At 26.5% G+C, this 43,635-nt stretch carries 43 protein-coding genes and 1 pseudogene (1 of these 44 only partly in view); 29 read left to right on the forward strand and 15 right to left on the reverse strand.

Translation table 11 applies throughout. From position 1 onward, the window contains the following. The 6 genes from U880_RS0109240 to U880_RS0109265 form a co-directional block, all read left to right on the forward strand. On the forward strand, nt 1-640 hold the 3' portion of the coding sequence (locus U880_RS0109240; protein ID WP_024655740.1) for a peptidylprolyl isomerase. The gene continues 872 nt to the left of window position 1, outside the view; the window shows 640 of its 1,512 coding nt (coding positions 873-1,512); the start codon falls outside the window, past its left edge; its stop codon occupies nt 638-640. A gap of 62 nt (nt 641-702) precedes the next feature. Then, the gene (locus U880_RS0109245; RefSeq protein ID WP_024655741.1) at nt 703-2,163 is read left to right on the forward strand and encodes a pallilysin-related adhesin; all 1,461 of its coding nucleotides are present in this window, start codon (nt 703-705) and stop codon (nt 2,161-2,163) included. A 7-nt stretch (nt 2,164-2,170) separates the two neighbouring features. Then, on the forward strand, nt 2,171-2,923 hold the full coding sequence (locus U880_RS0109250) for a lysophospholipid acyltransferase family protein (protein ID WP_024655742.1): 753 nt from the start codon (nt 2,171-2,173) through the stop codon (nt 2,921-2,923). 11 nt (nt 2,924-2,934) lie between these two features. Then, entirely contained in the window at nt 2,935-4,731 is a 1,797-nt protein-coding gene (locus tag U880_RS0109255) for a DNA topoisomerase IV subunit B (protein WP_024655743.1), read from the forward strand. Next, the gene (locus U880_RS0109260) at nt 4,731-6,614 is read left to right on the forward strand and encodes a DNA topoisomerase IV subunit A (protein ID WP_024655744.1); all 1,884 of its coding nucleotides are present in this window, start codon (nt 4,731-4,733) and stop codon (nt 6,612-6,614) included. Before U880_RS0109255 ends, U880_RS0109260 begins: the two co-directional genes overlap by 1 nt. Before the next feature lie 83 nt (nt 6,615-6,697). Next, the gene (locus U880_RS0109265; protein WP_024655745.1) at nt 6,698-7,237 is read left to right on the forward strand and encodes a P13 family porin; all 540 of its coding nucleotides are present in this window, start codon (nt 6,698-6,700) and stop codon (nt 7,235-7,237) included. Between the two features lie 158 nt (nt 7,238-7,395). Here U880_RS0109265 and smpB read toward each other — a convergent pair whose 3' ends face one another. Both smpB and U880_RS0109275 read right to left on the reverse strand, forming a co-directional pair. After that, entirely contained in the window at nt 7,396-7,845 is a 450-nt protein-coding gene (smpB, locus tag U880_RS0109270) for an SsrA-binding protein SmpB (protein ID WP_407637754.1), read from the reverse strand. Between the two features lie 2 nt (nt 7,846-7,847). Further along, nucleotides 7,848-9,320, reverse strand: coding sequence for an SUMF1/EgtB/PvdO family nonheme iron enzyme (locus U880_RS0109275; protein ID WP_024655747.1), 1,473 nt, complete (start codon nt 9,318-9,320; stop codon nt 7,848-7,850). Between the two features lie 202 nt (nt 9,321-9,522). On the opposite strand from U880_RS0109275, the gene lepB (U880_RS0109280) reads away from it, so the two are divergent. Genes lepB (U880_RS0109280) through U880_RS0109290 form a run of 3 tightly spaced genes read left to right on the forward strand, consistent with a single transcriptional unit; the run spans nt 9,523 to nt 11,559 of the window. Next, nucleotides 9,523-10,503 (forward strand): signal peptidase I, encoded by a 981-nt coding sequence (lepB, locus tag U880_RS0109280; protein ID WP_024655748.1) that lies wholly within the window; start codon nt 9,523-9,525, stop codon nt 10,501-10,503. Continuing rightward, nucleotides 10,503-11,138 carry a signal peptidase I gene (lepB, locus tag U880_RS0109285; protein WP_024655749.1) on the forward strand — a complete coding sequence of 212 codons (636 nt, stop codon included), beginning with the start codon at nt 10,503-10,505 and terminating at the stop codon, nt 11,136-11,138. The genes lepB (U880_RS0109280) and lepB (U880_RS0109285) overlap by 1 nt, the downstream gene beginning before the upstream one ends. Beyond that, entirely contained in the window at nt 11,128-11,559 is a 432-nt protein-coding gene (locus tag U880_RS0109290) for a DUF188 domain-containing protein (protein WP_024655750.1), read from the forward strand. The genes lepB (U880_RS0109285) and U880_RS0109290 overlap by 11 nt, the downstream gene beginning before the upstream one ends. On the opposite strand, the gene bamB is transcribed toward U880_RS0109290, so the two are convergent. Next, nucleotides 11,545-12,576, reverse strand: coding sequence for an outer membrane protein assembly factor BamB (bamB, locus tag U880_RS0109295; RefSeq protein ID WP_024655751.1), 1,032 nt, complete (start codon nt 12,574-12,576; stop codon nt 11,545-11,547). The genes U880_RS0109290 and bamB overlap by 15 nt on opposite strands. A 7-nt stretch (nt 12,577-12,583) precedes the next feature. Further along, a complete protein-coding gene (locus U880_RS0109300; protein WP_024655752.1) occupies nt 12,584-13,219 on the reverse strand; it encodes a BB0027 family outer member beta-barrel protein in 636 nt (211 codons plus the stop codon). Nucleotides 13,220-13,382: 163 nt separating this feature from the next. On the opposite strand from U880_RS0109300, the gene U880_RS0109305 reads away from it, so the two are divergent. The 8 genes from U880_RS0109305 (at nt 13,383) to U880_RS0109340 (ending at nt 21,038) form a co-directional block, all read left to right on the forward strand. Further along, nucleotides 13,383-14,288, forward strand: coding sequence for a bifunctional 5,10-methylenetetrahydrofolate dehydrogenase/5,10-methenyltetrahydrofolate cyclohydrolase (locus tag U880_RS0109305; RefSeq protein WP_024655753.1), 906 nt, complete (start codon nt 13,383-13,385; stop codon nt 14,286-14,288). Next, entirely contained in the window at nt 14,289-15,020 is a 732-nt protein-coding gene (locus tag U880_RS0109310; RefSeq protein ID WP_024655754.1) for a YebC/PmpR family DNA-binding transcriptional regulator, read from the forward strand. Nucleotides 15,021-15,102: 82 nt separating this feature from the next. Next, complete coding sequence (gene ruvA / locus U880_RS0109315; protein WP_024655755.1) at nt 15,103-15,693, forward strand: Holliday junction branch migration protein RuvA; 591 nt, start codon at nt 15,103-15,105, stop codon at nt 15,691-15,693. Between the two features lie 51 nt (nt 15,694-15,744). Beyond that, entirely contained in the window at nt 15,745-16,767 is a 1,023-nt protein-coding gene (ruvB, locus tag U880_RS0109320) for a Holliday junction branch migration DNA helicase RuvB (RefSeq protein WP_024655756.1), read from the forward strand. Between the two features lies 1 nt (nt 16,768). Then, a complete protein-coding gene (queA, locus tag U880_RS0109325) occupies nt 16,769-17,809 on the forward strand; it encodes a tRNA preQ1(34) S-adenosylmethionine ribosyltransferase-isomerase QueA (protein WP_024655757.1) in 1,041 nt (346 codons plus the stop codon). A 69-nt stretch (nt 17,810-17,878) separates the two neighbouring features. Beyond that, nucleotides 17,879-19,543, forward strand: coding sequence for a diphosphate--fructose-6-phosphate 1-phosphotransferase (locus U880_RS0109330; protein ID WP_024655758.1), 1,665 nt, complete (start codon nt 17,879-17,881; stop codon nt 19,541-19,543). Nucleotides 19,544-19,550: 7 nt separating this feature from the next. Continuing rightward, entirely contained in the window at nt 19,551-20,057 is a 507-nt protein-coding gene (locus U880_RS0109335) for a hypothetical protein (protein ID WP_024655759.1), read from the forward strand. Further along, a complete protein-coding gene (locus tag U880_RS0109340) occupies nt 20,058-21,038 on the forward strand; it encodes an RluA family pseudouridine synthase (RefSeq protein WP_024655760.1) in 981 nt (326 codons plus the stop codon). On the opposite strand, the gene U880_RS0109345 is transcribed toward U880_RS0109340, so the two are convergent. Beyond that, nucleotides 21,035-22,000, reverse strand: a complete 966-nt coding sequence (locus tag U880_RS0109345) for a YitT family protein (protein ID WP_024655761.1) — start codon at nt 21,998-22,000, stop codon at nt 21,035-21,037. The two genes, U880_RS0109340 and U880_RS0109345, sit on opposite strands and share 4 nt — an antisense overlap. A 128-nt stretch (nt 22,001-22,128) precedes the next feature. Between U880_RS0109345 and U880_RS0109350 the strand changes: the two genes are divergently transcribed. Both U880_RS0109350 and udk read left to right on the forward strand, forming a co-directional pair. Continuing rightward, on the forward strand, nt 22,129-22,518 hold the full coding sequence (locus U880_RS0109350) for a rhodanese-like domain-containing protein (RefSeq protein WP_024655762.1): 390 nt from the start codon (nt 22,129-22,131) through the stop codon (nt 22,516-22,518). Beyond that, a complete protein-coding gene (gene udk, locus U880_RS0109355) occupies nt 22,511-23,131 on the forward strand; it encodes a uridine kinase (RefSeq protein ID WP_024655763.1) in 621 nt (206 codons plus the stop codon). Before U880_RS0109350 ends, udk begins: the two co-directional genes overlap by 8 nt. Here udk and priA read toward each other — a convergent pair. The 7 genes from priA to cdaA are packed head-to-tail and all read right to left on the reverse strand — an operon-like array spanning nt 23,128 to nt 29,400. After that, the gene (gene priA / locus U880_RS0109360; protein WP_024655764.1) at nt 23,128-25,104 is read right to left on the reverse strand and encodes a replication restart helicase PriA; all 1,977 of its coding nucleotides are present in this window, start codon (nt 25,102-25,104) and stop codon (nt 23,128-23,130) included. The two genes, udk and priA, sit on opposite strands and share 4 nt — an antisense overlap. After that, the gene (locus tag U880_RS0109365) at nt 25,097-25,666 is read right to left on the reverse strand and encodes a uracil-DNA glycosylase family protein (RefSeq protein WP_024655765.1); all 570 of its coding nucleotides are present in this window, start codon (nt 25,664-25,666) and stop codon (nt 25,097-25,099) included. The genes priA and U880_RS0109365 overlap by 8 nt, the downstream gene beginning before the upstream one ends. After that, nucleotides 25,659-26,399, reverse strand: coding sequence for a tRNA pseudouridine(38-40) synthase TruA (gene truA / locus U880_RS0109370; RefSeq protein WP_024655766.1), 741 nt, complete (start codon nt 26,397-26,399; stop codon nt 25,659-25,661). The genes U880_RS0109365 and truA overlap by 8 nt, the downstream gene beginning before the upstream one ends. Continuing rightward, nucleotides 26,400-27,248, reverse strand: a complete 849-nt coding sequence (locus U880_RS0109375; protein ID WP_024655767.1) for a DUF2225 domain-containing protein — start codon at nt 27,246-27,248, stop codon at nt 26,400-26,402. It lies immediately after the preceding gene. Nucleotides 27,249-27,251: 3 nt separating this feature from the next. Next, complete coding sequence (gene acpS, locus U880_RS0109380) at nt 27,252-27,641, reverse strand: holo-ACP synthase (RefSeq protein WP_038359738.1); 390 nt, start codon at nt 27,639-27,641, stop codon at nt 27,252-27,254. After that, nucleotides 27,634-28,626, reverse strand: coding sequence for a YbbR-like domain-containing protein (locus tag U880_RS0109385; RefSeq protein ID WP_024655769.1), 993 nt, complete (start codon nt 28,624-28,626; stop codon nt 27,634-27,636). Before U880_RS0109385 ends, acpS begins: the two co-directional genes overlap by 8 nt. 3 nt (nt 28,627-28,629) lie before the next feature. Further along, on the reverse strand, nt 28,630-29,400 hold the full coding sequence (gene cdaA, locus U880_RS0109390) for a diadenylate cyclase CdaA (RefSeq protein WP_024655770.1): 771 nt from the start codon (nt 29,398-29,400) through the stop codon (nt 28,630-28,632). Nucleotides 29,401-29,525: 125 nt separating this feature from the next. Between cdaA and U880_RS0109395 the strand changes: the two genes are divergently transcribed. The 3 genes from U880_RS0109395 (at nt 29,526) to trpS (ending at nt 32,637) form a co-directional block, all read left to right on the forward strand. Next, entirely contained in the window at nt 29,526-30,383 is an 858-nt protein-coding gene (locus tag U880_RS0109395; protein WP_024655771.1) for an HAD family hydrolase, read from the forward strand. A 113-nt stretch (nt 30,384-30,496) separates the two neighbouring features. Continuing rightward, nucleotides 30,497-31,588 carry an AI-2E family transporter gene (locus tag U880_RS0109400; protein WP_024655772.1) on the forward strand — a complete coding sequence of 364 codons (1,092 nt, stop codon included), beginning with the start codon at nt 30,497-30,499 and terminating at the stop codon, nt 31,586-31,588. Beyond that, a complete protein-coding gene (trpS, locus tag U880_RS0109405; protein ID WP_024655773.1) occupies nt 31,588-32,637 on the forward strand; it encodes a tryptophan--tRNA ligase in 1,050 nt (349 codons plus the stop codon). Before U880_RS0109400 ends, trpS begins: the two co-directional genes overlap by 1 nt. Before the next feature lie 76 nt (nt 32,638-32,713). Here the strand turns inward: trpS and U880_RS0109410 are convergent, their stop codons facing one another. Further along, nucleotides 32,714-34,504 carry a phosphoglucomutase gene (locus tag U880_RS0109410; RefSeq protein ID WP_024655774.1) on the reverse strand — a complete coding sequence of 597 codons (1,791 nt, stop codon included), beginning with the start codon at nt 34,502-34,504 and terminating at the stop codon, nt 32,714-32,716. A gap of 94 nt (nt 34,505-34,598) precedes the next feature. Between U880_RS0109410 and U880_RS0109415 the strand changes: the two genes are divergently transcribed. The 3 genes from U880_RS0109415 to U880_RS11410 all read left to right on the forward strand — a co-directional run bounded on the left by U880_RS0109415 (nt 34,599) and on the right by U880_RS11410 (nt 37,388). Then, nucleotides 34,599-36,053 (forward strand): UTP--glucose-1-phosphate uridylyltransferase, encoded by a 1,455-nt coding sequence (locus tag U880_RS0109415; RefSeq protein WP_024655775.1) that lies wholly within the window; start codon nt 34,599-34,601, stop codon nt 36,051-36,053. Then, on the forward strand, nt 36,046-37,083 hold the full coding sequence (locus tag U880_RS0109420) for a glycoside hydrolase family 3 N-terminal domain-containing protein (protein ID WP_024655776.1): 1,038 nt from the start codon (nt 36,046-36,048) through the stop codon (nt 37,081-37,083). The genes U880_RS0109415 and U880_RS0109420 overlap by 8 nt, the downstream gene beginning before the upstream one ends. Before the next feature lie 125 nt (nt 37,084-37,208). Then, a complete protein-coding gene (locus U880_RS11410) occupies nt 37,209-37,388 on the forward strand; it encodes a hypothetical protein (RefSeq protein ID WP_161626530.1) in 180 nt (59 codons plus the stop codon). Between the two features lie 1,006 nt (nt 37,389-38,394). On the opposite strand, the pseudogene U880_RS11985 reads toward U880_RS11410, so the two are convergent. Next, a pseudogene (locus U880_RS11985) lies at nt 38,395-38,511 on the reverse strand (variable large family protein); the annotation flags it as partial. A gap of 1,490 nt (nt 38,512-40,001) precedes the next feature. On the opposite strand from U880_RS11985, the gene U880_RS11415 reads away from it, so the two are divergent. From U880_RS11415 to U880_RS11420, 3 genes are all read left to right on the forward strand, one after another. After that, nucleotides 40,002-40,217: a Vsp/OspC family lipoprotein gene (locus U880_RS11415; RefSeq protein WP_038359753.1), complete on the forward strand. Its 216-nt coding sequence runs from the start codon at nt 40,002-40,004 to the stop codon at nt 40,215-40,217. A 289-nt stretch (nt 40,218-40,506) separates the two neighbouring features. Next, the gene (locus U880_RS0109455) at nt 40,507-40,848 is read left to right on the forward strand and encodes a hypothetical protein (protein WP_161626531.1); all 342 of its coding nucleotides are present in this window, start codon (nt 40,507-40,509) and stop codon (nt 40,846-40,848) included. A gap of 160 nt (nt 40,849-41,008) precedes the next feature. Then, nucleotides 41,009-41,209, forward strand: coding sequence for a hypothetical protein (locus U880_RS11420; RefSeq protein WP_024655779.1), 201 nt, complete (start codon nt 41,009-41,011; stop codon nt 41,207-41,209). A gap of 944 nt (nt 41,210-42,153) precedes the next feature. On the opposite strand, the gene U880_RS0109465 is transcribed toward U880_RS11420, so the two are convergent. Then, nucleotides 42,154-42,756, reverse strand: coding sequence for a hypothetical protein (locus tag U880_RS0109465; protein WP_152520436.1), 603 nt, complete (start codon nt 42,754-42,756; stop codon nt 42,154-42,156). 567 nt (nt 42,757-43,323) lie between these two features. Here U880_RS0109465 and U880_RS10400 point away from each other — a divergent pair. Continuing rightward, nucleotides 43,324-43,485 carry a hypothetical protein gene (locus tag U880_RS10400; protein ID WP_235048060.1) on the forward strand — a complete coding sequence of 54 codons (162 nt, stop codon included), beginning with the start codon at nt 43,324-43,326 and terminating at the stop codon, nt 43,483-43,485. Nucleotides 43,486-43,635 lie beyond the last annotated feature (150 nt).

Below are 43,635 nucleotides of genomic sequence, written 5' to 3' on the forward strand. Positions count from 1 at the left end.
AAAAGAAGATCTAAATGCAATTTTTTCTTTGAAGATAAATGAATTTACTAATCCTATTAAATCTAAGAGTTCAGGGGAATATAAGATATATAAAGTGTTAAGTGATGTTTATAATTTTGATCAAAATTCAAGTCATGATATTAGTACTGTTAAAAATTATATAGAAACTTATGAGCCCAATGTTATTGAGACTTTTCTTGAAAATAAACTCAATGTTATTTTATCTGAAATTAATTCTGATGTTGGAGAGGAACGATCTTTGCAGAAGTATAATTTGAAAGTTAAAGAAGATGTGGTTAATCTTGCATATAATATGAACATCTATTCTAGTACTTTAAAAGAGCTTTCAATTTTTAGTAATAGTAAAGATTTTTATGACTTAATTTTTGATTTGAAGGAAGGTCAATGGTCTAAACCCTTTTTAGCAGATCATAAAGTTTATTCATTTGCTTTACGTTCGTCTTTTAATGATTCTTATGAGTCTGATACTTTAGTTCAAGAAGATCGTATTATTGATAATTTTTCTCAAGCAAATAGTAAGTTGCTATTAGATAATGTCTTAAATAAAAATAATTTTAAAGAAAATTTTAATGAGGCATTTTTTTCTTTAAAAGATTTTAGTTTAAATGCCGGTAATTAGAGTGTAGTTTAGGCTGTTATATTTTATTGAGTATAAGAGTAGATATGTAAAAATCATGTGATATGTTTTTTAAACAAAATTTTATATTTCTTTTTTTAGTTTTGTTTTCTTGTGTTAAAGGAAATAAGGATTTTATTATTTTTAATAAAGATTTTGATAAGAAGATGAGTATTAGCAAATTAAATTATTCTGATGAAAATGTGAGTGAAGATTCTGGAGAGAATGTGTTTGGCTCTTTAATTGATCTTAAGGGTTATAAAATTTTGTCAGTTCATCAGGAGAATTTAAATTTAGATGTCTATTTTGAGCAAGTGGTTTTGGCTCAAAATTTTGCAGATCTTAAGACGCATTTATTTATTATTGGTTTTGATCCTAAAAGTCATGAAGCAGTTGTTTTGTTTAAGACACAAATAAATATTGATTCCAAAAATTCTTATAATATGTATCTTGAAGATATTACTGGTGATTATGATTTTGATATAGTTGTTCAGGGTTTTTTAGATGAATATGCTGTTTTATATGTTTTTCAAAGGGCAGTTTCTAATGATGTTTCGTCATATAGACCTATATTTTTTGATAAGGTTAATGGAAACATTATTATAAATAAGTATTCTAGATCTTCTGCTTATGATGATAAGAAATCAAGAGAAAGTTATTCAATTTCTTTAGAGAGATATGAAAAGCAGGGTGAGGATATGATAGTAAGTAAGATAGAAAAATATGTATATTCTCAAGTTCAAGGTAAATATTATCCTTTGTCTACTAGTGAAAAGGTTAGACGTGTAGATAATGATGTATATCAAACTTTAAAAAATTTGCCCAAAGATGAAGTTTATAAATTTTTATATGGTGTTTGGTATGATAATGATTCTCATCAACGTTCAGAAAAGTTAGATTCTAAGAATATTTTGCTCTTATCATTTAATAGGCATTTTAATGAAATTAGCATTTTTAAGAATAATTCTCAAGAAATCGCACATATTGAATATATTTCAAGACCTGCCTATAATATTCTTAATATCAGTACTAAATCTGTTTTTTCGGATTTAATAGTATATAATTTTTGGATTAAAATTGTTGATATTGATAATATTGAAATAAAAGTTGATACAGGAACAGATGCTTATGATAAGTATGGGTTCTCAGGTATTTTTAAACGGTTTAATAATTCTGTTTTAGGGAATGATGATCAAAATTTTTTGTTTATTCCAAATGGTAATTATGTTTATAAAGATGTTATTTATGATTTTTCTTATCCTAGTCTTACTTATATTGTTAAAGATAATATTTATTATGGGATTTTTAATGTTTTTAATTTAAATGGTAATTTAGTTCTTGAATATGAAATTAGCATGGATGAGAATAAGATAAGTGAGTCTTTTATTGTTGAGTATAGCGAGAGAATAGTTAATAATCAAAAATTTTCTACGATTGTTCTTCATCCTATTAAAATTTTAAAAGATGAGGTAAGTTTGCTGAAAAGGCAAAAATTAAAACTTGAGAGAATAGAGAAATTAGGATAAAAACTATATGAAAATATTAAGGAGTATTATTACTTATATTAGTTTTTTTTTCTTTGTATTATTTTTTACTGTTTTATTTTTGATATCTTTAATTTTTAAGATATTTGGCTTTGAAAATGCTTTTATAAAGTTTATTTTTGTATTGATTAGATTTGCTATTAAGATTTGTTTATGCTTGTCTGGAATTAAGGTTGTTATTACAAAAGATGATGATTGTTGTTTGAACAAAGGTGGTGGTGTGGTAATTATTGCAAATCATATTGCATCAATGGATCCTATTTTTTTAATTTATGTTTTTGTAAGGCCTTTTGTAATAGTTGCTAAGAGGTCACTTTTAAGTATTCCTTTAGTTAATTTTGTATTACTTTCTATGGGGGCTATTTTTGTCAATAGAAGCAGTATAAGATCTTCTGCTATTACTCAACAAAAGGCGACTAAAATTATTAAAGAGGGTGGAGCTATTGGAATTTTTCCTGAAGGAACCAGAAATAGAGGTGGAAAAACAAAAGATTTTAAAAGAGGTTCTGTTAATTTGGCTTTAAGAACAAATTCTCCAATTGTTCCTGTTACTTTACTTAATACACATAAAGTTTTTATTAAGAATTTAATATTAAATTCGGGATTATCAGTCTATGTGCATATCCATTCTTTAGTAGATGTTTCTAATTTGACAGATTATGAGAAGGAGCAGCTTCATGTTATTGTTAGAGATAAAATAGTTAAAAAATTAGAAAAAATGAAAATTCAATATAATTGTTGATAGGAATTTAAATGAAAATAAATTGTTATGATGAGAGTAAAATTGTTACCTTATCTTCTCTTGAACATATTAGATTACGATCTGGAATGTATATTGGAAGATTAGGAGATGGTTCTAATATTGATGATGGTATTTATATTTTAGTTAAAGAAATCGTTGATAATTCAGTTGATGAATTTATTATGGGTTATGGCAAAGAAATTGTTATAAAAAAAGAGGATAATGTCATTACTGTAAGAGATTATGGCCGTGGAATTCCTCTTGGAAAGGTTGTTGAGAGTGTCTCTGTTATTAATACTGGTGCTAAGTATAATGATGATGTTTTTCAATTTTCTGTAGGGCTTAATGGAGTTGGAACTAAAGCTGTTAATGCTTTAAGCTCAAAATTTTTAATAAGGTCAATACGAGAAGGTAATTTCTTTGAAGCGGTGTTTTCAAAAGGAAATTTAATTAATACTACAGAAGGTAAATCCGATGAACAAAATGGTACTTATATTGAGTTTTTAGCCGATACAGAGATTTTCGGTAAATATAAATATAATGAGGATTTTTTACAAAGAAGATTTTTTCATTATGCTTGTTTAAATAAAGGTTTAAAAATTAATTATAATGATCAAATTTTTCGGTCTGATAATGGACTTCTTGATTTTATAAGAGCCGAGATTAAGTATGAGGATTTACTTTATGATTTTGTTTATTATTCTAGTAAAACTTTAGAGTTTGCATTTTCTCATACAAATAATTATGGTGAGACATATTTTTCATTTGTAAATGGGCAGTATACTAGTGATGGAGGTACACATCAAACAGGTTTTAGAGAAGGTTTTGCAAGAGCCATTAATGATTTTTTAAAAAAAACATATTCATCTACTGATGTTAGAGAAGGACTTGTGGCAACTCTTTCAATTAAAATAAAGGATCCAATATTTGAAAGTCAGACTAAAAATAAGCTTGGTAATATTGAGACTAGAGGTAATATTGCTAAGGAAGTACAAAGGCTAATTTTAGAGATTTTATATAAAGATAAAACACTTGCAAAAACAATAGAGAGTAAAGTTATTGATAATGAACGTCTTAGAAAGGAATTAAGCAGTGTACGTAAAGAGGCAAAAGAGAGAGCAAAAAAAATATCTTTTAAAATTCCTAAGCTTAAAGATTGTAAATTTCATTTTAATGAAAAAAGTGTACATTCTGATTCAACCATGATTTTTTTAACAGAAGGAGATTCTGCAACAGGATCAATGGTGTCTTGTAGAGATGTATATACACAAGCTATATTTTCTCTTCGTGGTAAACCCCAAAATATGTTTGAAAAAAATAGATCCGAAATTTATAAAAATGAAGAGCTTTATAATATGATGGTAGCCCTTGGTATTGAAGAATCAATTGAAAATTTAAGATATAATAAAATAGTAATTGCTACAGATGCAGATTTTGATGGATTTCATATTAGGAATTTGCTTTTAACATTTTTCTTGACTTATTTTGAAGATTTGGTTTTAAATGGGCATATGCATATTTTAGAGACACCACTTTTTAGAGTAAGAAATAAGAGCGCTACTATTTATTGTTATTCTGAGGAAGATAAACAGAAAGCTCTTCTTAAACTTAAAAATCCTGAGGTTACAAGATTTAAAGGACTTGGGGAAATCTCACCAAATGAATTTAAGGGGTTTATTGATGTTGCTAATATTAAACTTACAAAGGTAGATCTTGTCAATATTAAAGAAATAAAAGAGCAATTGGGATTTTATATGGGGCCAAATACTCCTGAGAGACGAAACTTTATTATGGAGAATTTAATTTAATGAACATTAAAACATTACTTAGAGATAATTTTTTACAGTATTCATCTTATGTTATTAAAGATCGTGCAATTGCTAGTGTTATTGATGGATTTAAACCGGTACAAAGACGAATAATACATTCTCTTTTTGAAATGAATGATGGCAATTTTCATAAAGTTGCAAATGTTGTTGGAAATACAATGAAATATCATCCTCATGGAGATACTTCAATTTATGAAGCTCTTGTTAATATGGCAAATAAAGATTTATTTATTGAAAAACAAGGGAATTTTGGTAATCTTTTAACGGGTGACCCTGCTTCTGCATCTCGTTATATTGAATGTCGATTAACTCCTTTAGCGTTTGAAGTGCTCTATAGTAAAGAAATAACAACTTATGAGCCTTCTTATGATGGTCGTAATGCTGAGCCTTTGATTTTTCCTGCTAAAATTCCTGTAATACTTATTCAGGGAAGTGAAGGAATTGCTGTTGGTATGGCTGCTAAAATTCTTCCTCATAACTTTAATGAAATTTTAAGAGCTGTTAAGAGTGAGTTACTTGGTGAAACTTATAAGCTTTATCCTGATTTCCCAACAGGTGGAATAGTTGATGTTAATGAGTATGCTGATGGCAATGGAAAGGTTTTGGTTCGTGCAAAAATTGAACCTACAGATGATAATAAGGCTGTTTTGATAAAAGAATTACCTTTTGGAGAAACTACAGAAAGTTTAATAGCTTCAATTGAGAGGGCTATTCGTAAAAACTATATTAAAGTTTCGAGTATTAATGATTTTACTACAGAAAATGTAGAGATTGAATTGACCCTTCCAAGGGGGGTATATGCCAATGAAATTATTGAAAAACTGTATCATTATACAAATTGCCAAGTTTCTATTTCTGTTAATTTGCTTTTACTGAGTGATAGATATCCTGTTATTTATACTGTTACAGATATTATCAAGTTTCATGCTGAACATTTACAAAAAGTTTTAAAGATGGAGCTTGAACTTGAGAGAAGTAAGATACTTGAAAAAATATTTTCTAAAACCTTAGAGCAAATATTTATTGAACATAAAATTTATAAAATTCTTGAAACTATTTCTAAAGAATCCGATGTTGTTGATATTGTAATGAGTGAAATTGTTAAGTATGGAGATAGGTTTTCTAGAAAAATTGTTTTAGATGATATTGAGAACTTGCTTAAAATTCCTATTAGGAAAATAAGTATGTTTGATATTGATAAGAATAATAAAGATATTCAAATTTTAAGTAAAGAATTAAAAAGTGTTGAGGGTAATATTAAATCAATTAAAAATTATTCAATAAATTTTATTGATAAGCTTCTTTCTAAATATTCAAAAATGTATCATAGAAAGACAGAGATATCTCTTATTGAATCCAAAAATGTTAGAGAAATTGCTACTAAGAATATGAAAATTTATGTAAATTTAAAAGCAGGGTTTGTTGGAAGCAGTCTTATTGATGGTGAATTTATTGGAAATGCTAGTTATTATGATAAGGTATTAATCTTTAAAAAGGATTCTTATATTTTAAAAAATATTGAAGATAAGACTTTTATTGAAAAGAATAATGTTAGTGTTTTAGTTTATGATATAAATAATTCTAAGGAGCAGGTATTTTCTATAATTTATCTTAATAAAGCCGATAATTTTTATTATGTTAAAAGATTTAGGATAGATAAGTTTTTAACTGATAAAGTCTATTATTTTTTAAATAAGGATGATGAATTTATAGATTTTACTTTTGATGCGCAATTTGTGGCGTTTTCTACTAGTAGAGATGTTGTTAAAATGATTGATATTAATAATTTTATGATTAAATCGCGAATTTCTATAGGTAAGAGAATTTCAAATAATATTATTAAAAAAGTTAAATTTAAATAAATTGAAGATGAAATAAATTATTGAACAATTCCTTTAATATGTATATAATGCAAACACTAGGCTGTTTATTTTGGGGGTGTTTTATGAAGAGAGTATTAATTTTAGTTTTACTTTTATTTTGTATTTTTGGAAGTTTTGCTCAAAGTTATGATGAAATGAAGACGGATATTGGGAGTAACAGCATTAATGGGAGCGGTAATTTGGAGAAGTTATTACTTTATGAGAGTTATAAACAAAATGCTTTAATTCCTTTTTTATTGAATTTATTTGTAGGTTTTGGAATAGGTTCTTTAGTTCAAGGTGATATTACAGGAGGATTATTGATTTTAGGGTTTGATGCTTTAAGCTTGGGTTTGTTAGGTTATGGTGTATATTCTACTTTGAATTCTAAGTCAGTTGAAGTCCCAGTAATTGGTTTATCTCTAATGACATTAGGAGGAATCACTATGTTTGTAACACGGATTGTTGAAGTTATACTTCCCTTTACACATGCAGCTAGCTATAATAAAAAACTTAGACAAAATTTAGGCATTGCATTAGGAGGTTTTCATCCTGAAGTTGATTTAAGCTTTGATGAAAATTCTAAAGTTATCTTTGAACTTTCTTTTACTAAGAAATATTAATTGTAAAAATTGATATTAAAGTCATTGAGTAGTTGTAATAATGAGTAATTGTAACTACTCTTTGTTTATATTATGGGTATTGATTTAAGTTATCTTTTAAACTTATTTATGTTGTTGTGTTTTTAATATGACTATTGCGTTTATGATTTGTGTTTTCTTTACTTATACTGTTTGATTTCACGACTTAGATCTTTTTTTATACTTTTTTGTTTTAAAATTTCTCTTTTGTCAAATAGTTTTTTTCCTTTACATATTCCAAGTTCAACTTTTATTAACGAATTTTTAAGATATATCGATATAGGAACTAGTGTGTATCCTTCTTTTTCTTTGAATTTTTTTAATTTTTGTATTTCTTTCTTTGTTATAAGTAATTTTCTACGTCTTGTTTCTTCGTGATTAAAGATATTACCTTCTTTATATTTTGCTACATGTAAATTTTCAAGCCATATTTCGTCTTTTTTTATATTGGCAAAGCTGTCATTGAATGTAAATTTTTTTAATTTAATAGATTTTACTTCAGTTCCTTTTAAAACAATACCACAACTTAGTCTGTCTTCAATAAAGTAATTAAATCTTGCTTTTTTATTGTCAAGCAGTATTGGACTCATATTTATTCCTTTTCAATAACTAATCTAAAGCCAATGTTAGGAGCACACCAATATTTTAAAAAAGAAGCTTGTGTTGAAGGTTGAAGCGTTGAATTATTAGTATAAGTGTAAGTTCTAAGCTCTGTGATTAGTGAATTGAAATTAGAGTTTTCAGAATATATGTCATTTTTGTTTTGGAATAATATAACTTCATTAAAACTTGAGTTTTGCATTAAATTCCAAAATCCAACCTTTTTAGATACTTCATTCATATTTAAATTGTCTATTGATGTTGGTACTTTTCTTTGATATAACTCCCATTCTTGAGATATAGGAAGTCTTGCTTTAAATCCTTTAGGCAGGGTTGAAGAGTACCATTTAGCATATTCCATTGCTGCATAGTAAGATATGTGTGTGATATCTTCATTTGAAGGCATTTGATTAAAAGTTTTAAGATAACTTTCATCTACAAGTTCTTCTTTTATAAGGTTATTTTTATTATTTAATGCCCATTTAGGATTTTTGTCTAAAAAATTTTGATATTCAGCTTTAGTGATATTATTGTTCTGGATTAAAAACTCTTTTAATTTATATGTAGTCTTTAGTATTAAGTCTTGTGACTGTAATTTATAATTTTTGATGCTGTCAATGTTTTGAGATGTTATTTTTTTGAAGTTATTTAGAGATAAATTTATATTTTGATTTTCAAAGTTTAATATTTTATTTTCATTTTTTAATTTTTCTATAAGTGTTTTAAACCATTCTTCGTGAAACACTTGTTTTTGTTGTTCTGGGTCTAAGTTTTCAAAAAACCAAATAATCGCCCTATCTTCTAGATTAAAATTTTGTTTTAAAGATATCCATGTTTCTTTATTGTTATTATCATTTATTGAGTATATGGTTTTGTATGCCAATAGAAAGTCTTTAAATATGATATTAGAATGTATATGTGGCATGGAGGTTTGAAAAAATTTTTTGACATATTCTGAGTTATTTTGTAAATCATTCACAATTAGTGAAAATATTGGGATTAATTTTATGTGCTCATCAGCATTTTTAATTTTTGTCATAACTGAGAGTTCTTGTTGCCTTTTTGCAATGATCTTTTCAGGAGCTATTAGTTTTAAATTAATATTTAACTTATAATTTGTAAAAAATTTATTTTTTATATCAATTTTTTTTTCATAAGTTTCAAATCCAAATCTTTTAATTTTTAAAGTTCCTTTAGTAGAGTTTATGTATTTATTTAGAGGAGTTTTGCCAATATATTTTTCATCTATGTAAACATATGAATTGTTAATATTAGTTTTTATTTTTAAATATACTCCAGGATTATTTAATTTAGTATTTATGATGAAACCAAGTAATAATATTATAGGAAGGATAATCATTGTAAAGAAAACATAAACTTTTGGATTTATTCCTAATATTGGTTTTAGTTTAACTGTTAGTGGTTGTTCTTTAGTAACATTAAGACTATCATTTTCTTTGAGCATACATAGTGATTATAGAAAAGTATTAAAAGAAATTCAATATTGCTATATTTCTTTGCGTATATTAGTTTTGAAGAGATATAGCAATATGATGATTTATATTGAATTTTAGATTTTGTTTTCTTTAATTATTTAAATATAAGGTGTTATTGGATATATTGATAATTTTTGATTTTATGTATAATTTAGGTTTGAGGACAAATTTATGTTTTTAGAAAAATTGGATAATTTTGCTAACTTTTTAGTGAGAATTGTTGAGAGATATCTAACTTATAGGAAACAAAGAAAATATTTTTATAAATTGAAGGCTAGAAAGCGAGGTTTTATGCTTAATTTTTTGCTTGAACTTTTAGGTGCTTCGATTTTTGTTTTAGGAATAAATCAATATTTTTTACAGGCGTATAGAATTCCATCAGGTTCAATGGAAAATACTCTTCAGATTGGAGATTTATTATTTGTGGATAAATTTTCTTATGGTCCTGAACTTTTGCCGGGAGTGTGTAAGATAGGTGGAATAAAGGAACCAAATGAATCAGAAATTGTGATTTTTGAAAATGTAGAATATAAATCAAAAGGGCTTTTTTTTGATATTTTGCATAGATTACTTTATATGCTAACTTTTAGTTTTGTTGATCTTGATAAGGATGAGGATGGAAACCCTAGTGTTAGATTTCTTGTAAAAAGAGCATTATTTGCAGATGGTAAGCTTGTAAGATTTAGGAATGGATTAGTGTTTGTGAAGAGGGAAGGTGAGGAAGAATTTATAGAAGAAGACATTTATAAGTCTTCATTGGGATATAATTTTACTGTTAAGAAAAATGTAGAAGAGGTAGATTATAAGGTTTATGATAATCTTGCTATGTTTATTGCATTAAATCAATTAAATGTTAATTTGGAAAATGTATCTGATTTTTCATTTTTTAATCTTCGAGAAGTTGATAGATTTGAAATTGAAAGACTTGAGTATCGTTATTTAGTAGCTTTTATGCCATATGTTGATTATTACATGGAAAAGGCAATAATGAGAGATTATGGAATATATGTACCTTATGGATATGTGTTACCTGTTGGTGATAATAGAGACAATTCTTACGATGGAAGGTTTTTTGGTGTTATAGATAAAAAGAAAATTCTTGGTAGAGCGTTTTTTATGTATTTTCCTTTTTCTAGAATAGGTTTAATTTAATGCCTGGTTATTTGACTTTTGAACAAAGACTTTTAAGAAAACAAAGAAGAAAAAATTTTGTTAAAATTATCTTGTTATTTTTGTTATCTAATTATTGTTTTACAAAATTTGTTTTACAAATTTTTACTTTTCAAGGTGATGAGATGTTTTCTTTGATAACAAAAAATAATACTTTAGTTTTTGTTTCAAAACATATACGTACTTTTTTTATTCCGTTAACATTAAATGATATTGTTCTTTATGAAGATCCCAATTTAAGATACAATTTTATTTTTAAATTTTTTAGAGATTTATTTTTTTTAAATAATATTTTCAATATAGGTAGTTATAAAATTTCAAAAATAGTTGCTACTCAGGGGGATTTAGTATACGTTAAGGGTTTTGATGTTTTAGTATATAGACAAGTTAATAATTCTTATTATTTGAATGGTAATTTGATGATAGGTTATAGATTAAATGATTTTTTTTGTTTTGATGAAGTGATTAAATGTTATTCTTTAAAGAAAAATGAATTTTTTCTTTTAAATGAAAATTTAAAAATACTAAATGATTCTAGGGTATTTGGGCCTGTGAGACAGGCTGATATTTTATCTTTTTTATTGCTAAAAATAATGGGTTATAAGGTTGTTAAATAAAATTTTTGTTGATGCTGATTCTTGTAATTTGGAAATAATAAAATTTTTGCAAACTTTTGTGTTAAGTAGAAATGTAGAACTTATTTTGGTTGCAAATAGGCAGTTAAAATTAAAGATATTCAAAAATACTTTTGTTAAAGTTGTCAGTGATGTTGATTCTTTTATTTTGAAATTAGTTGATAAAGATAGTATGGTGATTACTAGAGATATATTATTTGTTAAAAGTTTATTAGATTGTAAAATTAAAGTTATGAATGATGAAGGTAAAATTTTCGATAGAAACAATATAAATTATTTGCACTTTAGAGCTAAATTAAATATTAACTTAGATATTAAAATTAGAAAATCTTTTTATAAAGAAACCAATAAAGTTAAATATTCGAACTTTACAATGAATTTTCATCGTTTATTCTTTAATTAACTTTTTATTTTCGATTTTCCATAGTCCTTTTCCTTGTGTTAATATGTAAATTATTTCTTTTGATATAGGTATGATATCATTGAGTCTGGTTTTACTTAATTGAGAGCCATTATAAGAACCTGACAATACAGATTGTGAGGGTGGCTGTAAGATAAAAGTGTCTTTATCTTTAATAAGTTCTACAAATCCATTACTGCTTCCAATAAGTATTATGTCATGGAATTCTCTTGCAAAGTATGCAATAAATTCTCCTATGTTATCACGATTGAATATTGGAGATTTATAATTGTTTTTATTTGAATATATTTCAAATTTGTTATCTGTTGAGTCATTATTTCTTCCAGTAAATACTAAAGTTTCTTGAGCGCCGCTAATCTTTGTGTCTATTATTGCCATTATTTCATTTGTTGTATTAACTTTTGTAACTTCGCTACTATTTAGTTTCCAAATTTTTGCAAATCTTCCTGTAATTGATTTATTGTTATTTGAAATTTGATAAAACTTGTCATTATGAGTTGCAGAATTAGGAGTTTGATTATTTCCATTTGTATCGAGAATAATTTGTTTGCCATTGTTTTCTGTTGCCAGGATATAAGCTGCTGTAATTTCGCTTGTACCTATAGATTTTAGAAATTTAATTGGAGTTACATTTTTTTGAAATAAAAATTTCCAATTGTTATTTTCAAAAGAATATAGCTCTAATTGTCCATTTTTATTTTGTACTAACAGATATGTTTTTCCTGACACATTGACAAGATCGATTACAAATTCATAAGAATTGCTAAAATTTACCCTTGTTATATTTCCGTTTTCCTTTTTAAATAGATGCATAGCTGCAATATAAAGAGTATTGTTTATTAGCGAAATGCCACTTGGACTTGAGCTATCTAAAATGTTATTGTTACTATTAATTTTTTGTAATTTGCTAAGTTGAGAAAAGATAGATTCACTTGAGCATTCTAGGCTTAAAAATGTTAATATTATTATAATTAATTTTTTGCAGTCTTTTTTATTCATAATTTACCTATAACTTGTTCATATTTACTATTATTGAGAGTGATATTAGTAAAAAATGGGCAGTTTTAGCTGAATTCCCAAATTCAAACATTGCCCACCATGAAGTTGTAACTCCTAAAGCCCATTTATAATTAAAATTCCAGAAAATTCCAGAACCAATAGATATTACAGGCATTGTATCGAATGTTCTTAAATTTGAAATACTATCACTTTTGTCTCCATAATAATTTAAAGTAAGTCCTATATTTGAAAATATGGGTATTTGAAAAAGTTCACCTATGTCAAATACGTAAGTTGTTAGGAATGTAATGGGAACTATGGTAAGTGTTTTGCCTATTACAGAGTCAGGGTTTAATAGATTAAATGAGTGATTGATGTCAAAATTAAATATATACCTAAGTTCGGCTCCTATAGCCAGATTGTTTAAGATGTGGTATTTATATTTGGCTGCTCCAAGGCCACCGGGATACAAGTTTGAAGAAAAGATGTTTGATAGATCATTGTAAAATAGGGGAATCCCTAAACTTAAATCTACTTCTATAATAGAGTTTCCATTTCTGTCTATTGAATATGCTTCTAGCTTTTTTGCATTTATGTACAACAATAATACTAAAATAAACCCCGTTAAAAAAAATTTTTTCATTATTCTCCATATTTTAAAAATTCTTTCTTTTAAAAGTTATTATATTGAAAAATAGTTTTTATTACAATTAATTTTATATGCATTTATTTGTGTTTATATTTAAAGTACAAATGTAGTATAATGGATAATGCTTCAAACTATATTGGTGGAGGAGAGGGCTTATTTGAGCAGTGTTTTTGATGGTAAAATTTTTGCAAATCGATATTATTTATTGTTAAAAGAGTTCTTGATCCATCATAATTTAGTAAATAAAATTTATCTTAAAGTAATTTTGGCAAATAATAATCCTGCAAGTAAACTTTATGTTTCTGTGAAAGAGAGAGTATCTAAAGAAATTGGTATTAACTTTAGTGTTATTAGGTTGAATGAGGATTCGCATCAAAATGATATTTTGAGATTAATTGAGGTTGAAAATACAAATGATTGTACCGATGGGATTATCGTTCAGTTGCCTCTTGCTAATAAAATAGATGTGAATATGATTCTAAATAGCATATTAAGTGTAAAGGATGTAGATGGACTTTCTGTTATGAATTTGGGTAAGTTAATTTTGGGAGATAAGAGAGGGTTTATTCCTTGTACAGCTCTTGCTGTATTGAAAATTTTGTTTGATTGTAAAATAAAAATTTCTGGTAAAACTGTTGTTGTTATTGGTAGAAGCTTGCTTGTTGGAAGACCCATTTCTATTTTGCTCTCTTGTAAGCCTTATAATGCAACTGTGATTGTTTGTCATAGTAAAACTATCAATTTAGATTTTTATGTAAAACAAGCAGATGTTATTATTTCTGCTGTTGGAAAACCTAAATTAATAGATGGTAGTATGATAGTTGGACATCCTTATGTTATTGATATTGGTATTTCTAGGGTAGAGGTTAATAATAGTAGTGTTCTTGTAGGGGATGTTGATTTTGAGGCGGTTAAGGATCGTGTTAAGTTCATTACTCCTGTAATAGGGGGAGTTGGGCCTGTTACAGTTCTTATGTTGATGTTTAATACAATTAAGGCCTATTTAATTAGGCATAATAAGTTTGATCTTTTAGAAAAATTGATGAGGTTGGTGGAGGTTTGAATGTCTGGTCACAGTAAATGGTCAACTATAAAGAGAAAGAAAGGTACTCTTGATGCTAAGAGAAATAAAATTTTTACTAAGTTAATTCGTGAAATAAGTATTGCCGCTAGAATGGGAGGAGGAGATATTGATTCTAATCCTCGTTTGAGACTTGCTGTTAATAAAGCTAGAGTTGCTAATATGCCTAAAGATAATATTGAAAAGGCAATAAAAAAGGGCATTGGTGATAATACAGGAGCTGAATATTTTGAACTTACTTATGAAGCCTATGCTCTTTATGGTGTGGCTTTAATAATTAAATGTTTGACGGATAATAAAAATAGGACGGCAAGTGAAGTGAGAAGTATTCTATCAAAAAGTGGTGGTTCTCTTGGCGCGCCAGGTTCTGTGTCTTATATGTTTCATAAGAAGGGATTGGTTTCTTATAATTTAGATAAATATCATGAGGATGAAATAATAGAGCTTGCATTGGAAGCAGGTGCAGAAGATATTTATAGTGAAGGTTCTCAAGTAGAAGTAATAACGAGTGCTGATAATTTTGAGTCCGTTTTATCTATTTTGCGAACTAAGTTTGAAGAAGATATTGCAGAGGTTGCACTTGTTCCTGAGAGTAAAATTGCTTTAGAGAAAGAACAAATGGATAAAGTACTTGCTATTATTGAAAAATTGGAAGATTGTGATGATGTGCAAGAAGTTTATCATAATTTAGAAATTGTTGATGATATTGGTTAGTATAGTGTTAAAGTTTTTTTATTTTGTTTTTATTTTTATAAATAAGATAAGCTTGAATTTTTATGAATTATAATTTAGTTCTATGATTAATAAAATTTATGGTAAGATTGTAGATAAAAAAGAATCTAGTATTGTCATTTTAGCTTTTCCATTTGAATTTGAAATCTTAGTTAGCTCTTTTTGTAAAATGGAATTGGGTCTGTTAGAAGATGTTGCAATATTAACTTATTTTCATTTTAGAGATGATGACGTTAAGCTTTTTGGATTTTTAAATATGTCAGAACGGGAAGTTTTTGAAGAGTTAATTAGTGTTGATGGAATAGGGCCAAAAGCGGCTTTAAAAATATTATCTGGAATTAAATATGATGCATTTCGGATTGCAATTGAAAAAGAAGATATTAATCTTATTTCTAAGGTTAAAGGTATTGGAAATAAAATAGCAGGGAAAATATTTTTAAAACTTAGAGGTAAACTTGTAAAGGGTGATGAATCAAATTTGGATATGTTGAAATTTAAAGAGCTTGAACAATCAATTGTGAATATGGGTTTTGATAGAAAATTGGTTGTAGTTGCCTTTAGAGAAATTATGCTTAGTGATAAATTTTTAATTTTAAAAGAAGCCGAACAAGAACAATTTTTATTTACAGAGACTTTAAAAAGACTTTCAGTTTAGATTTTATTTAGAGGTATATGATTAATGTTGATTAAAGAGGGTGAAATTTAAATGGATTTGGGCTTTTTAAATTCTGAAAAAAATTGTCTTTATGACAATAGTGAAGATGAGCTTAGACCAGAATTTCTTAAAGATTTTTCAGGACAATCTCATATTAAAGATAATTTAGATATTTTCATAAAAGCATCTAGAGACAGGAATGAGGCACTTGACCATGTGTTTTTAAGTGGTCCTCCGGGACTTGGGAAGACTACTTTGGCTAGTATTATTGCTCTTGAAATGAATACTACAATTAAGATAACTTCAGCACCAGCTTTTGAGAAACCAAAAGATATTGTTGGAATTTTAACGACCCTTAATGATAAGAGTGTTTTATTTATTGATGAAATACATAGGCTTAAACCTGCAATAGAGGAAATGCTTTATATTGCAATGGAAGATTATAAGATAGATTGTATAGTTGGACAAGGTGCTGTTGCAAGGACTGTAAGAATGTCAATTCCTAAGTTTACTTTAATTGGAGCTACTACAAAGCCAGGAAAAGTAGCATCACCCTTTTATGCAAGATTTGGAATTGTATTTAGATTTGATCTTTATAATGAATATGAACTTTCAAAAATTATACAAAGAAGTGCTTTTATTTTAGATGTTAAATTGAATGATAAAGCTGCCTTGCTTCTTGCAAAAAGTTCAAGAGGAACTCCTCGTATAGCAAATAAACTTTTAAGGAGAATGAGAGATTTTGCTCAGGTTGGTGGTTATAATTTAATTACAGAGGATGTTGTAACTTCTGGACTTGAAATGTTAAAAATTGATCATGAGGGACTTGATGAACAAGATAGAAATATTTTGAGAAATTTGATATTAAAGTTTAAAGGTGGTCCTGTTGGGATTGAAACCTTAGCAATTTCTGTTGGGGAGACATCAGATTCTCTTGAAGATTTTTATGAACCTTATCTTGTTTTAAAGGGTTTCATTGAGAGAACTAATAGAGGACGCAGAGCTACTGATTTTGCGTATTTACATTTAAATTTAAACAAGAATAATCAGACCATTTTTGATATTAGTAGGTAGTATGGATACTAAGGAATTTTATTTTGATTTACCACATCACTTAATAGCACAGTATCCAAGTGAAAGAAGAGGTTTGGCAAAATTAATGGTTTTGGATTCTATTAGTCAAAAAATTTATCATACTGATTCAGTAAATGATATTTTGAAGTATATTGGTAGCAATACTTTTTTAGTATTTAATGATTCAAGAGTGAGGAAATCGAGAATATATGCTAAGACAGATTATGATGGTCGTGTTGAGTTTTTAATTCTAAATAGATTGACAGGAGATACATTTACGTCTTTAATTTCTAAAGCTAAAAGACAAAAAGTTGGTAAAGTTTATAGATTTCCTAAAGATTTGTCAGCTCAGATAATTTCAAAATTAGATAATGAATTTACAATCAAGTTTAGTAGATATGTGGATGAATCTTATTTTGAACAGTATGGGTTTATTCCTTTGCCACCTTATATTAAAAGGGATTATGATAAAGAGGATGAAGATCGTTATCAGACTATTTATTCAAAATATATTGGTTCATCAGCATCAGCTACAGCAGGTTTACATTTTAGTGAAGAATTATTTTCTAAATTTGATCGGAATGATATTGAATATGATTTTATTACACTTCATGTTGGACTTGGGACTTTTCTTCCTGTTAGGACCAAAACAATAGAAAAACACAAAATGCATTTTGAAAGTTTTTCAATAAGAGATTCTGTAGCTTGTAGGCTTGAGAGAGCTAAATCTTTAGGTAAAAAAATTTTAGCTGTTGGGACTACTACGCTTAGGGCATTAGAATCTGCTTATGATAAAGAAAATAGAAAGTTTACTAGAGGTGAACAGAAAACCAATCTTTTTATTTATCCAGGTAAAAATTATAAATTTAAATCTGTTGATATGCTTTTTACAAATTTTCATACACCAGAATCGACGCTTTTAATGTTGGTCTCTTCATTTGGTGGTAAAGATTTTGTGTTTAATGCTTATAGAGAAGCTGTAACAATGAATTACAGATTTTTTTCTTATGGTGATGCTACTTTATTTTTAAGTCATATATAGATATTAATGATTAATTATTTTAGTATTTACTTAGTAATAATTTAGATACATCTTGAAAGGAGAAGATATATGATTTCAATTTTGCAAAAGGAAAGATATAAGTATGTTCCAAGGTTGCCAAAAATTTTAACAAATGATTTTCAAAACATTAGTGTAGTTTTTGGTGACAAGACAGACGCTCTTGAAAATAAAGATGCGTTAAGAGAAGTTTTTAAAAATACTTATGGACTTCCGGTTGTTAATTTTACTCAAGGTTCTTCGAATGTAGATTTTACAAAAGTGTTAAATGTAGGAATAATTCTTTCAGGTGGGCCTGCGCCTGGAGGACATAATGTTGTTGCTGGTATTTTTGATGCAATAAAAAAATCTAATTCAAATTCAAAAATTTTTGGGTTTAAAGGTGGTCCTGCAGGTTTGTTAGATGATAAAAAAATTGAAATTACACAAGATCTAATAAATGCTTATAAGAACACAGGTGGTTTTGATATTGTATCTTCTGGTCGCACTAAAATAGAAACTGATGTTCAATATGAGCAGGTTTTGTCAGTAGTTCTTAAAAATAATCTTAATGCTCTTATTATTATTGGTGGTGATGATTCAAATACTAATGCCGCTTTATTAGCAGAGTTTTTTAAGAAAAAACATCATGATATTCAAGTTATTGGTGTCCCTAAAACAATTGATGCTGATTTGAGGAATGAGCATATTCAAATTTCATTTGGATTTGATTCTGCTACTAAGACTTATTCTGAGATGGTGGGTAATTTATGTCGTGATGCTATGTCTGCTGGAAAATATTGGCATTTTATAAAGATTATGGGAAGAAGTGCGTCTCATGTTGCTCTTGAGTGTGCTTTAAAGACACATCCTAATATTTGTATTATATCTGAAGAAGTTTTGGCAAAAAATAAAACTTTATCAGAAATTGTTGGAGATATAGCGTCTGTTGTTATAAAACGTTCATTAAAAGGTTATAATTTTGGTGTTATTATAATTCCTGAAGGTGTTATTGAATTTATTCCTGAAGTTAAATCTTTGATGATTGAATTGTGTAGTATTTTTGATAGTAATGAAGAGGAATTTAAGGGATTAGATGTTGAGGATATAAGAAAAGTTTTTATCTCTAAGCTTAGTGAGTATATGAAAAAAGTTTATGTGTCTTTGCCATTATTTATTCAAATTGAACTTGTAAATTCTGTTTTAGAGAGAGATCCTCATGGTAATTTTCATGTTTCTCGAGTGCCTACTGAGAAGTTATTTATGGAAATGGTTAGTGTTAGGTTGGAAGAGTTAAGAAATCTTGGTGAATATAGTGGTAAATTTTCTCCGATTGATCATTTTTTTGGTTATGAGGGTAGAAGTGTTACTCCTTCAAATTTTGATAGTGATTATTGTTATAGTTTGGGTTATAATGCTGCATTGCTTGTTTTAAATGGTTTTACAGGCTATATGTCTACTATTAAAAATTTAAATAAAAATGCTACTGAATGGATTGCAGGTGGAGTACCTATAACAATGATGATGAATATGGAGGAGAGATATGGTGTTTTAAAACCTGTTATTAAAAAGGCTCTTGTTGATTTAAATGGAGCACCTTTTAATGAATTTGTTAAACATCGTGAACAATGGGAAGTCAATAATTTATATGTTTTTCCAGGGCCTATTCAATATTTTGGTGCGTCTGAACTTGTTGATGAGATAACATTAACATTGAAATTAGAATTGGAAACATGAATTATTAATGATGATTAGATTTTTGCTTTTTATTTGCAATATTTTTATTCTTTATTCAAATTCTTTAGGTTATACTAAATTAGATTTTGAATATTTAAACTTAAGTCAAAAATTTTCGCTGGAGAATGAAATTTATTTCAGCGAAAATAATATTAATTTTGGCAATGAAATTTTTGATAAATTTCAATTTAGCGATGATTTTTTTTATAAAGATATTCAAGAAAATAAGGATTTAAATATAGAAAAAACTATTGATTCTAATTGGGGTAAAAAAGTATTTAGGTTTTCAGCAATAAGTATTGGTGCTTTTCCCATAGCGTTGTTTTTAGGTTTGTATTGTTTTGATTTATCTTATTATTTTAATAGCAATGGTGCAAAAAGTTTTCCATATCCTTTTTCGGGTAATTTTGAACTTTCTAAAGATGAAAATTTTAAAAAATTTGTAGTCTCTACGTCAGTTGGACTTGCAATATCATTAATTATTGCTTTGATTGATAGCTTGATTTATTCTTAGATGGAAAAACTTAAAAAAGAGTTTATTGTAAAACATAATTCTCAAAGATTAGATATTTATTTATCAGAACATCTGTGTCTTTTTAATAGAAGTCAAATTAAAAAGAGGGAACTAAAAGCATTTAAATTTAATGATGGTTATTTTAGTTCAATTAAATTATCTAAGCCCGTTTTTGTAAAAGATAGAATATTAATAGAATTTAATAAAGAGATTGATTTAGGAGAATATTTAGTACCCTTGAATTTGCCCATTAATATTCTTTATGAGGATATAAATGTCATTGTTGTAGAAAAACCTCAAGGGATTTTAAGTCATCCTGGTATATCAAATTTTGAGAATACTGTTGTGAATTTTCTATTACATCATATATCGAATTTAAGATATAAGTTTCAAGAAAATAAAATTAGACCTGGAATTGTGCATAGATTGGATAAAGAAACTTCTGGTGTGATGATTTGTGCTAAAAATTTGGAAACTTTAAATTTTTTATTTGATCAGTTTAAGAATAGATCTGTTAAAAAGGTTTATATTGCAATTGTTAAAGGTAATTTTAAAGTTGATGGTGGCATTATTGATACTTTTATAGATAGAGATAGATATGATAGAAAAAAGTTTACTGTGCATAAAAATAGTGGAAAGAGAGCATTAACCGAATATAAAGTATTAATTAGTATGAAAAATTATTCATTAGTAGTGCTTCAACCTAAAACAGGACGTACTCATCAATTAAGAGTTCATATGAAATATTTAAACCATCCAATATTAGGCGATGATATTTATTCTAGGGTAGATCAGGAATTTAAAGAAATATCTTTGATGCTTCATTCTTATAAGCTTGAAATTAATATTAAAGAAGGTTTTTTGAAGAAGTTTATTTCAGTATTACCTAGAAGATTTATTGATTTTTTATCGAATTTTTATGATGATGCAACATTGAATTTACTTGTTGAAGATTTGAATGTTGTTTTAGATAAGTTTTAACTTTCAATGTCGTTTTTATTTGTATTTTCTTCGATAATTTTTTTTCCACCAGTTATTTCATTTGTGTTAATGACTGTAATAAAGCAGTTAGGGTCAATTTTTTGAGAAATATATTTTATTCTAGACATACGCATTGTTGGAACTACTATAAAAACTATGGTTTTGTCATTGCCAGCCCAAGCTCCTTTACCTTCAAGTAGTGTGGCTGCTACTTTTAATTTATTGGTAAGTAAGTAGGATATCTCTTTTCCTTTGTCTGAGATTATGAGAATTGCTTTTTGATTTCCAAATCCTGTACTTGTTTTGTCTGTCATTATAGCTGTTACAAATGAAGCTATGAGAGTATAAAGAGCAATTTCGATATTAAAAAATGTTGCTGCAATTAATAATACTGCAAGATTAAATAGAAAGTTTGTAGTTCCAATACTAATTGAATATTTTTCTTTAATTATCATGGAAATTATATCCGTACCGCCCGATGAACCTTTTGCTTTAAATATTAAGCCAAGTCCAAGTCCTGATATTAAACCTGCTAAAATTGACACAAGTATCATGTCATTTAGTTGCATTTTGTATTGCAAGAATTGTGAATAGTTGACTATTAAAGAATATAGAGCCATTGCAATCCAGCTTTGAATTACAAAAGTTATATTTAAAAATTTTATTCCAATAATAAATAATGGAATATTTAATATAAAGATTGTAAGCCCTAGATTGAAATCTAAAAGATAGTGTAACATTAATGAAATTCCTGCAATTCCGCCACTTAAGAGCCCATGTGGTATGTATAAAATGTTTGTGGATATTGCCATTAAGAGTGAACCCATTATTATTTGTAATGTGCTAATGAATATTAGTTTAGGATCTTTAAAGACATTTTTAAGTTGCTTTCTTAATATTTTTAATATAACAAATTTGAATTTTTGCTTTATTCTAATCCATTTGTTCTTTTTTTTCTTCATTTTTTATTACTTTACTCTTTAGTATAAAATTATTGATTCATCTGAATTTTATACTAATTTTACTAAAAAACAATTCACTTTTATTGCAATTGTTTCTTTTTTTTTGATATTATTGTTTTATAAAAGATATGATTGTTAGTTATTTAAAGCTTATATGTTTAATAGTTTTTCTCTTTTTTTATATTTGGTTTTTTATTATTTTAAAAATGAAGAGAACAAACATAGCCTTATTAGAAAAAATTAAAAATGGTGCAAAAGTATTAGATATTAGATCTTCTAAGGAATATGCCAAGTCTCATTATGCAAGAGCAATTAATATTCCTTTTAAAAATTTATTTGCAAAAAAAGATAAATTGGGTAGTTTGGATACTCAAATAATAATTTATGGTAAAAGTTTTAGTAAGTCTTTTGAAGCTGAGAAGCTTTTAAAAGGATTAGGGTTTAAAAATGTATTTGTAGCGGGAACATTAAGAAATATGCCTAGATTGCCCGGATCTAAAGAAGAGATTAATGGTTAAGATTATCGGAATATCTGGTGGGTCTGGAAGTGGTAAAACTACAATTGTGAATAAAATTAGTGAAGTTATTTCTGAATTCGTTCTTATATCTCAGGATAATTATTATAAAAGTGTTGGGGATTATGAGTATGAGTTTTTAGATGTTAATTTTGATCATCCAGATGCTTTTGATAATAATTTATTTTATAAGCAATTAAAAAAATTAAAAGAAAATCAATCGATTAATATGCCACTTTATGATTTTATTAACCATAAAAGGAGAGATGAAACTATTGAAATAGTTCCGACTCCTATTGTGATTGTTGAAGGTATTATGATTTTTGTTGAGGAACGTGTACGTAATTTAATAGATTTGAAGATATATATAGATACTCCTAATGATATTAGATTTATTAGAAGGCTTGAACGAGATATGTCTAAGAGAGGGCGTACATTGGAGTCCGTTATTGAACAATATTTAAGTACAACCAGAGCAGGATATTACAGATTTATTGAACCTACTAAGGAATATGCTGATTTAATTATTCCTGAAGGAGGGCACAATGATAAAGCCCTTTATGTTCTTTCATCTTTTTTAAAGACACTTGTAAAGGATAGTTCAAAATTTTTTTAAAGTAGTGAAAGTGGATAATAATCTATTTCAATATATGTGTCTTTTGTATTTTTTATTCTTTCTTTTGTGTTGCGTATTAACTTTTCAAGAGGATTAAATGTTTTTGATAAATATAAAATATTATATCTATAGTATTTGGATATTTTTGACATAGGAGCCTTTGATGGGCCAAAATAGTCTATATCATCATTTAAGAATTCTTTAGATATGTCGAAAAATTCTAAGCATTTATGTTTGGCAGCTTCTTGTTTTTGACTTCTAACTACTATCCTGATTATTTTTTTAAAGGGAGGATAATTTAATTCTTTTCGGATTTTTATTTCTTCTTGATAAAATTCTTCGTATTTACCTTCATATGCATATTTTATAGCATAATAATTTGGATTTTTTGTTTGAATAATAATTGTATTATCACTTTTAAATCTTGCGGCTCTTCCTAACACTTGTGAAATTATTGCAAAGATTTTTTCACTACTTCTAAAATCAGGAAAATCTATTCCAATATCTGCATTAATAATGCCTAATGTTTTGATTTGTTTAAAATTAAAACCTTTTGCAATAATTTGCGTTCCAATTAAGATATCTAATTGTTCATTTTCAAATGCATTTATTGATTGAGAAATTTCTTTTTGATTAATATCAGAGTCTATTCTTGCTATTCGTGCATTTGGCAAAAATTTTTTTAGTTCTCTTTCTATAAATTGAATACCGTATGTTTTATACATAATGTCTTTTGAGTTACATTTGGGACAAGCTTTTATTATATTTGTTTTATGATTACAGTAATGACAAATGAGTTTGTTTTCATTTTGATGATAAGTTAGATTAACAGAACAGTTGGGACAGCAAATTATGTATTCACAAATTTTACATTCAAGTATTTTTGAGTATCCCCTTTTATTAATAAAGATTAATGCTTGCCTTTTTTCAAGTATACTTTTTTGTATACTGTAAAGTAATTCTGAAGATATTATTTGAGGTTCTTTTTTCATATCAATTATTTTAAGTTCTTTCAGTGTTTTTGTTAAAAATTTATTTTTTAAAACCATCTTTTTAATTTGATTATTTTCCATTGCAAGATATGCCTCAAGTGATGGGGTTGCACTTCCCATTATAAATTTGGCATTGAAAGTGTTTTGTAAAAAAAATCCTATATGTCTTGAATGAAATCGTGGGGTGTTTTCAGATTTATATGTGTGTTCATGTTCTTCATCCATGATTATTAATCCTAAATTTGTAAAAGGTAGCATTAATGCGCTCTTAATTCCAAGTATGATTAAACTTTCTCCATTTTTGACTTTGTTCCATATATCAATTTTATTAGAATTGGATACTTTAGAGTTATACTCATAAATGTGATTTGTGCTTAAGCTTGCTTTAAGTCTTTGAATTATTTGATAACCTAATGAAATTTCAGGAATTAGAAAAATTATTTGTTTTTTTTGTTCTAAATAATTTTCGCATAATTTAATAAATATCTCTGTTTTTCCAGAACCCGGAACACCAAATAGATAAAATGTATTTTGGATACTTGATTCAATAATGTCTTTATAAATTTTATTTTGTTCTTCATTTAATTGGATAGATACTGTGGATTTTGGACTTTCACTTTTATTGTCTTTTATTTTTTTATTTGAAGTTGAAATTTTAGGTAATCCGCAAAATAAAGTTTCTCCAAATCCAGAAAATGTTTTTTGACTAATCCAACGTGCAAGATTAATATTATGTTCTGTGATTATTGCATGATCGTCAATGACCTTTAATATATCTTTTATTGAAAATGTAAAATCTTTTTTTAGTTCTTCTTTATAATATCTTTTAATTATGATTCCAATTGTTTCTTTTCCATTAAAATTTGTTATTACTCTTGTGCCCGTTTCCAATGTTAATTTGTACTTATAAAGAAAAAGTCTGTTGATAGGTATATTGAATGCAATGTCATAGTAAAAATTTTGTTCCAGATTATCATCCATATTTTATTATGCCTTTTATAATTTTTAGATCTTGCCAGATTTCTTTTTTGAGTTCTGGATTGCTTATTTGACTTGTAGGAAGATGTGTAAATACTATTGGAATTTTTTTAAATTTTAATTCAAATCCTCTAACAATTTGTATTCTTAGGTTTTGATTTAAAAATAATTCTACTTCTTCGCAAGCAAGAATTGCTTTGGGTTGTTGATTATCAATCTCTGCAATTAGAGTATTAGAATTATCTATTATTTTATAATTTAATATACTGATGCTTTCACACCATTTTTTGATTATTGCATTTGTATTTTGATTTAAATGTTTTTTATCTATATATATTATTAATAAATTTTTTGTATTAGTTTTCTTTGTATTATGTTCTAGTGATTTTATGGGTTGATTTTCTTTGATATTTACTTGTTCTAACATATCTACGTTTTTAACTTTTGTTATTTTATTTTTAATTTTTTCAATTTCTTCTTTATAGTTATAATAAATGTTTCCTGATATATTATTTTTCAGTATTCTAAATAATATTATTTTTTTGATTAGTTTATTTTTATTCATAAAAAATCCTATCTAAAAATAAAGCTTTTGCAGGTGCTGTTGTTCGTGTATATTTTCTGTTTTTCGACTTTAATATTTTTATGAAGGTATCAACAGGTTCATTTTTGATTTCTATGTCGATCATTGTTCCTACTATTGATCTTACCATTTTCCATAAAAATGAAGAGCCTATTATTTCAAAGACGATAAATTTGTTTTTTTTCTTAAATTTAGCGAAGTAAATTTCTTTTAATTTTGAATTTGTTTGATCTCTAATACATGAAAAAGTTGTAAAATCATGTAAACCAATTAACATTTCAGCCATTGCATTTAATCTGTTAATATTTAGTTTTTTTCTTACAGAGTAGGCTTGGTATCCTTCCCAAGGATAATGATTTTCATTGTTAAGTATGTAATAGGTATATTTTCTTTTCTTTGCATGAAATCTGGGTTGAAATTCATTTGATACATACTTTAATTTCATTATTCTAATATCATCCTTTAAGAGAGAATTTATTGCTGCCTTTAAATTTTTAAGATTAATATTGATTTTTATATAAAAAGATATTATTTGTCTTTTTGCGTGAACGCCTTTATCTGTTCTACCTGCTGATTGAATTTTAACTTTTGTTTTATTTATTTTTTCTAATGCTTTTTCTATTTCTCCTTGAATTGTTGGTTTTGTAGGTTGAATTTGAAAACCATGATATAGTGAGCCATCATATGCTATTTCTGCAAGTATTTTTTTTTTCATTTATTTAAAAGTTTTTATTTCACGTGATATCTTAAAATAAACTTCTTTTATTTTATCTAAGAGGATAGAAGGTTTTTCTTTTGATGATTTTCCCATTCCAGCTATTTTAGACAGAAGAGTTTTTATTTCAATTAACTGGTTATATCTGTATTGTTTATTTTCTATATTTCCATAAAAATATTCTAATAATCCTGATAAATATAAGACACCGTCATATCCATAATTTTTGTCTGTATCAGGACCAAAAATGATTGCAGCATTAATGGGTTCTGAATTATTTTGTTCTTTTTCTATTGTCAATTTATAAAGATATGCTGCTTTATGATAAAATATTTTTTGCAAATAATTATAGTTTTTGTTTGGATATTTCTTTTCGAGATCTTCTAATGTCCAGGCTGCTCTTATTGCACATTTTGCTTGATTTAGGGTTGGGTTGTGATTTTTGTCCAAATATTCATAACACATTATCGCAAGTATATAACTGGCAGCTCCCTCTTGAAGTCTCCTTGGTTGATTGAAGTTTAAGTCATCTTCAAAAATTTCTTTTATTTTTTTTCGTTCATTAGTATGATTTATTAGGAGTTGTTTTGTTTTATTATTAATAAGTGTTATTGTGTGAAATTCATTTGGGAAAGCCGAGAGATAACAGTTAGGACATACTATTATTGAATATATTCTGGGGTAGATGTCACCGTACTTTTCATTTGTTACGTATTCTCTTTTTAAATCAACTTTAAGTTTACCAGATATTAATCTGCTACTTCCTGTTAATAATTCTTCTTTTCTAAATTTGTGTTTACATAAAGGACATTCAATTTCTTCTTTTGTAAAATATGATATCTTTTTCATATATTAATTTTCTACTATTACAAATGTAACAGCATACTCCCGTTCATGCGAAATTGTTAAATACAGTTTTAGATTCATTTTTTCGATTAATTTTTTAATATCATTATGTAACTGAAACGTTACATTACCTTTTGGTAAACTTATGATTTCAATATCTTTAAGTGAATATTTTATTTTATTATCTACTAGTGGACTTAAAGCTTTGAGCAATGATTCTTTTGCTGAAAATTTACCGGCTAAACTTTCTAAAACTCCTTTTCCTTTCATTTTTAAGTTTTCAATTTCTCTTTGTGTAAAAAATCTTTCTAGCTTTTTTCTATTTTTTAAAAAGCTAGAAAATCTTATAATCTTTATTATATCACATCCTATTGATTTCGTCATTTTATCATTCATTAGCTGTTATTTCTACTTGTATTGTTTTAGGTTCATATTCATATACTTCTATGCCATAAGTGTTATTTTTAAGTATTATGTCTGTTTTAATATCATAAATTCCAGGATTTTCAATTTGACTTAAATCTAGGTTGAGATTAATATTGTTATTATTTATATGCATTTTGGTTATTTTTTCTGATAGTCCACTTCTGATTTTTATAAACATCTCATTTTCTGGGGCCAGAATTTTTTCTTTATTTTTTATTTCTAGACCATTTTTTAGGTTATTAAAAATTAAATTTGGTTTTGTTATTGTTGTTTGTATATATTTTTTACCTAAGGTAATGTTAAGTATTACGTGGTTTTTTTCAAGTGTTATTAGTTGATCTGGCGATATTACTTCAAGATGATCAGAAATAAATACAGTGCTTGTGTCAAATTCTTTTATTTTTGTTTTAATTGTATTTATTGCTTTTATTACTTTTTCTGGGCCATGTATTGTTAGTCTTTCAGGTACTATGTTATATTTTGCAATAAAATATTCACCTTTTCCTTCTTTTTCAATTAATTTGAACTTAGGTTCAACTTTTACTAATTTTGAAATTTTTTTGTCAAGATTTAGTTTGATTTTGTTTTTTGAGAGTTTGTATTCAACTATAGGAATAGGATTAAAATTTTTAATTTTTATTGGCAATTCATATTCCCCAGCTTCTTTTATGTTATTAGCTTCAACAGATAAAATTATTCGTTCTAGATCTAAATATTTTGAATCTTTTTTATTGATTTTGACTGTAAGTAATATTTTATTAAAATCAGGCATTTTACCCAATGTAACTTCATTTTCTAGTAAAATATTAAAATTTTTCTCTATATTGACCGATTCTATGCTGTTAACGTAAAATGTGATGAACATAATAATAGCTATTAGGATAGAAATAGCTTTATTTTGCCAATCTTCAAATAATAACTTAATTATGTTTATAAATTTTTTAGTTATAATCATTATTCATTCTATTAATGCAATATTTAGTTTTTTTTTGACTTCATTCAAGTTTAAATTATATTCTAATTTTCCATTTCTTGTTAGTGAAATAGAGCCAGTTTCTTCAGATGTTATTATTGTTATTGCATCTGAGTTTTCAGAAATTCCAAGTCCTGCTCTATGTCTTGTTCCAAATGTTTTGCTAATAGATTCTACATTAGATAATGGTAAAAAGGACCCAGCATATACTATTTTATTATTGCTAATAATAACTGCTCCATCATGTAAAGGTGTTTCATAATCAAAAATTGATATTAAAATTTCGTTAGATACGATAGAATCTAATTTTATTCCTTTATTTATTATTTGTTCCAATTGTATTTTTTTTTCTATGCATATTAAGCTACCAGATTTATTTTCTGATAGATGCTTGATTGCTTTAATTATTTCAGTAATAGTTTTTATAGTTTCTTCTTTATTATTTGCAAGCTTAAAAGATAGATTAAAATTGCCAATTTGCATTATTATTTTTTTTATTTCCTGATGAAATAATATAAGCATTGCAATTGGTAGTATATTTGCTATGTAAGTTAATAACCAATTTATTGTATATAAGTTGAAATAATAAGATATGATGCCAATGGATGTAATTATAATCATTCCTTTAAGTAAATTTACTGAATAAGAATTAATTACATTTTTATAGATATAATAGACTAAGATGCTAATTAAACTTATGTCTAATATTCTAGAGATGATATCTTTGATTTGATTTATATTATTCATGTCTATCATAAGCATTTCTTTTTAATTGATTTTGTATATAATATAATTTTACTATACATAATGTATTGAATATGTTCATACTTGTATATATATTTTAATACAAGTTAATCTTAAATTAAATTTATTTTTTATTTATGAGTAAAAAAGAAAAAATTATAGCTTTTATTTTTGATTTTGATGATACTTTAATTTATGGTAACATGCAGCAAGTACTTTTTGATGAGTATAATGTTGATGCTAATTTGTTTTGGAGTGAAGTTGAAAATTTATCTGTTGCTTATAATGAAAATAATTGTAATATTATTACTAATGAGATGATATATTTATCACATTTTTTAACTTACGTGAGAGAAGGTATTTTTAGAGGATTAAATAATAAAATATTGTTTGAATTAGGTTCAAAATTAAAGTTTTTTGAAGGTGTGATTGATTTGTTTAAAGAAATAAGTGAGATAAATAAAAGTTTAAAAAAATCAGATGCAATGATCAACATTTATATTGTGTCGAGTGGTTTTAGACAAATGATTTTGGGTAGTAGTATTGCTTCTTATGTTACTAAGGTCTGGGCTTGTGAATTTGTAGATTCATACCTTATGCCTTTTTATCAAAGTTTAGATAATAAATTTTCGGAGAATAGTGTTTTAAGTAGTGTGTGTTATTTTGTAGATCATACAATAAAGACCAGAGTAATTTTTGAATTAAATAAGGGATCTTATGATAAAATTAATAAGCGAATTCCAAAAAGTAGAAGAGAAATTCCTTTTGAAAATATGTTTTATATTGCAGATGGTTTTAATGATATTCCAGCTTTTGAGATTTTGAATAATAATTTAAATCATTATAAAAATACATTAACAGTTTATTATGGTAACAATGAGAATGCCAAAAAGTTAGTCGCAGAGAAAAGAGTAGGAGATTTGGCTGAGGCTAATTACGGCAAGGGGACTAAGTTGTATAATTGGATAATGGAAAAAATTTTTTTAAATATGTGAACCATATGTATATGTATTGTATGAACTTAATTTAATTAATGAATTTAAGTTTTAGTATTGACTTTACTTTTAAGTATTTTTCATAATAATTTCAATGGGGGGGGAAATAAAAGATGGCTTTAGAAATAAAAACAACTGATAGATTGAAGTTTGTTAGATTACAGTCGATTTTTTATGTTGTAGCTTTAATTATAATGTTGATTACTATTTTAAAAGTGGCCCAAACGATATTTAAGCCTTTATCTATTGCAGTATTGCTTGGATTTTTAGTTTATCCTATTTATACTTTTCTTAAAAAGTTAAAAATACCAAGAGTTTTAATTATTTTTATAATTTTTTTTGTTCTTTTTTTATTTTCTTATTTAGTTTTTAGTTTTGTTTATTATAGTGTTACTGTTTTAATTGATCAACTTCCTTATTATCAAAAACAATTGATTTTTATTATAGTAGATATTCTTGAGAAGTATAAATTAGATAGTGCTATTATTAGTAATATTGATTTTTCTAGATATATTTACCCTTTTTTAACTAGGATATCTAATGAAGTTATTGGATTTGCAAGTAGTTTGGTGGTTTTATTTTTATTATTATATTTTTTGTTATCAGAAATACATATTTTTGACATAAAAGTTAAAAATGCGTTTAAACGATCTGTTTCAAGTATGTTTATTGAAGTTTTGAGTACAATAAATAATCAAATTAGTAAATATTTAGGAATTAAGGTTTTTGTTAGTTTTCTTACTGGATTGTTGGTATTTATAGGTTTGAAATTGTTTGGGCAAGATTTTCCTCGTGTATGGGCTGTGCTTACATTTGTTTTTAATTTTATTCCAAGTATAGGTTCAATTTTAGCTGTTTTTTTTATTATGATAGCTGCTTTGGTGCAGTTTTATCCCGATTTAAATTTAGTACTTTATATATTTGTATATAATACATTTGTTCAGATGTTGATTGGAAATATTCTTGAGCCAAAGATGCAGGGACATAGACTTGATCTGTCTCCTTTTTTATTGCTTTGTTTTCTTTTCTTTTGGGGATGGCTTTGGGGCATAGTGGGACTTTTAATAGCTTATCCTTTTACAGTTGTTATAAAGGTAATAGTGGATAATATAGCTTATTTGAGACCTTTTTCTGTATTCTTAAGTGGTTCTAAGATATTAACCCTTGATAATATTGATAATAATTTTGATAATAAGGAAAGTTAATGCAAAAAAAAGTTATTCTTACAGGGGATAGGCCTACAGGTTCTCTTCATTTGGGGCATTATGTAGGATCTATTGTTAACAGATTAAAGTATCAGGAAGAGTATGAGACTTATATTATTATAGCGGATTTACATACTCTTACTACACAATCAGACTTAAAGAGCATTAATGAGATACCAGTTAATGTTAGAGAAATAGTTTTGGATTATTTGTCTTGTGGAATTGATCCTGAGAGAGTTAATATTTATTTGCAATCGGCAATACCTGAACTTTTAGAGTTAAATTTAATATTATCAATGATTGTTATGGTTAATCGTTTACAAAGAATTCCTAGTGTAAAAGATATGAGCATTAATGCTGGATTGAGTGAGGTTCCTTATGGGCTTTTAGGTTATCCTGTTTTAATGAGTGCAGATATTTTAATGGCAAAGGCTAATTTTGTTCCTGTTGGACGTGATAATGAAGCTCATATTGAGCTTACAAGAGAACTTGCTAGAAAATTTAATTTTCTTTATGGTGAGAATTTTTTTCCAATTCCTGAAGCTATATTTACAGATTTTCATACTCTTGTGGGAATTGATGGTAAAACTAAGATGAGTAAAAGTCTTGGTAATGCAATATTTTTAAATGATGATGAGAAATCATTACGCAAAAAAGTTATGTCTATGTTTACAGATCCAAAAAGAATAAGAGCAGATATACCAGGAGAAGTTGATGGTAATCCTGTTTTTATTTATCATGATCTTTTTAATAGTGATATGGATGAGCTTTGTGAACTTAAGAGTAGATATAAAAAAGGTACAATTGGAGATATTGAAGTTAAAGAGAGACTTTTTAATGTTTTAAATCAATTCTTAATTCCAATTAGGGAGAGAAGAGAATTATTTAAAGCTAAGAAGGGTTATGTTGATGAGATAATTTTTGAAGGTACAAATAAGGCTAGAAAAGTTGCATTAGAAACTGTAAGAGATGCTAAGAATTTAATGGGTATATCAAAAACATGGAATGGAATTAGAAGGAATGTAGAAAAGATGTTGAAATATAAATAAAAAAATAATCTTGAGTATTAATTGTGTTAATTGTGGTTATGAAGTAAATTGTTTATTTTTATTTTTAGTGTTGAGATTACACTATTGAGTTTGCAGTTTTTATTAAGTGTTTGTGGAAATCCAAAATATCATATAATAAGTTGTGATATTCAGATTTAACTTCGCTTAGTACTCTGAATATAGGTTCTGTTTTTGAACCACGCATCCATAAAGTGCCAATTATTTCGTTTTTGTCATTTTTTAATAAAACTTTAAGGCCTCCTGATGCATCATGGGTTCTAGTAGTAGTTTGTTTTATTCCTTCGTAATTAAGGATTTCATAATTGTTAATTTGTAATTGGTTTATTATCGTATTATTTTTGTTAAATTCTGTTTTTAATAATTTTTCATAGTTAGTTTTTAATGTTTCTTGATTTTGTACTCTTATCTTAAGTATAGCTTCTTTTGATGATACTTCTACATTACTATAAAAGTTGATTGTTTTTAATATGTCATCAAGATTATAGTATTCGTTATATGAATTTTTAGATAATGTGCACCATATCTTGTAAAGATTTTTGATTTTAAGTAATTTTATAATGCTAAAAACAGTTGCAAGTGGGTCTCTTACCTTTGAAGGATGTGTAATATTTCCTCCATTTGATCCCTCTCCAAAAATTTTTATTATTAGTCCTTTATTTCGTAAAATATCAGCCATTTCTGTTAAATTTGCTTCTCCAACTTCAACTCTGTAAACTTTTGCATTAAATAGTGAGGCTATTTTTTCGATGTTTAGAGAAGTTGCATCATTAACCACTACAGCCAAGTTTTTTTTAATTCCTATATGATAAAGGTAACTAAGTTCTGAGAGTACTGAGAGTGCAAATATTTTTTGTGATGAAATAATATTTGCTTGTCCATTGTTGTTTATTGTAATCAGATTTCCTCTATCTCCATCACAGTCAGGTACATATCCTAGTTGAAATGAATTGTCTTTTTTAAATTTTTGTTCTAATATTTTTTTGCACATGTTTAAAGATTTTCCTTCAGGAGTCATTCCATGCTTAAAAATGCCAATTTTAGTGTTATGAAATTCTAATTTTATTCCTAAAGATTGAAGCATTTCTTTGTCAATTGAATTGATGCGAGATCCTCCGTTCATTTCACCTATTATTCCTATTTGTTCTTTTTTGATATTTGCTTTTAGTATATCAATGTTTTCTTGGTTATGTTCGTCTGAATATATGATTTGTTGCATTAGTGATTTATATGCGTTATAAGATTGTGTTTTCAAATTGTCTTTTGAAGCGATGATTTTTTCATATGTTTTTAAGTATTGAGTATTATTATTAAAATTTTGTAATTTTGTTATTAGATTTTTTATTAGGTTTTCATTTTGGATATTAGATTTAATTTGTTTTATTATTTTTTTTATTTCATTCGAATTTAACACACCCCCATCATCTAGACCAGTTTTAATACCATTATACCCTTTAGGATTATGACTAGCAGAAATGTATATAAATCCTTTTGAATTTTTGCTAATTTTTGTGTAGGCCAAAATTTCTGGTATTGGAAGTATACCAAAAAAATTAATTTTGTCATTGTTTAAAATTAATGTTTTGATTATTATTTGTGATATTATGTTTCCCGTTGCTCGTGAATCTAGTCCAACATTAATGTATTGTTTTGGCTTATCTTGAAAATAGTTAGATATTGTAAGTGATATTATTGCAACTAATATTTTATCATCGTCATTTATTTCATTATCCATTGAATTTTCTTTTTTTGATTGTGCAAATATTTTTCTAAATCCTGAAGGAGAGAGTATCATTTCATTAATAGACTTTTTTAAGTTTGTTATGTTTAATATATAATTTTTTAACATGTTTTTTTCTCTTAATTAGTATGGTACTACAATAAATGCTAATATTAAAATATAATTGTATTTATTTACCTTATGTTTTAATGAGGTTTTTAGTATGTGTGAAGTAATAGATAAAGTTTTTTCTCAAAAAGTACTTAATATGCTTAATATGCATGACCTTAAAGGGTTAGACATATCTTTTAAAAATTTTCCAAGTGAAAATCATAATAATATTTTGAGTCTTACTGATAATTTTGTTAAATTAAAATTTAGAAAAGAACTTGTTGAAAATAATTTGAAAAAATATTTTGATGATTATAAAAAGTTTTTATTTTCATCAGAAGGTGATTTTTATGTTTTTACTGCTGATAATTTAAGAAATATAGGGTTGTCACTTTATCCTTATTTTTCGTTTGGGATTTTAAATGGAGGTTCTGCAACTAGTTATTTTGATCTACTTAAAAATAGTGATTTTGATAATGAATTATATTTTTTATATGCAAATAAAATATTAGAAGCTAAGGAATTTTTTGGACATTTGCCCAAAGGAATTACACCTGCATATGTTAATGCAGATGGTAGTTATGGATTTTCGTTTTTAGCATTAAAAATTCGACATCTTTTATTGCTGTCTAGGCGGTATTACGAACTTTATGGTGAAAATATTAAACCTTCTATTTTTCAAATGACAAGTGTTAAGACTTATAAATTAATTTCTGATTTTTTAGACAGTATTTTTGATAATAATTTGATTAAGAGTTTAAATTATTGTGATTTTTGTAAATCAGATATTTTAACATCAATTCAGCCTTTGGTGCATTGTTATAAAGAGTTAAGTGATGGTCATTATGAATATTTTGATTATGTTAATAATGGGAAGAAAGCTTTTTTAGCTTTGCCTGCAGGACATGGTCAAAATTTTAAAGTTTTGAGGGATATTTATATACAACTTTATAATTCAGGTAAAAAATTTGTATATATTGGGAATGTTGATAATATTGGTTTTACTGTTAATTTAAAAACACTTGCTATAATGGCTATCACTAATGATTCTGCTGGGTTTGAGTTTAGTGTTAAGACACCACTAGATACAAAGGGAGGGGTTTTAATTTTAGATGATGATAATCATTTAAACTGTGTTGATATTGGTAGCGTTATTTCTAGAGAAACAGTGTTGCAATTTGAACGGAAAGGAAGTAAGATTCTTTTTAATTGTGCTACAGGTCTTTTTAATTTGGAATATTTGATAAAAAATATTGATAGAATAATATCAGATATGCCTATGAGAGTTATTGAACAGACTAAAGAGTTTGGTAAGTATACTTCAATTGAGCAAATAACATGGGAAGTTATAAAGATGGTAAATAATCCATTGATTTTTGAGGTTGATAGGGAAGATAGATTTTTGCCTGCTAAGTTATTTATTAATACACTTGTTATGAGTAATTATATGAGTGATAGATTTTCAGATTCATTTTTTGATGTTGCTAAATATTTAAATATTGCTCTTAATAATGTATTACAGAATAAGTATGATTTGGTTTTAAAAGAAGGTAAATGGAATGTTTAGATTGATATTATTTGTACTTTTGTTTTTTAATTTTGTTTTATTGGGTTCTATTCCAGAGATAGATTATGATTATTTTGAAAGTGATAAATTTGATCTTATAGATGTTGATAAGTTTTTAGGAAAAGTTGATTCTAAAGATATTTTAAATGGAAATTGTATTTTTATTGGTATTAGAAATGTTTCTAATCCTAATGCTGTTCAGTCACTGAGTAAAAAGGAACTTATTAAAATACAAGAGATAAATCCAGTGGGAGTTATTTTGTTTAGGGAAAACTTTAAAGATGCTGAACAAACTAAAAAATTAATTGAAAAATTAAAAAAATATCTTGGTTCTAAACTTTTAATTGCTGTTGATGAGGAAGGGGGTTTGGTTAGCAGGGCTAGTGAAAATGAAAAACTAGGGGTGTATAATTTTCCTGCTATGGAATCTGTTGGTAAGACAGAGGATGTTCAACTTGCATATAAGATAGGTGAAATTCTTGGCAAACAACTTAGACGTCTTGGTATAAATATGAATATGGCACCTGTAGCAGATGCTAAATTTGCACCTGATAGTCCATTAGGTAATAGGACTTTTGGATATTCATTTTATGATATTGGTCTTATGGTAGAGGCGTTTGTTGATGGAATGCAAAGAGAAGGGGTTTTTGCTGTAGTGAAGCATTTTCCTGGACTTGGAGGTACTAAGATAGATACTCATAAGGATTTAGCTTTATTGCCTTATAGTAAAAATTTTTTGATGTTAAATAATTTCATACCATTTGTTTTTGGAAAAGAAGCGAAATTTGTGATGCTTGCTCATGTACTTGTACCTAATATTTCCAAGGATGTTAGTAGTATGTCAAGAGATATAGTAGATATTATAAGAAATAATCTAAATATTTTTAGTATTATAATGACGGATGCATATGATATGGGTGCAATTATTAATAATTTTAATTTAGAGCATGCTATTAAACATTCTTTAAATTCAGGTATTGATATTGTACTTATTCCCGAGGGTTTTAAGGGGGTTAATATAGATAAATAATATTTTTATTTTCGTTTATTTAAACGATTGAAAGATTTTATGTTAAATTTTATCAAGGTTATTTTTTTTAGAATACTTAAATTTATATTTTGTATAAATAGAGATTAATAAATTATATAGCAAATATGATGGCTACATCTACTAAAAAATATTCACTAAGAGATGAAGAAAAGGTGGAGGTGATAGAAAATATATTATTGATTGGGATATTAAGTTTAAGGGAAAGAAAAGGTAAAGCAGGAAAAAGAAAAGCAGAAATATTATTACCAGTAATAATGTCTGTTCTAAGGGTTATGGGTAATTGAGGTCCTATTAAGATATTAATAATAAAAGGATATATTTGTATTTTATATTTTAACATGTAAAGGGAGATGGAAATGTTAAAATATGAATTTGATAGTAGATTGGAACTGTGTGGATAAAAATGGATTGGAATAATGTTAAAATCAAGCCAATCATTATAAATTATTGTTATTCCAAGAAATGAACGATATTTATGTTTTTGATTATAAGGAGTTAAATTTATGTAATTATGTTGAATAATTCCAATTTGTAAATGTTTTGTGTGTGTAAATTGGTTATTTTTGTGTGTGGAACACCAGGCATGGGAGTATATTATTAATATTAAAGAAGATATAAGTTTTAACTTTTTCATAGTGTCTATAATAAAGTTTAACATTTTATTCTTATATGAAAAATTGTATTACAAGTTATTCTTTGGATAAATAAGATTACTTGATCTATTAATTAATAGACATTGTCAAAAAAGCCAATGTGTTTGATAAACTTGAAAAATATGTTAAAAATGAGTTCAGCAATTGACTTGATTATTAGTTTTATTATCTGTGATTATTTTATCAAGTATGTCATTAACTAATTTTTTACAGCAATATGTAGATAGGTAGTGTTATAAATTATAGTGTTAGAAAATTATAAGACGTAGTAAAGATAGATCAGATAAAGAAATTTAAGAACTTGAAAAATTTTAGAAAAAGCTTGTGATATTATTAACGTGTTTTAATAATTCCTTAAAGAATACAATAACGCAACTTGCAGTGATTACACCCATCACAATACTTCTTATAGTATCAATTTAAATTGATAATCCATTATATACGTTAAACCTAGTTATGAAAATGAATCAAAGTAAATTTAGTAAAAATATTGATATTTATCACAATAATTCACAAACAGAATTAAATATAAAATAATAACCCACAAATAGCACCACCAATGATCATCTTCAGTAGTACCATCTGCTACCTATTGCACCTCTAATTCGATCTTACCTATTTTCCCAATAAAGTCCTAAATTTTTTCTTTCAACTTAGAATAATTACCATTCTTTTCTAAAATCTTGTTTAACTTATATTTTATTATTTTCATTGTATCAACAATATTATGAAAATAATTTCCCAATGTCTGTTTTTATATTCACCTGAATTCCTAATGCATTTTTGTAATTAACCCTTGATCATTCTTCTCTACTATTATATCTCATCATTTCCTTCACTTTAATTTTTTGCCTTTTTTCTATTTTTCTGCTCCTTATTTCCTTTTATTCTTTTATCTCTTAATTCTAACAAAACAGCAAAAAAAAACTAACAAATGGGTAATAAAAACAAAATTATAAAGTAAAATACTGAAAAAATTAAGCTTGTGCTATCTAATATTTTTAGTTACAGATGCATTTATTTTATTATCATTCAATTATTTTTTTAGTTGAATTAGGAATAAAATAAGGACTATTTTACATATTTGAATAGATTAGATAAATAATTGGTCAAGGAGGCTTATTTTTAGCTTTCTTTTTTAATTTGCAGTATTGTATATGCATATAAATCATTATTTATTCGTTCATTATCTAATCTATTTTTATTTTAATATCTTGACATTTATATCTTCAATTCTTTTAATTGATAGTAATATTATATTGTTTGTTTTGTTGTTTAGATAAATTTAACATTAATGTTTTTTGTATGATGTTGAATTTGAATTAGATAAATTATCAGATGCGAGTAAGGATGTTTTATTAGATTCAGCATTAATAGTTGGGAAAGAGTTGGTACAAGAATTAAGAGCACAAGTCGTATAAATAGGACGAGATTTAAGAGAGGTGTTAATTAGTAATACAAACGTGGAAAATGATATTATCAAAAGTATTATCAGGAGTATTAGAAGTAGAAAAATTAATGGGAAAAATTTTTAAAATGTTTTTTTGTTTGATTATGATTATTGTTAGAGTATATTAGAAGATTTTTTTATGAAAACAAATATGAAGTTTACTAGTAAGGAAAGTGAGGTAAAAAACATTTTGGGAGAAGTAGAAAGGGGATTACACACGGTGGTGCTGGAGATGCTGCTGGTGATGATGAGGTAGGGTAAATTATTCTCGTCTGATAATTCTGGTGATTCTGCTTGTGAGGCGAAGAAATCATCAGCGGAGCCATTATTAAAAGAAGTAGGAGAGCAGTAGACTTAACTTGTGCTGATATATTACAAGCTATAGTGGAAATGGTGGTAATGTATTGGCTTGAGACTATCAAGGCTAAAGCTAAAAATGGAACAGTTGACAATAAGAATAGAGAAGACAATAGATGCAGAGCGAGAGAGAGTGAAGGAAGCTGTTGAAATTAATGCTGATGCTACTAATCCAAGAGGTTCTTAAAATAATGATGCATCATAATTTAATAAATGATTACGGAATAATAAAAGATATATAGATAGACTGCAGGTAGTGAAAGGAAAATCGCTGTAGCTCTCTTTTATTGTATTTAGGAGAGTATAGAAGTAGAATCAGTTATGATTGAAAGAGTTATTTATCAATAGTAGATATATTTTTGTTGTTGTTTATGCATGTTTTGTTTATATTTGTTAAATGGAGCAAATAAAGGGAACAGAAGGGTGTTGGAGGATTGATGCTGAAGATGGGGATATTAGTGGTTATATTGATTATGGGATGTGGGCAAGAGGTGAAAGATGGAGTTAAGATAAAGAAGGGGATTGTTACTAGGCATGATGAAAGTGGTTTAGATTTGAATTTGGTTAGTGAAAATATAAAGAGTGCGATTGGATTTGCTGAGAAAGTAAAAGAAGTTCGTGTTTTAGTTAAGTCAGTTGATGGATTGACTTAAGTTATAGGAAAGAAAGTTTAGGTTGCTGTTACTTTAGTGATGTTTGATACTTTAACAGACTCTGTAAGCTCTTTAATTGCATCTTATACTGCATCTTTTGCAAAAATCTAATAATGTACTATTGTTTGTTTAGAGCAATAAGATTTTTTGTTCCTTTAATTATATCTATAAATGGAGAACACTTTCAGAAAGTGGAACAGGGATTAATACGTGTTAAGAATTATTTGATTTATTAAAAGATATGGCTTTTGAGGCTAATGCTGAAATGAATATAGAGGATAGTAAAGTTATGGAAAAATTAATTGTTGATGTAAATAAATTAGCTATTAGTGTTGTTAATGATATTACTATTTTGGAAATTAGTGATACTAAAACTAAAGCCGCTATCGTTTCTAATAGTGAAAACGTTCAAGATATTATTAGTGGAATTAAAGCAATAGTTGCACTTTCTGAGGAGTCAGGTGTATTCATTGAAAAGAAAAATGATATTTCTATGTTTAATGCTGGTGCATCTGATGCTATTAATTCTGGTAAAGGTGCTGCAGAGCAAGGAGCTGGTGAAAAACTTGCTGAGGAAGTATCTAAGGCTGATTCATGGTCAATGATAGTAAAGATAAGAAAGGCAAAATAAAAAAGGTATTTTTAATAATAATAATGATGTTGGAGAATTAATTACTGGTTTTTTTGATACTTCTAATGGTTTTGCTGCAACTAGTAATGCGGAATTTGCAGCTGCTGTTGCATTAAAGGCAATGAGTAAGGCTTGGTAAATTTGGTGTACATAATAATTTGTGGATTGCAAATTCAACTTTGTTTGTTTGTTTGTTTGTGGGCAAACTTTATATTTTGATGCTACTGGTAGCAGAATGCTCAAAAAAATAAAAAAGGCAGCAGCTGAGGCTGTTAATAAGGTATTAGATGTAATTAATGCTGTTATATTGGGTATATTGAAAGTTGAGATTGATAAAATTAACAAAATTATAAATAGATAAAATAATCTAAAATTTTCTTAAACTAGAATTTATAGCAGTTGTTATTCAATGTAGTGAATGTAAATTCTTTGCAGAGAGTCAGTGTAGAATAGGAATTTAAATGAATAATTTCTTTTTGACATTGTATTTTCCAGAAAAATCGTTATTTAATTTTGTACTATAAATAGTATTTACGAATACTATTTATAAGTACAGATTGTATGTTGAAAAAATTATTTACAATATGGATTAATATTTAAAAAAAATTTTAGGAAATAAGGCTAAAAACTTAGGTATTTTATTTTGATGTGAAAGAAAAGAGACATTGTTAGGGATGTCTCTCTTAATTTATTTGGACAAATTTTGCAGATAACTTATAAGTCGACATTACAAGATAATAATTTTGTTTTTTGCCTTATATTACTTGTTTGTGATATGATATTGAGTTGTGAAAATAAAGGAAAATAGGTCAATAATCTATCTTCCTTTATTTCTTTATTCAATGTAAATATAAAATACTTATTTATTTTGTAACAGTACTTGTTTTGTTAAGTAATTCTTTGACTGATTGAAGTGTTGAGTATGGGCTTTTTAGTGCTTGGTATGTTTGATAATCGTGGGTAGTATGGTGTTGGATATACTTGGTGTTCTGTGTTATGATTTTCCTTTATTTTTTTCTTGAAAGAACTTACTTTATTTTTAAGTGCATCTAATTTTATTTTTGCAGACAAGTCGCTTTGTAAATTCTCATCGTATTCATTGTACAATAAGCACTTGAAGTAGCGCAACAAATAAAAGATGATTTGAACACAATTGAATTCTATAGGTTAAAATTAAGCAATAATGGAAGAAGAGCTGCAGAACATGAAAAAACAAAAGGCACGAAAAGAACTATCAAAGTTACAAAAGATAAATTAGAATCAGACCTTCAAAAACTTCTAAGTGACATTGAAAAGAGTTTAGATTCAGCCATAATACTGACAACCAATAATGACTATAGTCTTCTTTAATTTAAATTTGTATATGTTATCTATTCTAGTTTCTAGTTTTTCTTCTTCATCTTCATCTTCTTCAAATTCATCTTCCTCAATTGTCATGGAACTGCCAGAGTATGAACCCGATATAGTTGAATCATAGTGTGAACGGTAAGTATAATCATATTGAATATTATTTGATTTACCGTTTAATTCATTTAAGTAAGTGTGACTATTGCCCTGAAGAATATTTGATTGGTATCTAATTATTTTACTGTTTTGATGATAAGCTTGGTTTTCTTTGCTGAACTGGATTGTAGGATCATCTAGTGTTGTTATATTTTCATTAGTGCTTGAGATAGTATTTGAACTATTATCAATAATGTTACTATTAGAATAACTTTTGTTTTGGCTTGGTTCAGAAGTGCTGATAGTAATATTTCCGTGTTCAGGTAGGTTATCTTTTATATCCTTTTGTAATGCAGGTTGTTTAGGTGATCTGATTTTTTTACTTTTTTTCTTAATTTGAGATAGATGTTTTTGTGAAGATTTGTTATTAGAATTATTTTTTATGTTTTTATCACTAGTATCCATTATCATGGAGTTTACTTTATCAAGTAATTCTAAAGATTTACTTTTCTACATTTCTTCGTTTAAGAACAAATCACAACTAATAAAACTAAAGATTAATGTTAAAGCTAAGTATTTGTTTAAAAACCATATTTTGCTATTTAAAGTTAATTATAAAAAATTATATAGCAATATGAGTTTAATTATAAAAGTTATGGGTAATTTAGATGGTATAATTTTATTAAGGGATGGAATAAAGAGTAGGTAAATTTAAAAATTTTTAATTAATCATTGTCCTTGTCAAAACATTTTGGTGTAAGAAATAATCTTGTATTTAGGATTTATAAATCTAAGAGTTTATAAATCAATTAACATATAATTTAAAGCAAAAATCTTTATTTTTAAAATTAATTGATTATAAATTTGATACATCATGTATCGACAAGTACCAACCTTTTTTTATCTTTTATAACTAGACCTCTATCCATTAGATCTAATAAATACTTTATATCTTGTTACTATTAATAGGGTCTTATTTTATTATGAAAGATATTAATTTCCTAGAAAAAAGAAAGGTTTAGAGATGAAGAAATGGATATAGATGCGTTTATAGAGCAGGTTGAGGCTAATATAGGAAAAATGTATCGTGAATTTATAGAATTTCAAAGAAGATATGGATCGGATAAAAGTTTTGAGGATTGGATTGAATATGAGGAGAAAGAGCAAAGAATTAAAGAGGAAAAATTCAGTTAAGAGTTAAGCAATTTGAGTTCTCGCTTTTCAAAGAAATTAGAAAGTCAAAGTCATTAATAAATGATTACTTTATTTATTAAATTGTTTGTTTTGAATATTAATTTAGTAATAATTAATGTTAGAATTGTTGAAAATAGAAATTTTTGCTTT

It is taken from the genome of Borrelia hispanica CRI, from assembly GCF_000500065.1.
In the GTDB taxonomy this organism is placed as follows: domain Bacteria; phylum Spirochaetota; class Spirochaetia; order Borreliales; family Borreliaceae; genus Borrelia; species Borrelia hispanica.

What these genes read in the sequence shown, in the direction of transcription:
- U880_RS0109245 (WP_024655741.1), top strand. Translation starts at nt 703, where the DNA reads ATGTTTTTTAAACAAAATTTTATATTTCTTTTTTTAGTTTTGTTTTCT.
- U880_RS0109250 (WP_024655742.1), top strand. Translation starts at nt 2,171, where the DNA reads ATGAAAATATTAAGGAGTATTATTACTTATATTAGTTTTTTTTTCTTT.
- U880_RS0109255 (WP_024655743.1), top strand. Translation starts at nt 2,935, where the DNA reads ATGAAAATAAATTGTTATGATGAGAGTAAAATTGTTACCTTATCTTCT.
- U880_RS0109260 (WP_024655744.1), top strand. Translation starts at nt 4,731, where the DNA reads ATGAACATTAAAACATTACTTAGAGATAATTTTTTACAGTATTCATCT.
- U880_RS0109265 (WP_024655745.1), top strand. Translation starts at nt 6,698, where the DNA reads ATGAAGAGAGTATTAATTTTAGTTTTACTTTTATTTTGTATTTTTGGA.
- smpB (WP_407637754.1), bottom strand. Translation starts at nt 7,845, where the DNA reads ATGAGTCCAATACTGCTTGACAATAAAAAAGCAAGATTTAATTACTTT.
- U880_RS0109275 (WP_024655747.1), bottom strand. Translation starts at nt 9,320, where the DNA reads ATGCTCAAAGAAAATGATAGTCTTAATGTTACTAAAGAACAACCACTA.
- lepB (WP_024655748.1), top strand. Translation starts at nt 9,523, where the DNA reads ATGTTTTTAGAAAAATTGGATAATTTTGCTAACTTTTTAGTGAGAATT.
- lepB (WP_024655749.1), top strand. Translation starts at nt 10,503, where the DNA reads ATGCCTGGTTATTTGACTTTTGAACAAAGACTTTTAAGAAAACAAAGA.
- bamB (WP_024655751.1), bottom strand. Translation starts at nt 12,576, where the DNA reads ATGAATAAAAAAGACTGCAAAAAATTAATTATAATAATATTAACATTT.
- U880_RS0109300 (WP_024655752.1), bottom strand. Translation starts at nt 13,219, where the DNA reads ATGAAAAAATTTTTTTTAACGGGGTTTATTTTAGTATTATTGTTGTAC.
- U880_RS0109310 (WP_024655754.1), top strand. Translation starts at nt 14,289, where the DNA reads ATGTCTGGTCACAGTAAATGGTCAACTATAAAGAGAAAGAAAGGTACT.
- ruvA (WP_024655755.1), top strand. Translation starts at nt 15,103, where the DNA reads ATGATTAATAAAATTTATGGTAAGATTGTAGATAAAAAAGAATCTAGT.
- ruvB (WP_024655756.1), top strand. Translation starts at nt 15,745, where the DNA reads ATGGATTTGGGCTTTTTAAATTCTGAAAAAAATTGTCTTTATGACAAT.
- queA (WP_024655757.1), top strand. Translation starts at nt 16,769, where the DNA reads ATGGATACTAAGGAATTTTATTTTGATTTACCACATCACTTAATAGCA.
- U880_RS0109330 (WP_024655758.1), top strand. Translation starts at nt 17,879, where the DNA reads ATGATTTCAATTTTGCAAAAGGAAAGATATAAGTATGTTCCAAGGTTG.
- U880_RS0109335 (WP_024655759.1), top strand. Translation starts at nt 19,551, where the DNA reads ATGATGATTAGATTTTTGCTTTTTATTTGCAATATTTTTATTCTTTAT.
- U880_RS0109340 (WP_024655760.1), top strand. Translation starts at nt 20,058, where the DNA reads ATGGAAAAACTTAAAAAAGAGTTTATTGTAAAACATAATTCTCAAAGA.
- U880_RS0109345 (WP_024655761.1), bottom strand. Translation starts at nt 22,000, where the DNA reads ATGAAGAAAAAAAAGAACAAATGGATTAGAATAAAGCAAAAATTCAAA.
- U880_RS0109350 (WP_024655762.1), top strand. Translation starts at nt 22,129, where the DNA reads ATGATTGTTAGTTATTTAAAGCTTATATGTTTAATAGTTTTTCTCTTT.
- udk (WP_024655763.1), top strand. Translation starts at nt 22,511, where the DNA reads ATGGTTAAGATTATCGGAATATCTGGTGGGTCTGGAAGTGGTAAAACT.
- priA (WP_024655764.1), bottom strand. Translation starts at nt 25,104, where the DNA reads ATGGATGATAATCTGGAACAAAATTTTTACTATGACATTGCATTCAAT.
- U880_RS0109365 (WP_024655765.1), bottom strand. Translation starts at nt 25,666, where the DNA reads ATGAATAAAAATAAACTAATCAAAAAAATAATATTATTTAGAATACTG.
- truA (WP_024655766.1), bottom strand. Translation starts at nt 26,399, where the DNA reads ATGAAAAAAAAAATACTTGCAGAAATAGCATATGATGGCTCACTATAT.
- U880_RS0109375 (WP_024655767.1), bottom strand. Translation starts at nt 27,248, where the DNA reads ATGAAAAAGATATCATATTTTACAAAAGAAGAAATTGAATGTCCTTTA.
- acpS (WP_038359738.1), bottom strand. Translation starts at nt 27,641, where the DNA reads ATGAATGATAAAATGACGAAATCAATAGGATGTGATATAATAAAGATT.
- U880_RS0109385 (WP_024655769.1), bottom strand. Translation starts at nt 28,626, where the DNA reads ATGATTATAACTAAAAAATTTATAAACATAATTAAGTTATTATTTGAA.
- cdaA (WP_024655770.1), bottom strand. Translation starts at nt 29,400, where the DNA reads ATGATAGACATGAATAATATAAATCAAATCAAAGATATCATCTCTAGA.
- U880_RS0109395 (WP_024655771.1), top strand. Translation starts at nt 29,526, where the DNA reads ATGAGTAAAAAAGAAAAAATTATAGCTTTTATTTTTGATTTTGATGAT.
- U880_RS0109400 (WP_024655772.1), top strand. Translation starts at nt 30,497, where the DNA reads ATGGCTTTAGAAATAAAAACAACTGATAGATTGAAGTTTGTTAGATTA.
- trpS (WP_024655773.1), top strand. Translation starts at nt 31,588, where the DNA reads ATGCAAAAAAAAGTTATTCTTACAGGGGATAGGCCTACAGGTTCTCTT.
- U880_RS0109410 (WP_024655774.1), bottom strand. Translation starts at nt 34,504, where the DNA reads ATGTTAAAAAATTATATATTAAACATAACAAACTTAAAAAAGTCTATT.
- U880_RS0109415 (WP_024655775.1), top strand. Translation starts at nt 34,599, where the DNA reads ATGTGTGAAGTAATAGATAAAGTTTTTTCTCAAAAAGTACTTAATATG.
- U880_RS0109420 (WP_024655776.1), top strand. Translation starts at nt 36,046, where the DNA reads ATGTTTAGATTGATATTATTTGTACTTTTGTTTTTTAATTTTGTTTTA.
- U880_RS11410 (WP_161626530.1), top strand. Translation starts at nt 37,209, where the DNA reads ATGATGGCTACATCTACTAAAAAATATTCACTAAGAGATGAAGAAAAG.
- U880_RS11415 (WP_038359753.1), top strand. Translation starts at nt 40,002, where the DNA reads ATGCTGAAGATGGGGATATTAGTGGTTATATTGATTATGGGATGTGGG.
- U880_RS0109455 (WP_161626531.1), top strand. Translation starts at nt 40,507, where the DNA reads ATGGAAAAATTAATTGTTGATGTAAATAAATTAGCTATTAGTGTTGTT.
- U880_RS0109465 (WP_152520436.1), bottom strand. Translation starts at nt 42,756, where the DNA reads ATGGATACTAGTGATAAAAACATAAAAAATAATTCTAATAACAAATCT.
- U880_RS10400 (WP_235048060.1), top strand. Translation starts at nt 43,324, where the DNA reads ATGGATATAGATGCGTTTATAGAGCAGGTTGAGGCTAATATAGGAAAA.